A 47,676-nucleotide genomic window follows, 5' to 3' on the forward strand; every position below is an offset into this window, starting at 1 on the left:
GGGCGGGGGGGGGGGGCGGGGGGGGGGAGGCCCCGCGGCCGCCGGTGAGGTGCGGGGTGGCTCAGGAGTGGGTGACGCTGCCGCAGGCGAAGGAGGACAGCGGCAGGAAGCCGAAGCTCTTGATGTCGGCGGCACCCTTGGTGCAGATCCAGCCGCCCTTGCCGAAGATGGCGCGCAGGGCGGTGCCGTGGGCGTCGGTGGCGGTCCACTCGGCGTCACGGAAGACGTTGTAGACCACGCGGGAGTACGCGGTGGCCGCGAACGCGGAGCTGATGGTCTTGTTCACGGTGTCGACCGGGGCGACGCCGTCGACGTTGCGGATGGTCAGCGGGCCCTGGACGTCGGCGCCGCTGCCCTTGCCGAAGTAGACCTGGCCGATGTAGTGGGCGGCGGAGTAGGGGACCACCGAGTTGACGTCGGCCAGGGCCGGGTCGCTGCCCTGGTTCTCCTGGGTGCCGCTGGTGACGCAGGCGCCCGGGGTGACGGCGGTGCCGCCACCGATGGTGGTCAGGAAGAAGGAACGGGTGCCGGAGCTGGCCTGCGGCAGGAAGGGCTTGATCGTGGCGTTCGGGAGCGACGCGCTGATCTGGTTCCAGTTGGTGACCGTGCAGGTGTAGATGTCCTTCAGGTTCTGCGTGGTCAGGTTCGCCGGGGCGTTGCCGGCGGCCGGGGCGGCCCAGGCGACGGCGTCCTTGGCGAGGGCGACGAAGTCGTCGGTGGTCGGGTCGCTCGCCTGCGGGGCGCGGGAGGAGCGGGCGAAGTCGACGGTGGCGCTGGTGTTGGCGTTCAGCGCGGTGATGCCGGCGCCGGAGCCGTTCGGGCGGGTGATCGCGGTGGCGCCCGACTTGGTGGTGATGGTGCCGGAGGGGATCGCGTCCCAGCTGTACAGGTGCGGGTCGCTCGGGTTGGTCAGGGTCGCGTTGTAGTCGGCGGCGAGCTGGTTCAGCACGGCCTGGGTGGTGTCCGAGCCGACGCCCACGATGTCCTGGGAGTTCGGCAGGCCGGCCGGGTCGGCGACGGCGGTGCCGGCGAAGACGGTGGCGACCGAGGTCGCCAGCGCGGCGGCGGCAAGCAGGTTGGCAGCGGTCTTACGCATGTTTCTCTTCCTCCGGTGGGAGAGACGTCCATCGCGTGAACCCTTGCTCCGGTCGGGAGTTCGGGGCCGGTGGCCGCGTCCGCTGCGGCCTGTCCGGCAGTGCAGATCCTGTCCGGCGGGCGGGTTCCGCCGGAAGGGAGGTCGAGGGCCGCCGGGGAATGTCGACTCATCGGTTCAGCGAGGTTTAGGCACTGGTCAGCGTGGACGCGACAGGGGCGGGACCGGGCCTCCGAACCCGGTCGACGTTCTTCTCCAGGAGGCTGCTCGGGGTGTTGCCGGAAACCTGGGCTTCACCGGAAACGCACGAACGGAACGCCGCCCACGACCCATCGGCGGCGAACCGTGCCGTTGCGATGGCGAACCACCGCACGGCGACGACGGACCACGGCATGCGGGCGGCTGACCACGGCATGCGGCACGCGGGCGGCGGGCTACAGCGGCCGGCGGCCGTCGCGCCCCGAACGGCGCAGTTCCTGCCCCACCCACTGCAGAGCGGCCAGGAATCCATCGATCCCGGCCTGGCACTGGTCGCGCCGCAGGTACCCGCGGGCACTGCGGGCGACCGGAACGGCGGAGGCCGCCCCCGGCCGGGTGCTGCGCACCGGCAGGGAGGCGGCCCAGACCCACTGACGCCCCTCGGACTGGCTGATCGAGCACCGCAGCGCGGCCCGCTCGATCAGCAACTCTCTTACCGCTTCGGCCAGTTCCTCCTCGGTGCGGTAGGTGCGCACGCCGACGCCGAGTGGTCGGCCGTTGGCGGCGCGCAGCGCCCAGCCGAGGCAGCGGTCGGCCGCGGGCACGACCAGCAGCCGCGGACCGCGCCGCTCAGTGGCCATCGGTGCGTCTCAACGGCACTGCGCGCTCAGGCAGTTCGCGCGGCGGCAGGTCGCGCGGCGCCGACTCGCGCGGCGGCAGGTCGCGCGGCGGCTGCTTGGCGAGCAGCACCACGAACCGCCGGAAGGCGTTCTGGCAGGTCGCGTACCGCTCGTACGCGCGGCTGGAACGCACCTCGGGGAGGTTGCGCGCACCCGGCACGACCCAGATCCAGCCGATGCCGTCCCGGACGTGGGTGATGCGGGCGGTCAGCTCGGCCGCCCCTGCGCGCAGGCCGTCGAAGCAGCGCTCGGCCTCACCGGCCGTTTCGAACGCGGCCGGGGTGATCGCGACCACCCGGCCGTTGGGCGCCTTCAGTTGCCAGCGGTAGCGCCCGTCCGCGGTCCGTTCGGCGCGGAACCCCCCTCGACTTGCCCCTGCTGCGGTGTGACCGCGGCCGGAAGCGTCCACTGCCCCCTCCGTCCGGTTACCTTCCGGTTTCCCCTCCGAGCGGAGCAAAGCTATGTGTGCACACAGAGCCCCGGAAAGCCCAGAACGTTCACAACTTGCTCCGTTGGTCGGGAAGTTCTCTCTCGTTTAACTTTCACTTGTCTTTACCCGAGGGCTTTGCGAATGCCTTCGGAACCCGCCCGGACAGCCCCCGGGAACACCCTCAGAGCCGGGACGTCCAGCGCACCACGGTGCCCTTCCGGTAGGGCCCGCCCTCGTGCCAGGCGTCGCCGCCGAGCGCCTCCGCCCGCCGGGTGAGGTTGAGCAGCCCGCTGCGCCGGCCGCCCTCCGGGATGCCCACCCCGTCGTCGGTCACGGAGAGCAGTACGCCGGGGCGACCGCTGCGATCCAGTGAATCCGGGTCGCCGCCGACCGGCCGACCGTCGTCGCCCAGGTGGACGGTGGCGTCGATCTCCACACCGACCCGGGAGGCCCGCGCGTGCCGGGCCGTGTTCGACAGCATCTCCCGTAGTGCCGCCAGCAGTTGACGGCCGGTCTTCTCGCCGACCAGGCTCTCCACCGGGCCGACGAAGCTCACCGCCGGTTTGAAGCCGAGGGCCGCGGCGGCCTGGCTGGCCTCCCGCAGCACCCGGGTGCGCAGGGTGTCGGGCGCGTCGCCGTGGTTGTCGTGCTGGAGGGCGTAGATGGTGGTGCGGACCTCCTGGATGGTGGCGTCCAGTTCGTCGACCGCCTTGCCGATGCCGGTCCGCACCTCCGGGACGATGGCCCGCCGGGCCGCGCTCTCCAGCATCATCCCGGTGGCGAACAGCCGTTGGATCACCAGGTCGTGCAGGTCCCGGGCGATCCGGTCGCGGTCCTGGAAGACGGCCAGCCGCTGCTGGTCGCGCTGGCCCTCGGCGAGCCGCAGGGCGAGGGCGGCCTGGGAGGCGAAGGTCTCGGCGAGCTGCTTCTCGCCGTCGGTGAACGGCCGGGCGCCGCACGGCCGCCAGACGCAGAGGCCGCCGAGCACCCGCCCGGCGGCGATCATCGGCACGGCCATGGACGGGCCGAAGCGGCGGGCGAGCCGCATCACCACGGTCGGGTCGCTGGACATGTCGTCCAGCCGGACGCTCTCCCCCTCCAGCAGCCGGGCCGCGAAGCTCTGCTTGGGCAGCAGTTCGCCGCGGACGAACTCGGCCACCTCGCCGGAGGCGTGGGCGACCCGCATCTGCCCGTCCTCCTCACCCTCCGGGCCGGTCGGCAGCAGGATCATGCCGAGGGCGGCGTCCGCCAGCTCCCGCACCTGTTCGGCCGCGACGGTCAGGGCCGTCTCGGCCTGTTCGGCGGAGAGCAGCGCGGTGGTGACGGCGGCGGCACCGGCGATCCAGCGCTCGCGGCGGCGGCCCTCCTCGTACAGCCGGGAGTTCTCGATCGCCACGCCGGCCGCGGCGGCGAGGGCGTGCACCACCTGCTCGTCCTCGGGAGTGAAGGCGCCGCCCCCCTTCTTCTCGGTGAGGTAGAGGTTGCCGAACACCTCCTCGCGGACCCGGATCGGCACGCCCAGGAAGGTCTGCATCCGCGGGTGGTGCGGCGGGAACCCGGAGGAGCGCGGGTCGGTGCCGAGGTCGGCCAGCCGCAGCGGTTCGGGGCGGTCGATGAGCGCGCCGAGGACGCCGCGGCCGGCGGGCAGGTCGCCGATCTCGGCGGCGGTTTCGTCGGCGACGCCGACGTGGATGAAGTCGGCCAGGCCGGTGCCGCCGGGGGCGATCACGCCGAGCGCCGCGTAGCGGGCGTCGACCAGTTCGGCGGCGCCGGTGGCGATCCGGTGCAGGGTGGCGTGCAGGTCCAGGCCGGCGCCGATGGCGACCACGGCTTCCAGGAGCCGCTGCATCCGGTCGGTGACGGCGGCGGCCGACTGCAGGCGCTCGGCGACCTCGGTGACCAGGGTGTCCAGGCCGAGCGAGGCGATCTCGGGCACCCGATGGGGTGTCGGCTCGGGGGTGGCCTCGGAGGTGGCCTCGGGAACGTCCGGCATCGGGTCCATGAAGAAAGCCTAGTTTGTACGCTTTTCAGACGAAGGACGGCACGACCGGCCCCCACCGGGCGCATCGGCTGGGCGGTCGGCGCACCGCGCGCACGGGGCGCACCGCGCGCACCGGACACACCACGCGCACCGGGCCCACCGGGCGCACGGGGATCGGCGGCCCGGTCTCAGCGCCCGGCCGGCTCCAGCAGCCCGTCCGCCTCCCGCTCCCGCCGCCACATCGCGTGCAGCCGCCCGTCCGGGTCGGCGACCAGCTCGGACCAGCGGCCCCGCTCGGCCACCCGGCCGCCGTCCAGCACCAGCACCTCGTCCACCGTGGTGTCGTCCAGCCCGGCCAGCCGGTGGGTGATCAGCACGGTGGTGCGGCCCTCGGTGGCGGCCAGCAGGTCGGCGGTGAGCGCGTCGGCGGTGGGCAGGTCGAGGTGCTCGGCGGGCTCGTCCAGGACCAGTACGGGGAAGTCCGCGAGCAGGGCCCGGGCGAGCGCGAGGCGCTGGCGCTGGCCTCCGGAGAGCCTGGCGCCGTGCTCGCCGACCATGGTGTCCAGGCCGTCCGGCAGGCTCCGCGTCCAGTCCAGCAGCCGGGCGGCGGCGAGCGCGGCGCGCAGTTCGTCCTCGTCCGCGGCGGGCCGGGCCAGTCGCAGGTTCTCCCGCAGCGAGCTGTCGAACACGTGCGCGTCCTGGGCGCAGAGCCCGATCACCCGGCGGACGTCCTCGCCCGCGAGCTCCCGGCTGTCCACAGCCTGTGGACGGCCGGCGGCGAAGGTGACGCTCCCGGCGCCCGGCTCCAGGAAGCGCAGCAGCGCCTGGGCGAGGGTGGTCTTGCCGGAGCCGGACGGGCCGACCACGGCGATCCGGCGGCCCGGGGCGAGGTCGAGGTCCACCCCGGCGAGCGCGTCGGACGCCTGCCCGGGGTGCCGCACGGTCAGCCCGCGCACCGCGACCGGCAACGGCTCACCGGGGAGTTCCGCCGGGTCCGCCGGCTCCGTCACCGGCGAGGGGGCGTTCAGCACCTCGTCGAGCCGGGCCCGGGCGGCGCGACTGCGCTGACGGGCCTGGACGGCGAGCGGCATCCCGGTGACGGCCTCGAAGGCGGCCAGCGGGGTCAGCACCACCACCGCCAGGCAGACCGGCGCCAGCGCCCCGCCGCGCACCCCCTGGACGCCGACGGCCGCCGCCGCCGTCACCGTCAGCCCGGTGAGCAGCGCGATCAGTCCGGTGCCGAGCGCCGTGGTGGCGGCCGAGCGGGCGGCCAGCCGGGTCAGCGCGGCGTCGGCGCCGCGGACGGCGGCGAGCCGGGCGGGCAGCGCGCCGGCCACGGTGAGTTCGGCCGTGCCAGTGAAGGCGTCCACCACGGTGGTGGCCAACCGCCCGCGCGCCGGGGCCTGCCGCCGCTCGGCGCCGGCCGACCAGCGGGCGGCCAGTGCGGGCACCAGCACGCCCGCGAGCAGCAGTCCGAGGCCGAGCACGGCCCCGGCGGCGGGCAGGAAGGCGGCCATCGCCAGCGTCGAGCCCAGCCCGACCACGCCGGCCACGGCGGCCGGCAGCCGCCAGCGCAGGTAGTGGTCCTGGATCGCGTCCACGTCGGCGACCAGCCGGGAGAGCAGGTCGCCGCGCCGGAAGGCGGGCAGGCCGGCCGGGGCGAGGGCGCTCAGCCGCCGGTGGACGGCGGCCCGCAGGGTGCCGAGGGTGCGCAGCACCGCGTCGTGCGAGACGAGCCGTTCGGCGTAGCGGAAGACGCTGCGGCCGATGCCGAAGGCGCGGACCGAGGTGACGGCCATCATCAGGTAGAGCACCGGCGGCATCTCGGAGGCGCGGGAGATGAGGTAGCCGGAGGTGGCCATCAACGCGACGGCGCAGCCGAGGGCGAGTGCCCCGAGCAGGACGGACAGGGCCAGCCGGGGCGTGCTGCCGGCCTCGGTCTCCGGTTCCCCGGGGACGGCGGGGGCGGCGGTCGGGCGGCCGCTGTGGGCGAGGGCGGGGACGGGTCCCGCGGCGGGGAGGCCCTCGGCCGGGGGCGGCGGGAGCAGCCGGACCCGCTGGTCCGCGACGGCCAGCAGGGCCGGCCGGTGCGCGACGATCAGCACGGTGCGCGCCGGGTCCTCGGCGAGCGTCCGGACGGCGTCCACGACGGCCGCCTCGGAGGCGCCGTCCAGGTGGGCGGTGGGCTCGTCCAGCAGCACCAGCGGCCGGTCGTCGGCGAGCAGCACCCGGGCGAGGGCGAGGCGCTGGCGCTGCCCGGCGGAGAGCCCGGCGCCGTCCTCGCCGAGCCCGGCGGCCAGGTCGGTCACGAAGTCGAGCGCGTGCGCGGCCCGCAGCGCCGTCCACAGCTGCTCGTCGGTCGCGTCGGGCCGGTAGAGCCGCAGGTTGTCGGCGACCGTCCCGGCGAACAGGTGGGGGTGCTGCGGCACCCAGGCGATCTGCCGCCGCCAGCTCCCGGGTTCCAGGTCGGCCAGGTCGTGGGACCGGCCGTCGGCGGCGGTGATCCGGACGGTGCCGGTCCCGGGGGCGGTGAGGCCGAGCAGGACGGCCAGCAGGGTGGACTTGCCGGCGCCGCTCGGGCCGGTCACGGCCGTGCTGGAGCCCGGACGCAGGGTCAGCGCGGCGCCGTCCAGGGCGGGCCCGGTCCGTCCGGGGTGGTGGACGACCAGCCCGTCCGCCTCGATCAGGGCGCCGGCCAGGTCGGGCGCGGGCACCGTGCCGGTGGCGGGCAGCGGGGTCTCCAGCACCCGGAACAGCTCGTCGGCGGCGGTCAGCCCCTCGACGCTGGAGTGGTAGAGCGCGCCGACCTGGCGGATCGGGACGTACACCTCGGGGGCGAGGACCAGGATCAGCAGCCCGGTCTCCAGGTCGAGCGTGCCGTCCACCAGCCGGAAGCCGACGGTGACCGCGACCAGGGCGACGGACAGGGTGGAGAGCAGTTCGAGGGTGAAGGAGGAGACGAAGGCGATCCGCAGGGTGCGCAGGGTGGCCCGGCGGTAGTCGGCGGTGATCCGGGCGATGGTGGCGGCCTGGGTGCGGGCCCGGTTGAACACCTTGAGGGTGGGCAGCCCGGCGACCACGTCGAGGAAGTGGTGGGAGAGCCGGGCCAGGGTGTCCCACTGCCGGTCCATCCGGGACTGGGTGGCCATCCCGATCAGCACCATGAACAGCGGGATCAGCGGCAGCGTCCCGGCGATGATCGCGGCCGAGGTGAAGTCGACGCCGACGATCCGCAGCAGCACGATCACGGGGACGACCACGGCCAGCGCCAGCTGCGGCAGGTACCGGGCGAAGTAGTCGTCCAGTGCGTCGACGCCGCGGGTGGCGAGGGTGGTGAGTTCTCCGGTGCGCCGGCCCGCCAGGTAGGACGGACCGAGCGCGGTGGCGTGGTCGAGCAGCCGCAGCCGCAGGGTGGACTTCACCCGGGCGACGGACCGGTGCGCGGTGAGTTCGGTGAGCCAGCCGACCAGCCCGCGCCCGAGGGCCGTCAGGGCGAGCAGCAGCAGCGGCGCGGTCAGTTCGGCGAGGGTCGCACCGCGTTGGAAGGCGCGGACGACGATCTCGGCGATCAGACCCGCCTGGGCGACCACCAGGGCCGCACCGGCCGCGCCGAGGAGCACGGATCCGGCGAGGAAGGCCCTGGTGGTGCGGGCGTACCCGAGGAGTCGGGGGTCGACCGGCTTCATCGCGTCAGCCCCGGTCGAGCGGGGCGGCGGGGGCGGCGGGGGCGTGCCCGGGGATGTGCTGGACGCCGATCCGCTTGCGGAACACCCAGTACGTCCAGCCCTGGTAGAGCAGCACCAGCGGGGTGAACACCGCCGCCACGACGGTCATCAGCTTCAGCGTGTACGGCGAGGAGGCCGCGTTGCCGACGGTCAGGCTCCAGGCCGGGTTCAGGGTGGACGGCATGACGTTCGGGAAGAGCGCCAGGAAGAGCATCGCGACGGCGGCCACGACGGTCGCCCCGGAGAGGACGAACGCCCAGCCCTCACGGCCCAGTTGGTTGGCGACCAGGGCGCCGGTCAGGGCCAGCACGGCGATCACCAGGGCGACCAGGCTGCGGCCGTTGCCGTTGTGGCCCTGCGTCCAGACCAGGAAGACCAGGGCCAGCACGGCCGTCACCAGTCCGGCCTGCAGGGCGGCCCTGCGGGCCCGCTCGCGGATCTCGCCGACCGTCTTGAGCGCGGCGAACACCGAGCCGTGGAAGGTGAACAGGGAGAGCGTCACCAGGCCGCCGAGCAGCGCGTACGGGTTCAGCAGGTCCCCGAGGGTGCCGACGTAGTTCTTCTGCGCGTCGATGTCCACGCCGCGCACGATGTTGGCGAAGGCCACGCCCCAGAGGAAGGCGGGCAGGAGCGAGGTCCAGAAGATGGCCTCCTCCCAGTTCCGCTGCCAGCGGGCGCCGTCACGCTTGGCCCGGTACTCGAAGGCCACGCCGCGGACGATCAGGCAGACCAGGATCACCAGCAGCGGAACGTAGAAGCCGCTGAAGAGCGTCGCGTACCAGTCCGGGAAGGCGGCGAAGGTGGCGCCGCCGGCGGTCAGCAGCCAGACCTCGTTGCCGTCCCAGACCGGGCCGATGGTGTTGATCAGCACCCGGCGCTCGGCGGTGTTCCGGGCCAGCGGCTTGGTCAGGATGCCGATCCCGAAGTCGAAGCCCTCCAGGAAGAAGTAGCCGATCCACAGGACCGCGATCAGCACGAACCAGACGTCGTGGAGTTGCATGTCAGATCCTCAGTTCCCCAGTGGTCCTCAGTCGTCCCGGGTGCCTCAGTACGCGAAGGCGAGCGGCTTGTCGGCGTCCTCGCCGGAGGACGGCCCGCGCAGCGAGGGGTCCTCGGTGGGCGGTTGCTCGGTCACCACCGGGCCGGCCTTGGCGTACTTGACCAGCAGCCGGACCTCGACGACCGCGAGGATCGCGTACAGCGTGGTGAAGGTCGCCAGTGCGCCGATCTGGGTGCCGACGCCGACGTTGGGCGAGACCGCGCTGGAGGTGGTCATCAGGCCGAAGACGGCCCAGGGCTGACGGCCCATCTCGGTGAAGATCCAGCCGAAGCTGTTGGCGATCAGCGGGAATCCCATGGTCAGGATGCCGATCCGCCAGCTCCACGTGGTCAGCAGCGGGCCGAGTTCGCGCCCGGGGGTGAGCATCAGCCGGGGCACCTCGGTCTCGCCGGTGCGGAACTCGGGCCGCAGGAAGAGCTTCCTGCGGGTGGTCCAGAGTCCGATCAGGCCGGCCACGAAGGAGGTCATCCCGAAGCCGATCATGAGGCGGAAGCCCCAGTAGGTGACGAAGATGCTCGGGATGTAGTCCTTGGGGTCGCCGCCGTGCCGGGCGGCCTCGGCCGCGGCGGTGTCGTTGATGCCGGGGACGGAGGAGCTGAAGTCGCTGTGGGCGAGGAAGGAGAGTATCCCGGGGACCTCCAGCGCGACCGAGTTGTGGCCCTTGCTGACGTCGCCGACCGCGAAGACCGAGAACGGCGCGGGCGACTGGGTGTCCCACAGGGCTTCGGCGGCAGCCATCTTCATCGGCTGCTGCTCGAACATGACCTTGCCCAGCTCGTCGCCGCTGAGGGCGGTGCCGGCGCCGAAGACCACGGCGAGCACCAGGCCGAGCCGCAGCGAGGTGCGCATCGAGGCGGTCTTCTTCGCGTCGGCGGTCTCCGGCCTCCGCTTGGCCTTCCAGAGGTGGAACGAGGAGATGCCGACCATGAAGGCGGCGCCGGTGAGGAAGGCGGCGGTCAGGGTGTGGGCGACGACGGTCAGGGTGGTGTTCTGGAACAGCACCGCGGTGATGTCGGTCAGCTGCGCCTTGCCGGTGGCCGGGTCGATCGCGTACCCGACGGGGTGCTGCATCCAGGAGTTGGCGGCCAGGATGAAGTAGGCGGAGAGCACGGTGCCCAGCGCGACCATCCACATGCAGGCGCAGTGGATCTTCCTCGGCAGCTTGTCCCAGCCGAAGATCCACAGGCCGATGAAGGTGGACTCGAAGAAGAAGGCGATCAGCGCCTCCATCGCGAGCGGGGCGCCGAAGACGTCGCCGACGAAGCGGGAGTAGTCGGACCAGTTCATGCCGAACTGGAATTCCTGGACGATTCCGGTGACGACGCCCATCGCGATGTTGATGAGGAAGAGCTTTCCCCAGAACTTGGTCGCGTGGAAGTACTTCTCCTTGTTCGTCCGCACCCAGGCGGTCTCCAGGCCGGCCACGACCGCGGCCAGGCTGATCGTGAGCGGAACGAAGAGGAAGTGGTAGACGGTGGTGATGCCGAATTGCCATCGCGCGATGGTCTCGTGAGCGATTGCCAGTTCCACGTCGCCCTCTCTCCCAGCCGGCCCGTACTCCGACGGGCTCATTCCGGACAAACATCTTCTATAGCCGTAGACCGCTGCCGAACCATGCAAGCTTGTCCGCTTGTGAACGTGAACACGTTCACAAGCATCAGTATCCACCATCCTTACGGGGGAATTGCAGGTGGGGTGGGGTTGACAGCCCTGTGGGGTGCGTCACGGTGCGGTCACGGTGTGCGGTGCGGTGCGCACAGTCTGCGGACCGGGCCGGTGGCGGGGCAACGAACGAGCGGGCGGATGCCGGCGGGTTCTTGGCCGAACCGGCGCTTGACAGGCCGACGCCCCGCTCGCGACGGCGAACGGGGCGTGCTACGGCCCGGGCGGGCAGGCGGGCGAGAGGGGTGCCGGTCAGGCGCGGCCGAGGAGCTGGGTGCCCGAGGTCGAGTCGGCGCGGGCGGTGAAGAACTCGGTGAAGCCGTGCAGGAACTCCTCCCGGGTGATCCGCCCGTCCCCGTCCGTGTCCAACTGGCGGAAACCGTGCGACAGCTCGGCCGGGTGCACCCGCGGACCGCCGAACACCGCTTGGTACTCGTCGAACTCCAGGAAACCGCTGCCGTCGGTGTCGGCCGCCGTGAACACCGCCCGCAGCGCGGGCAGCAGCCCCTGCTCCAGGTACGTCCCGTCGCGGTCCAGGCCGGCCGCGGTCGCGGCCACGAACTCCTCCCGGCTGACCTTGCCGTCACCGTTGGCGTCCATCGCCGCCCGCAGCTGCTCCCACCAACCCTCGAAGGCCTCGTGGACCCGCGCCTCGCCGGCCTCGTCCAGCTCCAGCTGCCAGCACACGTTGTGCGCCATCGCCCGCAGGTCGTGCACGGTGACGAAGCCGTCGCCGGTCTGGTCCAGCACCTCCCGGAAGAACCGGTCCAGCCGCGACCCGCGAGGGTCGCGCTGCGGGCGGTAGCGGCGGGGCGGCCCCTGCTCGGCCGGGGAGCGGTAGCGCATCCGGTCCGGGAGGAGGCGCACCAGCGCCCCCGCACCCCGGTGCAGCACGACGGACAACAGCTCCGCCCGCCTGGTGGGGACCATCCCGAAGCGCTCCCGCACCACCGGCGGCAGGTCCGCCACCGTCAGCTCGGTGATCACCCGGGCCACCAAGCGCCGCAGCACCCGCCACCCGGCGTCGCCGAGGAACCACAGCCGCCGCGGCCGGGGCGCCTCCCGCAGCAGGTCGCCCATCAGGTAGCGGGCCGCGTCGGTGAACTCCAGCTTCTCCCGGGCGTACCGGGCGAAGTAGGCCGGCAGGTCCTTCGCCGTGGCGGGCAACTCCCCCTCGGGCAGGTCGAAAGCCGCGACCGCGCCCTTGAACTCCGCGTACGCCTCCTCCGACTGCCCGGCGTCGTAAGGGTCCCCGCCGAGTCGGCGCATGGCGACCACGCACTCGAAGAGCGTCAGCAGCACCCACGCCCTGGTCGCGGCGTCCCGGGCGTCGTACGCCCGCCCGTCCGGCGCCGTCCCCCGGATCCGCTTGTGCGCCCGGTCCAGCCGGGCGACCTCACGCCGCAGCGTCTCCGCATCCTGGTAGAACAGCCGCCGCCCGCTGCCGAGGGTGTGCTCGATCCGCCGCCACGGGTGCGCCCGGTACGTCGAGTGCTCCGACATCCCGGCCCCCACCACCGGATCCGCCGCCTGCAGCACCAGCAGCCGCCAGGCGACCAGGGCGACCCGCCACTCCGACAGGTCCCGCTTGAACGACACCTCGCGCTCAGCCACGGAGCTCACCGGTGATCTCCGGGCCGATCACGAAGCCCTTGGCGGGGCCCTCCGGGATCACGGCCTCCTTGCCGTAGGGGACGCGGGTCGAAGAGGCGTAGTCACGGCGCTCGGAATCCGGGCGGGTCAGAACGGTCACGGTGCCACCATGGTCGTAGTCGTCGATGATCACGTACACGGGAATCCCCGCCGAGGCGTAGGTGCGTTGCTTGATGCCGTGCTCACGGCTGACGTGGCAGTCGGGCCACACGATCTCGCCGACCAGGGGGATCCCACTGGCGAACAGCCCCACGCCGTCCGGGTGTTCGATCCCGGTGCCACTCGGGGCCAGGGCGATGTCGGGCATCATCGCTTTCGTCCCGGCGATGAGGTACCGGCCCCGCGTCGGCTCGTGCCCGGCCCCGCCCAGGTGGTCCTTCAACGCGCTTCGGAGTCTCCGGCCCACCCCGGCACGGCGGGCGCCACCGATGACCGAGATGGTGATGCAGTCCTCGTCGATCTCGGCGCGCGCGTGCTTCGGGACGGTGATGGCCTGCCAGGCCTCCCAGAGCCGCTGATCAGAATCCACGATGGTCTCCCGGTCGCCGAGTGAGCTCCTGGACCATCGCACACGACCGGGGGGCCACCCGGGTGAACGGGTTCCGGTTCACCCGATCGGGGCGTTTCGGGCCGGGAACGCCACGACCGCAGGACGGGCCGGGGCCTGTCCTGCGGTCGCGGGTGCGGTGCGGTGCGGTCGGTGCGCGGCCTCCTCCCGAGCGGACGCGGACCGGGGTGGGTCAGCGGGTCGCGCGGGCGGCCGGCTTGCGGCGGGAGACGTAGAGGGCGGCGGCGCCGAGGCTGACGGCGAGGCCGGAGCCCAGCGCCAAGTACGGGGTGGCCGGGCCGGAGCCGGTCTCGGCGAGCTCGGTGGTCGAGCCCGTGGTGGTGGCCGCCTGCGAGGTGGCCGGAGTGACGGCGGTGGTCGAGGTGACGGCGGTGGTCGACCGGTCCGACGTGGCGGTGGCGGTCGAGGCCTCGGTGGTGTCCGAGGCCGGGGTGACGGTGGTCGGCGGCCCGGCGGGCTTGTCCACCGGCTGCTGGACCGGCTGCTCGACGGGCTTCTCGACGGGCTTCTCGACCGGCTGCTCGACCGGCTTCTCCACCGGCTTCTCGGCGTCCGCCTTCGCGTCGGCGAGCGCCTTGTCGGCGGCGGCCTTGGCGGCGGCCGCCTTCTCGGTGGCGTCCTGCGCGGCGATGACCTTGCGGAGTTCGGCGATCCGGTCGTCGTCGATCGCCCGGCCGGCCGCGTCGACGGCCGCCTTGGCCTCGGTCTCGGCGGTGTGGGAGGCGTTGGCGGCGTCGAACGCCTTCAGCATCGCCTCCCTGGCCTTCTCCAGGTCCTCCTCCTTGGCCTTGCCGTACGCGGCGGCGGCTTCCCCGGCCGCCTTGTCGAGGGCCTCCCTGGTCGCGGTGGCCTTCGCGGCGGCGGCCTTGGCCGCCTCGAACGCGGCTCGGAGGTCCGCCGGGGCGGTCCAGGCGTCGAACTTGGCCTTGAGGTCGGCCTCGTGGGCCTTCGCGGCCTCGTAGGCCTTGGCCGCGTCGGCGGCGGCCTGCTCCAGCTCGGCGATCGAGGCGTTCTCGCTCCGGGTCTGCGACGCCGAGGCCGTCGTCGCGAAGGCCGGTGCGGCGGAGAACGCGGCTGCGGGCACGATCACGGAGGCGAGGACGGCGGCCGAGACCAGCGAACGGCGGAGTTTCACAATGACCCCTTTCGGGTCGGAAAGAAAGCAAAGGCCTTGGTCCGTAACGGTGGTGACGGCCAGGCAGTGCCGATCATAGGCAGACGCTTTCTTGACGCTCCATGCCGGATTCCGGCAATGTCCGGGCGCTCGACTTTCCTGGTTGACGGGATCATTGACGAGTCGACAAAGGGCGCGCAAAGTCCCGTCGACGAGGTGACCCGCCCTGCGGAAGGGCGGCCCGCCGCCGGGCGGGCCCGCTGTCAGGAAGGCCCGCTGTCAGGAAGGCCGGTCGCCGTCGTGGGGCAGTTCGACCCGGAAGGTCGCGCCTTCGCCCGGCGCGGTTTCCAAGCTGAGGGTCCCGCCGTGCGCGCGGGTGAGGGCGGTGGCGATGGCGAGGCCGAGTCCGGCGCCGCCGCCGTTGTCCCGGCTGCGTGAGGCGTCGACCCGGAAGAAGCGGTCGAAGACCCGTCGGGCCTGCTCCTCGGTGAGGCCCGGCCCGGCGTCGGCGACCTCCAGCAGGCAGGTGCCGTCGGCGCGGGCGCCCACGCCGATCCGGACCGGGGTGCCGGCCGGGGTGTGCTTGACCGCGTTGCCGACCAGGTTGGTCACCACCTGCCGCAGCCGGGCCTCGTCGCCGACGACGGGCGCCGCGCCGGGCGCGCCCGTGCCGGAGGGGCCGGTGAGCGCGACCGGGCGGCTGGGGTCGAGCGCGGTGAGGTCGTGCAGGGCGTCGGCGGCGAGGGTGCGCAGGTCCATCGGGGCGAGGTCGAGCGGGCGTTCCTCGTCCAGCCTGGCGAGCACCAGCAGGTCCTCGACCAGGGCGCCCATCCGGTCGGCCTCGCTCTCGATCCGGGTCATGGTGCGCTTGACGTCCGCGTCGGTGGGCAGCGCGCCCATCCGGTACAGCTCGGCGAAGCCGCGGATCCCGGCCAGCGGGGTGCGCAGTTCGTGCGAGGCGTCCGCGACGAAGCTGCGCATCCGGGCCTCGGACTCGGCACGCGCCTCGAAGGCGGCCTCGATCTGGGTGAGCATGCCGTTGAGCGCGACGGCCAGCCGTCCGACCTCGGTGCCGGGGGAGAATTCGGGCATCCGGTGCGACAGCTCGCCGGCCGCGATCCGCTCGGCGCCCGCCTCGATCCGCCGCAGCGGCCGCAGGCCGGCCCGCACCGCGAAGAAGCCGAGTGCGGCGATCAGCACCAGGACGGCGCCGCCGATGGCCAGGAAGGAGGTGCTGAGCTTGCCGAGGGTGTCGTCGATGTCCTCGCGGGAGACGGCGACCATGACGTAGGTCGGGGTGACCGCGGGTGAGGCGAAGGTGCTGGGGTTGACGGTCTGTCCGCGGGGCGTCTGGAGCGGCAGCACCAGGACCCGCCAGCGGTGCTGGCCGCGCTGGTCGGGCAGGTCGAAGGGGACGTCGGGGGCGGTCCGGGTCGGGTCCAGCCCGGCCAGCTGGGGTGCCGGGTCGCTGTCGGAGACGGGCTGGCGCATGACCGTCTGGACCTTGCCGTCCGAGGACAGGAACTGCACCAGGTACTGGCTGGGCAGGCTGACCCGGCGCCCGGTGAGGCCGGGCCGGCCGGGGGCCGGCGAGGTGGCCTGCGCCGGAGGCTTGCGGGACAGCGGCAGCCCGTAGCGCTGGAGCTGCTCGTCGAGCTGCTCGACCAGCTGGGACCGGACGGTACCGAGGACGAAGGTGTCGCTGACCGCGAGCCCGGTGGTGACCAGGACGAGCGCGAGCACCAGCAGCCGGGCGCGCAGCGACAGCCGTGAGGAGAAACGGGCGAACACGGGCGTCGGTACCGGTCAGCCCTGCGGGGGGCGGCGCAGTGCGTAGCCGATGCCGCGCACGGTGTGGATCAGCTTGGGGCCGTGGGCGGGGCCGGAGTCGAGCTTGCGGCGCAGGTAGGAGATGTACGACTCGACGATGGAGAGGTCGCCGCCGAAGTCGTAGGCCCAGACGTGGTCGAGGATCTGCGCCTTGGAGACCACCCGGCCGACGTTGGCCATCAGGTAGTGCAGCAGCTTGAACTCGGTCGGGGAGAGCGAGACCGGGGTGCCGGCGCGGGTGACCTCGTGGGCGACGGGGTCGAGGCTGAGGTCGGCGACGAGCAGCCGGCCGTCCTCGGCCGGGCCGCCGGCCCGGCGCAGGATGGCGCGGATCCGGGCGATCAGCTCTTCGAGGCTGAACGGCTTGGTGACGTAGTCGTCCGCGCCCGCGGCGAGGCCCTGGACCTTGTCGCCGACGCCGTCCTTGGCGGTGAGGAAGAGCACCGGCAGGTGGTCGCCGGGGTGTCCGTGCGCGGGCCCGGCTATCTGGCCGCGGCTGGTGCGCTCGCGCAGCTTCTCGACGACGGTGAAGCCGTCGAGGTCGGGGAGCATCACGTCGAGCACGACGAGGTCGGGGCGTTCGACGGCGATGAGGTCGAGCGCCTCGGTGCCGCTGGCGGCGGAGGCGACCCGGAAGCCGGAGAAGCGCAGCGAAGCCGCGAGCAGCTCGCGGATGTTGGGTTCGTCGTCCACGACGAGCAGGAACGCCTCGCCCTGGCCTCCGGCCACCGTGGAGCCGCCTGGTGTGGTGACAGTGCCTTGCACGGGGCTTTCGCCTCCCGGTCGGACGATGACGTTCAGCATGAGGCTAGCCCCCGGAGGCTACGCGGCATGGATGAATGTTGGATTAACACCTTATCGGTCGGTTTTACGCCGACAAGCCCATAGAGGGGCGCTCGGTGGTGTGCGCACGGGCGTGCACACGACCAGTGCGCTCCCGCGCAACAGTGCCCGCCCCCACCCCTCCACCGGTATGACCCAGGTCACTCCCGCACGGACGGGCCTCCGCCCACCGGGTGCGGGTCCGTCCACGGGCGGAGCTTATCCGGATTGCGCACCGCCCAGACGTGCGTGATCAGGCCCCCGACGACCCGGAACGCGAGCACGGTGACGGTGACCCCGCCCTGCTGGGCGACCAGCCCGGGCCGGCCGTTGACGGTGCGCTCCAGCAGCGTCGTGGCCGGCGCGACACGGGCGATCTCCAGGTAGGCGCGGGCGATCGGCCCGTTCCCCGAGAGCGGCTGCGGCAGCGCACCGACCAGACCGCCGCTGTCCGCGACCACGGTGGCGTCCGGGTCGAGCACGCCCATCAGCGACTTCAGGTCCCTCGCCTCCCAGGCCCGCTTGAACTCCCGCACCACGGCCGCCTGCGCGCCCGTCGGCGCCACCGGGGCCTGCGCGGCGCGGACCCGGCGGCGGGCGGAGGAGGCCAGCTGCCGGCAGGCCGCCGGCGACCGGCCGACGATCGCGGCCACCTCCGCGAACGGGTAGCGGAAGACGTCGTGCAGGATGAAGGCGACGCGCTCGGCCGGCGTCATCGCCTCCAGGACGACCAGGAACGCCATGTCGACCGACTCGTCCAGGGTGACCCGGTCCGCCGGATCCGCCGCCGCGGCCGTCGCGGACGACGTCCACTCCCGGTGCTCGGGCAGCGGCTCGGGTATCCACTCGCCCACGTAGCGCTCCCGCCGCACCCGGGCCGAGCCCAGCAGGTTGAGGCAGATCCGGCTGGCGACCGTGGTCAGCCAGCCGCCGGGCGAGCCGATCGCCTCCCGCTCCCGCCGGGGCATCGCGTACCAGCGGGCGTAGGTCTCCTGCACCACGTCCTCGGCGTCGGCCAGCGAGCCGAGCAGCCGGTACGCGAGACCGGTCAACCGGCGCCGCTCGCCCATGATCGCGCCCGGGCCCGGATCGGGCCGCCCGGTCGCGGTGTCGTCGTCCGTTCCCTCGTCCCGCACCGTTCCCCACCCCTTCGTCTCGTCGGTCCCCTCACTGCTTCGACAGCACAGCACACCGGAACGTGACGTCCGGCCCCCGCCTCACATTCCGGCGCGCCGTCCGGTCGTACCGGACAGAGGGAAACGGAGGACCCGATGAACGACTTCCAGGCGACCGCCGACCGCGTCGAGATCCAGGCTCTGCAGGGCGAGTTCACCGACGCCGTGATGATGCGCGACCGCGCCCGCCTCGCGCGGCTGTTCACCGCGGACGGCGTGCTGCGGATGCCGAACGTGCCGATCGAGCTGGTCGGCCCCGAACAGATCCGCCTCGGCGGCGAGAAACTCCAGGAGCAGTGGGACTTCTTCGTCCAGACCACCCACCCCGGCGCGATCGAGATCGACGGCGACACCGCCACCGGCCGTGCCTACCTGCATGAACTCGCCCGCCTCAGGAGCGGCTTCCAGGGGCTCAACTACGCTGTCTACCACGACCGTTACCAACGGACTCCGGACGGCTGGCGGTTCACCGAGCGGGTCTACGAGGTGCGCTACCTCGACACCACCCCGCTGGCGGGCTCGGCACCGGGCTCCACCGGGCCGCACGCGGCTGCTCCGACCCGGCGCAGCACGGCGCCGGCCCCGGACAGCACCGCGCCGGCCCAGCACGCCACCGCGCCGGCCCCGTACACCGAACCGGCCCCGGCCGAGCGCCTGGAGCGGGCGGCCGCCGCCCTGCGCGCCAACGGTTTCGCCGTCGAGGTCCTGGACGACGCCGCCGCCGCGCGCGCCCGGGTCGCGGAGCTGCTCCCGGCGGACGCCACCGTCCTCACCGCGGCGAGCGAGACCCTCCGGCTGTCCGGAATCGACGAGGACGTCAACGGCACGGACCGCTACCGGGCCGTCAGGCGGCTCGCGTCGGCCATGGACCGGGCCGCCGAGGCGGACGGAATCCGCCGCATCATCGCCACCCCGGACGTCGTCGTCGGCAGCGTCGCCGCCGTCACCGAGACCGGCGCCCTCGTCGCCGCCTCCGCCGGCGGCAGCCAGCTGACCGCGTACGTCGGCGGCGCCGGCCGGGCGGTCTGGGTCGTCGGCGCGCAGAAGGTGGTCCTCGACCTGCCCACCGCCCTGCGCCGCGTGCAGGACCACGCGCTCCCGCTGGAGTCCGCCCGGGCCGAGACCGCCTACGGGCAGCCGAGCGCCGTCAACCAGCTGCTGGTGCTCAACGCCCCGGCACGCATGACGCCAGGGACGGTCCTGCTGCTGCGCGAGGCCATCGGCTACTGAGGGACGCCTTCGGCACCGGAAGTCGGCCGAGCCGACTTCCGGTGCCGAACCCGTCCTACGCCGAACCCGTCCACGCCTACGGCTCCAGGCGGTGCGGCCCCCGGAACAGGAACGTCGCCTCGCGGATCGACGGCAGGCCGAGGGCGAGCATCAGCAGCCGGCCCAGCCCCAGCCCGAAGCCGCCGTGCGGCGGGGTCCCGTAACGGAAGCAGTCCAGGTAGCCGGAGAGCGGCCCCGTGTCCATGCCCTTCTCGCGGGCCTGCGCCACCAGCCGGTCGTACCGGTGCTCGCGCTGGGCGCCGGTGGTGATCTCGACGCCCTTCCACAGCAGGTCGAAGGACTCGGTGACGGTCGGGTCGTCCTCCGGCCGCAGGTGGTAGAACGGCCGCACCGAGGCCGGGAATCGGGTGACGAAGACGAACTCGTGCCCGGTCTCCTCCGCGACCAGGGCGCACAGCGTCCGCTCGCCCTCCGGGTCGAGGTCGTCCTTCACCCCCTCCGGGTCCCAGCCCGTCGCCCGCAGCCGCGCCAGGGCGTCGGCCATCGTGATCCGGGGGAACGGCAGCTCGGGGACGACCACCGGCGTGCCGAAATGCTCGGCGATCGCCCCGCCGTGGCGCTCGGCCACGGCAGCGAGGGCGCGGTGCAGCAGCCGCTCCTCGAAGGCCATCACGTCCTCGACCCCGTCGATCCAGGCGATCTCGGCGTCGACGCCGGTGAACTCGGTGGCGTGCCGGGCGGTGAAGGACGGCTCGGCCCGGAACACCGGCCCGATCTCGAAGACCCTGTCGATGCCGCCGGCGATCGCCATCTGCTTGTAGAACTGCGGCGACTGGGCGAGGTAGGCGGTCCGGCCGAAGTAGCCGACCTCGAACACCTCGGCGCCGGACTCGGAGGCCGTCCCCATCAGCTTCGGCGTGTGCAGCTCGGTGTACCCCTCCTCCGCGGTCACCTCGCGCATCGCCCGCTCGACGGTCGTCTGGACGTCGAAGACCAGGTGCTGGGCGGGGCGCCGGATGTCGAGGAACCGCCAGTCCAGGCGCTGGTCGATGCCGGTCCTCTCGTCGATCGGCAGCTTCGGCTCGGCGGGCGAGACGATCTCCACCCGGGACGGGACGATCTCCAGACCGCCCAGCTTGACCTGCGGGTTCGCCACCACCCTGCCGGTGATCTTCACCGCCGACTCGACCGTCACCTGCTCGAAGGCCGCCTCGATGACGTCGCCCTCCCCGCCGCGCGGGTGGGTGACCTGGACGAGGCCGGTGTGGTCGCGGACCAGGACGAACTGCAGGCGCCGCTGCAGCCGCAGCGTGTTCACCCAGCCGTAGACGGTGACCGTCCCGCCGATGCGTGCGGGGAGGTCTGCGACAAGGGTGCGCGTCATGGCGGCAACTCCCTGGGTTGCGGGCGCGTTGGTCGCGCCGAACGACGAGCGGTAAACGGCCGCCCGGGGGACGTGCCCACCCTAGGCGGTCGAGCTACCGACGGTCGCCCGGTTTTCACCCGGCCCGCTCGCCCGGCCCGCTCACCCGCCGTCGGAGCTCCAGCCGCACTCGTGGAGTCGGGCGAAGCCGTCGAGGAGCAGGTCGAGGGCGAACTCGAACTCGAACTGGTCGTCGCAGCCGCCACCGACGACCGACGCACCGTCGTGGGCCCGGGCCGTGGCGATCTCGGCGATGTGCGGGTACCTGGCCGCCATCGCCCGCAGCGCGGCCGCCTGCTCGCCTTGATCGCCCCGTCCGGCGGGATCGGCAGGATCGGCGGGATCGGCGGCCGGGGACGCCGGGAACAGCTCCTGGGTGAAGCCCCAGACGCGGCTGCCCAGCGCGTGCATCGCGTGGTGGGTGAGGTCGACGGACAGGCCGCCCCTGCGGAACGTGCCGATGACGGAGTCCAGGTAGTCCAGCACGGCGGGCGTGGGGGTGCCGCGGGACTCGATGGCGCGCAGGGCCCACGGGTGCCGCAGCAGCGCCCGCCGGGCGGACAGGACGCGGTCACGGACCGCTCCGCGCCAGTCGGGGCCGTCGGCCGGCGCGTCGATCTCGCCGACGACGAGCTCGACCATGCCGTCGAACAGCTGCTCCTTGTTGGCCACGTGCTTGTAGAGGGCCATCGGCACGACGCCCAGCTCCTGGGCGAGGCCGCGCATGCTCAACGCCTCGATCCCGGACTGGTCGGCGCGCGCGACGGCGGCGCGCAGCACGCGGTCGCGGTTGAGCGGCTTCCGGCGCTCGGTGTCTGCCTGTTGAGCCATGGTCCTCACCGATCTCCTTGACAGGTGTACGGGGTACACCCTAGCGTCGGACAGGCAGGTGTACGGCGTACACCTCCCCTGTTCCGCCCCCTCGCCGAAGGAGCCCCCCATGGCCTCACCGAGAACCCTCGCGACAGCGGCGGGCACGTGCTTCCTCGCCACCCACGTCACCTCGATCGGCGGGCTCGTCCTGTACGGACCGGTCCTGAAGGCCGCCGACTACGTGGTCGGCGCCGGACCGGACACCCGGCTGCTCCTGGGCGCCCTGTTCGAGGTACTCCTCACCATCGGCATCATCGGCACCGCGTTCACGCTGTACCCCGTCGCCCGGCGGCACGGCGAAGGCCTCGCCGCCGGGTACCTCGGCCTCCGCACCCTGGAAGCCGCCGTCATCGCCGTCGGCATCGTCAGCCTGCTGGCCGTCGTGACGCTTCGCCAACACCCGCCGCAGGGAGCGGACAACGCCTCACTCCTCACCGTGGGCCGGGCCCTGGTCGCCGTCCACGACTGGACGTTCCTGCTCGGCCCCAACTTCGTCTGCGGAGCCAACACGGCGGTGCTCGCGCTCCTGCTGTACCGCGCACGGCTGGTACCGCGCTTCATCGCCGTCCTGGGGCTCGCCGGGGGCGCACTGATCTTCGCCTCCGCGATCGCCGTCCTGTTCGGCGTCTACCAGCAGGTCTCCGGGTTCGGGATGCTCGCCGCCGTACCGGTGTTCGCCTGGGAACTGTGCCTGGCCGTCCGGCTGATCACCAGGGGATTCGACCCGGCCGCCGCCTGACCGGGGTCGTGGCGTCAGCCCATGCCGAAGTGGTCGTGGACCGGCCGCACTTCGACCGCCACGACGTGGAAGTCCAGGACGCGCGCGGCGATCTCCCGCGCCCGTTCGGGGGTCGCACAGTCGATCACGTAGTAGGCGGTGAGGTGCTCCGCCGCCTCCGCGAACGGCCCGTCCGTCGCGGTCGTGCGGCCCCCGTTCCACCGGAGGGTCGTCGTGTCCGCCGGAAAGGCCAGACCCGCTCCGTTCAGCATCTCCCCCGAGCCCTCCAGGTCCCGGTGCAACGCCTCGTGCCGGCCGAACACGTCGGCTCGCTGTTCGTCGGTCATCGCGGCCGTCGCCGCCGGATCCGCGTACATCAGCACCATGTACTTCATGGCCCGATCCTCGCACCGGATCCCGCCGCACCGGCTCGACGCACCGCCCCGACGAGTTCGACCACAACCGACCGTTCGGCGAGCACCTGATCCGGGGTGGGCCGCTGTGGTGGGTGGTCCGCAGGGGTGGGGTCAGAGGTCCCAGCTGAGCGTGGTGCCGTCCGGGGCCGCGTAGGTCACGTGTTGGGCCTCCGGGCCGGCGTCGAGGGTGAACCACTCGCGGCGGGGGCGGTTGTGGGTGAGCCAGCTCTTGTGGGCGGCGTCGAGGTCCGGCAGTTCCCGGGAGGTTCCGAGGAGGTGCAACACGGCCCAGAACGCGAAGGCCGGGTCGTCGAGGACGCGGGGGTCGGACTCCACGGCCGGGCGCCCCGGCCCGGACGCGACCGGGCGGGGGAGGAAGCGGCCGACCGCACGCCCGTCCGCCAGCTTGGTCAGCCTGGCTACCGCGCCGGCGACCGGGGCGACGACGAGGCCTCCCGGGGCGCACTGGTCGAGCCAGGCCCGGGGGATGCGCCGGACCTCTCCGGTGGCGATGATCCGGTCGTACGGCGCCCCGGCCGGGTGCCCGTCGGCGCCGTCGGCCTGGACGACGGTGGGCGCGAAGCCGGCTTCGCCGAGGCGGGTGCGGGCGGCGGTCACCAGGCGCTCGGCGCCGTCGATGCTGGTGACGGTCGCGGCGCCGGCGAGGTGGCAGAGCAGGGCCGTGGTGTGGCCGGTGCCGGTGCCGATCTCCAGCACCCGGTCGCCGGGCCGGACGTCCAGTGCGTCGAGCATGTCGGCCGTCAGGCCCGGCAGAGCGGCGGTCGATGTCGCGACCCCGCCGCGGAACCCCCCGGGGGCGGCGTCCTCGGCGTGGACGCCGTCGACTTCGGTGACCAGCGCCCGGTTCGCGTACACCTCCCGCAGCCAGGAGTCGTCCGCGAAGTCGTCGGCGCGCCAGGGGAGCCGGAGGCCGCTCTCCTCGCGGTAGAACACCGGGACGAAGGGGTGGCGCGGCACTTCGAGGAATGCTTCGACCACCCGGGCCGACAGGCCTGCGGATTCCTGCTGGAGTTCCGACGCCAAGTCGGCTTTCACGCAAAGAAGTTGGTCGACATTGTGAAAGTCGTTCGCCATGCCCGGTCGTCCCTTTCCCTGGTCGGTCGCAGACGTCGGGGCATACCGGTCCCCTTCTTGACGAAACGTCAAGGACCGTCCAGTCGTCCCGCTTCCCCCGCGACCGGCGCCCCCGATGCTCCCGAAGGTGTGAACACATGGTCAAGACTTGTGAATCGGGGAAGTGGGAAATTCGAGGGGCGGCGCACCGGCCGTTTCAGCTCTCCGGGTAGACGGCTCGCAGAGCGGAGCCGCGGGTGAGGACGGCGACCGCGACCAGGGCGAGGACGGAGAGCCCCTGGAGGACGGCGTACCAGGGCGGGCAGAGGCCGGGGACCAGATCGACGCCGATGACGGCGACCGGCATGATCGTGGCGAGGGTGCGGACGCGGTCGAAGGCCTTGGCGGACCCCTCCGCCGCCCGGGTGACCATCCGGTGGATCAGCGGGGCGGCCGCGAGGAGGATGCCGCCGCGGATCCACATGAACGCGGTCGTCCCGTGGCCGGTGGACGCCATCACGGCGACCGTGCCGAGGACGACGGCACTGACGGCACCGTAGAGCGCGACGCACTTCTTGACCGTGCTGAAGATCTCCTGGCTGGTGGCCATGGTCCTGCTCCTCCGTGTCGTGGTGGAAACGACGCTAGGGAGCACAGGACCGCCCGGGTACCGGTCCAGCCGTACACCCGGGTGGGGCTGGACCCACCCTCGGCCCCGGCGGCGGCGTGGCACCGTCGGCCATCAGGGTTAACGGCGGGCCCGCGTTGCCCGCCCCCTGGCGTGCCGAGCGGAGCGACGCGCCCGTTCAGGCTGAAGTGGCGACACCCGTTCCCACCTGTGTCGGAGAGAAGACCATGAGGAATACCCGCTCGCTGACCACCGCGGCCGCCACCGCCGCCGCCCTGGCCATCCTGGTGTGCGGCGGCTGCTCCAGCAGCAAGAGCACGACGTCCACGGCGACCACGGCACCGGCGACCACGGCACCGGCGACCGCCACGGGCAGCCCGACGGCCGCACCGACCTCGGCGGAGAGCGCGAGCCCGTCCGCCGCGATCAGCGGTACGGCCGCCACGATCTCGTCGACCACCGTCGGCAAGTACCAGAACTTCCTGGTCGACGCCCGCGGCAAGTCGCTCTACCTGTTCGAGGCCGACACCTCGTCCGCCTCGACCTGCTACGACGCCTGCGCCACCGCCTGGCCGCCCGCCCTGACCACCGGCGCCCCCACCGCCACCAACGGCGTCGACCAGGCCAAGCTCTCCACCAGCACCCGCAAGGACGGCACGACCCAGATCGTCTACAACGGCCACCCGCTCTACTACTTCGAGGGCGACACGGCCCAGGGCGACACCAACGGCGAGGAGTCCAGCGCCTTCGGGGCCACCTGGTACCTGATCAACACCGCGGGTAACAAGATCGAGGGCAGCTGAGCGGATGAACGGCGTCGAACGGCCGTCCCGCCCCCGGCGGGCCCCCGGCCTCCTGTGGGCGCTCCTGCCGGTGGCGGTGACGGCCGGCCTGTACTGGTACGGCCGGGCGCACACCCCGGACTACACCAGCAGCCTCTTCGGCCGCCGCTACGACGACGCCAACCAGCTCAAGGCCCAGCTCGGCACCGCCCTGCTGGGCCTCGCGCTGATCCAGCTCCTGCTGGCGCTCTGGATGTACGGGCGGCTGCCCGGGCTGTCGGCCGCGCCCCGGGCGGTCCGGACCGGACACCGACTGGTCGGCCTGGCGGCGTTCCTGCTCTCCCTGCCGATCGCCTACCACTGCATCACGGCGTACGGGGTGCAGCTGACGACCGCCCGGGTAGCCCTGCACTCGATCGCCGGGTGCTTCCTCTACGGCGCGTTCGTCGCCAAGGTCATCGTGGTCCGCCACCGCCGGCTGCCCGGCTGGGCCCTGCCCACGGCGGGCGGCGCCCTGGTCGTCCTGATCGGCGTGCTCTGGTACAGCGCGGCACTGTGGCGCCTCAACGGCTACCAGGTGCCCGGCCTGTGAGCGGGTGGCGGCCCCTTGCGAAGGAGCGAGGGGCCGCCACAGTCGTTAGCTGCCTGCGGTGAGGTGGTCGAACTCGCCGGCCTTCGCACCCTGGAGGAAGGCCGCGAACTTGGCCGCGCTGGTACGGACGATGACGTCACCCTCATCGGACTCACGGAGTTCGATCACCCCGTCAACGGTCCGCACCTCTACACATTCGGAGTTCGCCGCCGAGTAACTTGACTTCTGCCAGGTGGAGTTAGGCATGTTTTCTTTCCATATCATTCTTGATGGATTGAATGAACTCCCGGGACTCCTCCTCCGAGAGAGCCGCCGAATCGATCCTTTCGAGCAAGGATCGGAACTGCGCGATGCGGGCCGGCGCATCAAAGACCACACTGTCGAGACCTGAGTCCATCTGCGCCGCGTCGAGCTCGGGAATCGGACCTTCAACGTACGTGAAGTTCTCGTGATTGGCCGGAAGCGCATCCACGTTGAACAGCACGACTCGGATCGAGATGGTCGCCCGCTCCGAGTCGTCGATCAGGCTGCCGAGCTGCTCGGCCTGGATCTCGGGCCCGCTGAACTGCATGCGCAGCGCTGCCTCATGAATGTACGCGGAGTACGGGGTTTCGCCGGATCGGACCACGTGCTGGCGCCGCAACCGGAAGGCGGTCCGCAGATCGACCTCGTGCTGGGGAAGAAGCGGGAAGCCGCGTGCGAAGACAGCTGAGGCGTAGGAGGTTGTCTGGAGCAGCCCGGGAATGAAGGCCATGGTGTAGGTCGAGAGTCCGTGGGCGCGCCCCTCCATCTCGGCCATCTCCAGGAAGTGTTGCGAGAGGCGCCCTCGATACTCCTCCCACCAACCACCCTTGTCGCGGTCCGTGATGATGTCCGCCAGCGCGTCGATCAAGGGCTCGTTGACGCACATGCACAGCGCGGCGATCGTGCGCAGGCGCTCGACGCTGATGCCGGTCCTGCCGCTCTCCATCTGGGTCACGTGGGCCGGGTTGATGCCCAGCGCGCGGGCGAGCTGACTGCCGCCGAGGCCGGCCTGCTCCCGCATCCTGCGCAGTTCGGCACCCAACCGCAGCTGGCGGAGAGTTGGGTTCGATCGAAGAGCCATGGGGACAGTCTGCCTCAGTGCCGAGACCACGTTCGGGGGAACTTTCGGCCGTCCGCCACAAATCTGTGGCGGACACCGCTAGGGTCATCCCAGATCGATCCGATGGATCGTCAGAATACCCTCCGAACAGGGCAGTAGGCGCCTGCTGCCCTCCCGCCGAAGAGCAACCAGTCCCTGGCCTGGCTCACGGCTGCCCCCTCCCACACCACAGCCTCGCGGAGGTTCCCGTGTGCACCCGTAACACCCCCTCGCTCACCCTCAGCCGCCAGGCGCTCCGGGACGTCCTGGTCCGCGCCGCCTGGGACCCCGAGACCGTCTTCAACGCCGAACTCGCCCTCGCCGAGCTGATCGTCAACGCCTGGCGGCACGGCGGCACCCCCGCGCCCGTCGTCTACTTCTCCCTCCTCGGCCACACCCTGCGGGTCTGTGTCGCCGACGAGAGCGACGCGCTCCCCCAGGAGCGGTGCTCCGCCCCCACGGCCGAGTCCGGGCGGGGTCTCCAGCTGGTCTCCGGGCTCACCCACCGGTGGGGCGTCGACCCGCAGAAGCGCGGCAAGACGGTCTGGTACGAGCTGGACTCCGCCGCGTGAGCCGCCCGCCCGTCGCGCCGGACGACCCCCGGATGCACGACTACACCGCGCCGCAGATCACCGCGCTGCTCGGTGAGCTGCACCGGCGGGGCCTGCGGTACGGCCTCCTCTGGGGTTCGGCCTCGGCCGGGGAGAGCACCCTCGACGGGCGTCTGCTCGTCGACTTCGGCAACGCGCCCGTGAGCACCCTCCTCAACCTCCTCCACCTCCTGCGCGACACCGACCGGAACGCGGCGTGGGAGCAGTGATGCCGCGCCCCCGGAGCGGCGAACCGCGCTGAGCACGTGCGAAGGCCCTCGCCCAGGGAAGGGGCGAGGGCCTCGCGGTTCGTCCGACAGGCTCCGGGTCAGCCGCCGGACGGGTTCCGGTTGCCGCCGGCCGCACCTCCGCCGAAGCCTCCTCCGCCGAAGCCGCCGGCGGCGTTGCCTTCGACGAGCTGACTGGCGGTGTAGCCACCATTGGCGTCGGGGGTGCCGACGACGGTCACGCTCTGGCCGGGCTGCAGGTCGGTGACCTTGCCGTCCTTGTTGAGCTGGACCTTCGTCGCGTCGCCGGTGGTGACCTTGACGGTGTTGCCATTGGAGTCTGTCAGGTACACGACGTTGCCGTCCACGGCTTTCACGGTGCCCCGGGCGAAGCCGGGCTGTCCGCCCTGCCCCTGCCCCTGCCCGCCGCCCTGGCCCCTACGGCCCGAGCCGTTCTGCCCGGCTCCGCCCTGTCCGGCGCCGGCCTGCCCGTACCCGCCGCCCGCTGCGGGGCGCTGAGCGCCGGCCGCCGCGGCCGGCCGGGAGGACTTCCCGGCGGGGGAACCGTTGTTCTGCTCGTACCAGACGCCGCCCGCGAACGCGCCGGTGGCGATCACGCCGCCGGCCAGCACCAGGCTGATCCAGGGCAGCTTCCGGCGCGGCGGCGCGGCCAGTTCGCCGCTGACGTCGCGGGCGTCCGGCGGGGTGGAGAGCAGGGCGACCTGCTCGGCCTGGGTACTGCTGACCGTGGCGATCTCGTTGCTGCTCATGGGTGTGGAGTCCTACTCGTGCCGGAGGGCGTCGATCGGCCGCAGCGAGGCGGCCCGGTTGGCGGGGTAGCTGCCGAAGAACAGCCCGATGGCGACGGCGATGCCGAACGCTCCGAGCACGGATTCGGGGATCACGACCGGCTTGATGCCGACGATGCTGAAGTGCGAGCCGACCATGCCGGCCGCCACGCCCAACCCCGCTCCGATCACCGACAGCAGCGTCGACTCGGTCAGGAACTGCCCGAGGATCACGGCGCGCGGGGCGCCGAGCGCCTTGCGGATGCCGATCTCCCGGGTCCGCTCGGTCACCGTCACCAGCATGATGTTGGTGATCCCGATCCCGCCGACGAGCAGCGAGATCGCCGCCACCGCGCCGAGCAGCACGGTGAAGGTCTTGGTGGTGCTCTCCCTCGCCGTGAGCAGCGAGGCCTGGTTGGTGATCCGGAAGTCGGCCTTGGACGGGTCGCTGATCGAGTGCGCCGCGAGCAGGACCCGGGTGATCTCCGACTGGGCCGCCGTGGTGGTGTCCGCCGAGGCGGCCTGCACCAGGATCTGGTTGACCGCGCCGAAGCCCGTGAAGGCGTTCTGCACGGTCGGCAGCGGGGCGATCACCACGTCGTCCGGGTCGGTGAAGCCGCTGCCGCCCTTGGCCTGCAGCACGCCGACCACGGTGAACGGGGTGCCGCCGAGGACGATCTGCTTGCCGACCGGGTCCTCGGTGTCGAACAGCTGCTTGGCCGTGGTGGCGCCGAGCACGGCGACCTTGCGCGAGCCGAGCACGTCGTCGTTGGTGAAGTACTCGCCCTTCGCGACCTTCTGGTTGGAGGTCTCGAAGTACGCCGGGTAGGTGCCGACGATCGAGCCCGGGCTGTACGAGATGTTGCCGTACAGCGCCGTCCCGCTGGTCGTGACGACCGGGGCCACCGACTTGATCGCGGCGGAGGCGCCGGCGTCGCTCGCCAGCGCCTTGGCGTCCGCGACCGTGAGCTTCTTCACCGAGGAGGCCGCCCGGGCGCCGCCGGCCGCCGAACCGGAGCTGACGGTCAGCGAGTTGGTGCCGAGCGAGGTGATCGAGTCCTTGACCGCGACCGACGAGCCGTTGCCGACCGCCAGCAGCAGGATGACCGAGGCGACGCCGATCAGCACGCCGAGCATGGTGAGCGCCGAGCGCACCTTGTTGGCGGCCAGGCCGCCGACCGCGAAGCGGAGTGTCTGCCAGAGGATCACGCGGGCACTCCCAGGTCGTGGAGGGCAGGTGGCGGCCCCTCCACCGGGGCCTGCCGGATGTCGCTGACGATCTGCCCGTCGACGAGGCGCAGCACCCGCTTGGCGTGCCGGGCGACCTCGTCCTCGTGGGTGATCAGGACGACCGTGCGGCCGGTGGCGTTGAGCCCGTCGATCAGGCCCAGCACCTCCTCCGTCGAGCGGCTGTCGAGGTTGCCGGTCGGCTCGTCGGCGAGCAGCATCGCGGGCGCGGTGACCAGTGCCCGCGCCACCGCGACGCGCTGCTGCTGGCCGCCGGAGAGCTCGTTGGGCTTGTGCCCGGACCGCTCGCCGAGGCCGACCAGGGAGAGCGCGGCCAGCGCCCGGCGGCGGCGCTCGGAGGCCCGCACGCCGGCGTAGGCGAGCGGCAGCTCGACCTGGGAGAGGGCGGTGGTGCGCGGGATCAGGTTGAAGGACTGGAAGACGAAGCCGATCTTGCGGTTGCGCACCAGGGAGAGCTGCTGCTCGTCGAGGTGACCGACGTCGACGCCGTCCAGCAGGTAGCGGCCGGAGGTCGGGACGTCGAGGCAGCCGAGGATGTTCATCAGGGTGGACTTGCCGGAGCCCGAGCTGCCCATCACGGCGACGAAGTCGCCCTGTTCGATGTCCAGGCTGACGCCCTGGGGCTCGCCGGTCTCCGGGTCGTCCGGGCCGCGCAGCGCGTGCACGGTGGCGTCGCCGTGCCCGTACGACTTGGTGAGCCGGCGGATCCGGATCACCGGCACGGGCGTCGCGGGGACGCGCTTGTCGATGACGTGACGCATGCTCAGCCTCGACCGCCCCGGCCGCCGCCCGCTCCGCCGCCACCGCCGCCGCCCGTGCCGCCGGGGAAGACCCCGCCGCCCGCGCCGTTGCCGCCCCGGCCGTTGCCGCCGGCGCCCGGGAAGGAGCCGTTCGGGAAGCCGTTGGTGCCGCTGGTGGTGGGGAGTTCGACCTTGTCGCCCTCCTTGAGACCGGAGACCACCTGCACCGTGCTGTCGCCCTCGACGCCGACGCCGACGTCGACCCGCTCGGAGCTGCCGTCCTCGTGCAGGACGGTCGCGGTGCGGGAGGTGCCGGTGCCCGACAGGGCGGCGGTGGGCAGCGAGAGCGCGTTGTCGGCCTCGCCGGTGATCACCTGGACGGTGGCGCTGAGGCCGGTGCGCAGCGTGCTGGTGTCGCCGGTCAGCTGCAGCGTCGCCGAGTACTGGACGGCGGAGGAGCCGGCCGCGCCGCCGGAGCCGCTGCTGCTGGGCAGCGAACTGATCGACAGGACGGTCGCGTTGAGCTTGGTCTCGGACTGCGCGTTCAGCGCGACGGTGGCCGCTTCGCCCTTCTTCAGCTTGAGCGAGTCGAGCTCGGAGAAGTTCGCGGTGACCTGCATGCCGGTCGGGTTGGTGAGCACGATGAAGCCGCTGGGTGCGCTCGAACCCGTGCTGGTGCCGGTCGACTTGGTGGAGGATCCGGAGCCGGTGGAGCCGGAGGCGGTCGCCCCGACGGTGTCGCCGACCTTGTTCGAGATCGAGGCGACCGTGCCGTCCACCGTGGCGGTCAGGGTGGTCCCGGCCAGCGCCGCCTGGGCGTTGGAGAGGCTGGTCTGCGCGGTGGCGACCTGCTGCTGGGCCTGGGCCACGGCCGCGTCGTCGACCTTGGTGGTGGTGATGGTGGTGGTCTGCGGGGCGGGCGTACTGCTCCCGCCCGCCCCGCGTCCGCCACCGCTGCTGCCCGATGCCCCGCTCGTCGCGCCGGGCAGCGGCTCGGTGGTCGTGGTGGTGACCCCGGCCTGCGCCTTGGTGAGGTTGGCGTTGGCCGTGGTGAGGGCCACCCGGGCCGCGTCCACCTGCTGCTGGGCCGCTGTGGTGTCGACGGTGGCGAGCACCTGGCCCTTCTTGACGGCGTCCCCGACCGCGACCTTGACCGCGGTGAGCTTGCCGCCCGTGGTGAAATCCTGGGCCGCGTCGGTGGGAGACACCAGGGTGCCGGTTCCGGACACGGTGGCCAGGACCGTTCCCTTGGCGACCGTCGCCGTACGGGCGGTGGGCTTGGCCGAAGCCGGGCCGGAGCTTCCGCTGACCGTGGAGTACACCAGGGCCGCACCGCCCAGCAGGGCCACGCCCAGCGCGGAGTTGACGAGGACGGCACCGCGCCGCCGTGGGAGCACCTTCATGCCGGACAGCTTCGCGGGGACCTCTTGCGTCGCCCTGGGCGCCGGCTGGGAGAAGACTGACCGGTCGGATCCGGGCATGCCGGACATACCATCCTCCCCGTGCCGCCCGCTTGGCCGCTCCGTGGCCGACCGTTGGCCGAACTCCCAGCAGGCTCCCAGCGATCCACAGCCATCCGGGAGCGAGCCGGGAGCGAGCCGCGCCCGCACCGGCCCCCGCGCCGGGCGCCCGCACCGGTCCCCGAGCCGGCCCCCGAGCCGGCCCCCGCGCCCGGCGGACGGAGCACCGGGGCGCCGGGGCGCCGCTCGGGAACGCCACAGGGGCGCGCCGACGACCGGCGCGCCCCTGCGACTGTCAGCAGCTCAGGACGGGTTTCAGAGCGTCTTGCGGAACGCCTCCGCCACCGACAGGAAGATCGAGTTGCCCTCGGTCTCGCCGATCGACACCCGCACGCCCTCCGGGAACGGCCGCACCATCACGCCCGCCTCGGTGCACGCGGCGGCGAAGTCCGCCGAGCGCTCGCCCAGCCCGAGCCAGACGAAGTTGGCCTGCGAGTCCGGGATCTCCCAGCCCTGGGCGCGCAGCCCGGCGACCACCCGGTCACGCTCCCCGACCAGCGCGTCGACCCGCTCCAGCAGGGCCTCCTCGGCGCGCAGCGAGGCGACGGCGGCGTTCTGGGCGAGCTGGTTCACGCCGAACGGGACGGCGGTCTTGCGCAGCGCGGCCGCGACCGGCTCGTGCGCGACGGCGAAGCCGACCCGCATGCCCGCCAGGCCGTACGCCTTGGAGAAGGTGCGCAGGACGCAGACGTTGGGGCGGTCGCGGTAGAGGTCGATGCCGTTGGGCACCTCGGCGTCGCGGATGAACTCGATGTAGGCCTCGTCCACGACCACCAGGACGTCGCCGGGGACGGCGTCCAGGAAGCGCTCCAGCTCGGCGCGGTGGATCACGTTGCCGGTCGGGTTGTTGGGGTTGCAGACGAAGACCAGCCGGGTGTTCGGGGTGATCGCCGCGAGCATCGCGTCCAGGTCGTGGTCACCGCCCGCGGTGAGCGGCACCGGGACGGGGGTGGCACCGGCGATCTGGGTGATGATCGGGTAGGCCTCGAAGGAGCGCCAGGCGAAGATCACCTCGTCGCCCGGGCCGGCCGTGGCGAGGATCAGCGACTGGGCGACGCCGACCGAGCCGGTGCCGGTGGCGATGTGCTCGGCGGGCACGCCGAAGCGCTCGGCGAGCACCTCGGTGAGCTCGGTGACGCCCATGTCGGGGTAGCGGTTGAGCGAGCCGGCCGCCTTGACCGCCGCCTCCAGCACGCCCGGCAGCGGGTCGTACGGGTTCTCGTTCGAGGACAGCTTGTAGGCGTCGGCGCCGGCCGGCTTGCCGGGCTTGTAGGTGGGGATGCCGTCCAGGGTCGGCCGCAGCCGCGGGCCCTGCGCTGACGTACCACTGCTCACGGTCGTACTCCGTTTCCAGAAGTTGCACAACTGTCCGGTGCGCTCGCCCGTCACGGACGGGGTCGCCCCCCGTGCCCGGGATCTCCTGACGCGCCCGGACCACCCCGGTCGGGTGCCTTGCACGATACCGAGCGCCCTCACCCGTAGGAGTGAGATGCCCGGACGGGCTACCGGTGCAGATCAGCCATTCTGCCCGGTTCCTTTGGCACATGTCAGAGGTAAGAGGCCAGGTTTCGGGAGGGTATCGAAGGGGCGCACCCCGGCTCACTCGTGGAGAAACGTATCTCCGAAGGCTCCCGATGCGCCGGTCACAGACCCTTGTCAGGAGCCATACGATCGGTCCGCCATGACAGCAGCAGCCAACCAGAGCGGTCGGCGACCCACCACCTCAAGGCGCCTGGAGCGGGCCGGCATCCGGGATGTGGCGGCAGCCGCCGGAGTGTCGATCACCACCGTCTCCGACGCGCTGAACGGTAAGGGCCGCCTGCCCGACGAAACCCGCAGCCGGGTGCGCGAAGTCGCAGAGCGCCTCGGCTACCGCCCCTCGGCCGCGGCCCGCACCCTGCGCACCGGACGGTCCGGCCTGATCGGGCTGACCGTCACGACCTACGGAGAAGAACCCTTCACCTTCACCGAGTTCGCGTACTTCGCCGAAATGGCCCGGGCCGCCACCAGCGCCGCACTCGGCCGCGGGTACGCCCTGGTGGTGCTGCCCGCCTCCTCGCGCCACGACGTCTGGGGCAACATCGCCCTGGACGGCACCGTGGTCATCGACCCGCCCGACCAGGACCCGCTGGTGAGCGAGCTCTACCGGTCCGGCGTCCCGGTCGTCAGCGACGGCAAACCGGGCAACTGCCCGGTCACCGCCTGGGTCGACAACGACCACGAGGCCGCCGTGCTCGGCATCCTCGACCACCTCTCCGAAGCCGGCGCCCGCCGGATCGGCCTCCTCACCGGCACCAGCACCGACACCTACACCCGCCTCTCCACCGAGGCCTACCTCGGCTGGTGCGCCAAGGTCGGGCAGGAACCGGTGTACGAGGCCTACCCGGCGCACGACCCGGCGGCCGGCGCGGTCGCCGCCGACCGGCTGCTCGCCCGCCCCGACCGGCCGGACGCCGTCTACGGACTGTTCGACCCCAACGGGACCGACCTGCTCGCCGCCGCCCGCCGCTACGGCCTGCGGGTACCCGACGACCTGCTGCTGGTCTGCTGCAGCGAGAGCGACGTCTACGCCGCCACCGAACCGCCGATCACCACGCTCTCGCTCAAGCCGCGCAAGATCGGCACCACCGTGGTCAACCTGCTCATCGACGCCATCGAGGGCGTGGACTCCGGGACGGGCGTCGACATCGCGCGGCTCTTCCCGCCCCGCTTCCGCACCGCCGGCACCGGACCGCCCCCGGGCACCCTGATGCCGACCGAGCTGATCGTCCGCGCGTCCTCCCAACGCCGGAGCCCGCGCACCACCGTCAGCCCGCCCCGCCCCCCGGGCGAGGTCTAGACCGTTGCCGCCGACCGGCGTCGACGGGGCGTCCGCCGGGACGCCCACGGGACGCCGGACCGGCCCCCACCCGGCCGCGTCCGGACCCCGATCCGACCCCGATCCGACCCCGGTCGGACACCGACCGGAGCCGGGCGAGCACGAAAGACGCCCGGCCAGAGCTGACCAGACCACACCGAGCCAGGACAAAACGGACCACGAAGGGCCGCCCGGCTGACGCTCCGGAGGATTGGATGCCCACCAGGTGACGACGGCGGGAGAGTGGTCTTCCTATGATGGGCGAATGACACCCGAGGACCGCTTCCCCGGGCCCGAGCACCCCCACTCGGGCCCCCGCCACCAGCCGGACCTCGACGTGCTGCCCTACGGCACCTATTACGAACCCGAGCCCGCCCAGGGCTACCAGGGCACCCCCTACGACGCCGAGACGTACAGCGGCTACGGCGGCGCCCGCTACCTCGAACAGCACTGGCACACCGACGGCCAGGGCCACACCGTGCACGCCCAGGGCCACGGCGCGGGCGACTCCCAGGACCAGGCACCGGTGTTCGCCCACCAGGACCACCCCGGCTACGAGGGCCAGGAGCACCCCGGCTACGACGGCCAGGACCACGGCACCTACGAGGGCCGGGACCACGCGGCCTACGACGACACCAGCGGCTACGACGACCGCGCCGGCTACGAGCCGACCCTCCCCGACCAGCCCTCCCCGGCCCTGCAGCTCGCCGGCCGCGACGACCCGCCGACCATCGAACTCGGCCCGCCGCTGCCCGACCCGGCCGCCCCGACCTACCCGTACCCGGCACCCGGCCCCGGCGAGCCGCCCGGCCCGGTCTACGTCGTCGGCGACGTGCACGGCTACCTGGAGGAGCTCCGCGCCGAACTCCACCACCAAGGCCTGATCGACGCCGACGGCCACTGGTCCGCCGGCCGCGCCCGGATCTGGTTCCTCGGCGACTTCACCGACCGCGGCCCCGACGGCATCGGCGTCATCGACCTGGTCATGCAGCTCGCCGCCGAGGCCGCCGCGGCCGGCGGCTACTGCCGCGCCCTGATGGGCAATCACGAACTGCTCTTCCTCGGCGCCGCCAGGTACGGCGACGAGCCGGTCCAGTCCACCGCCGGCACCGCCTCCTTCCTGGCCGCCTGGCGGCTCAACGGCGGCCAGCAGAACGACCTGGACCGCCTGGAAGCGCACCACATCAGCTGGCTGTCCCGGCTCCCCGCCATCGCGCTGGAGGACGACCACCTGCTGCTGCACTCCGACACCACCGCGTACCTGGAGTACGGCGAGTCCATCCCCGACGTCAACGACGCCGTGCACGGACTGCTCGCCGACGGCACCGTGGACGAGTGGTGGGACTGCTTCCGCCGCTTCACCAAGCGCTTCGCCTTCCGCGGCGACGCCGGGCCGACGGCCGTCCACGAGCTGCTGGACACCTACGGCGGCCGCCGGATCGTGCACGGGCACAGCCCGATCCCGTACCTCACCGGCGCGGTGCACGCGGACGACGGCCAGCCCCCGCACATCCCCGGACCGTACGTGTACGCGGACGACCTCGCGGTGGCGATGGACGGCGGCGTGACCATGGAAGGGCGCCTGCTGGTCGCCCGACTGCCCATCAACTAGCGCCCCGGCCAAGCCCCTCCGTCGAACGGCAGTTCCCGGCGCCCGGGCCGTCGCACGCGCGCGGCCCGGGGCGCGAAATTCCGGAAACCGACTGTCAGCCCGGGCGCCCCCGCCCCTACCATGAGGCACACCACACCCGGCCGCCCGTCCGGCGGCCCGCCTCCGCACCCGTTCCGGCGCCCCGAGGGCGCCCGCGCCCCCGGGACGGAACGAACGGGGTCCGCACGAACGGGGTCCCCATGTCCGACAACCCCCCGCCACTGCTCGCCGAGGACCGCCCGGAGTACGAGCGCCTCCTCGCCGAAGCCCTGCGCGACCGCACCGTCCTCACCGCCCTGCGCGCCCCCGGCGCGCTCACCACCGACCAGCTGCGGATCCGCGCGCTGCGCGACGCCGACGGCGTCAACGCCGCGGCCGCCATCGAGTACGCGCACTACGCCCGGCTCCGCGAGAGCCTGCGCACCACACCCCCACCGCCGCCCGGCACCGAGCCCACCGCCCCCGGCCTGCTCACCCAGCTGCGCTCCGCGAACGGCGGCGCCGGGCTCTTCCCCGTCCTCACCGTGCTCACCCCGATCCTGGCCTGGACCGCCGCCGTCCTCCTGCTGCTGATCGGCTACCTGCTGCGCGCCGCCGACCCGGACCTCGCCCTCGCCCGCTCCCTCGTCACCGCCGGCTGGGTCGCACTCGCCGCCGGGGTCGCCGCGATGGCCATCGGCATCGTCGGCCTGCTGCTCACCGCCATACGCGACGGCGCCTCCGCGGCCCCGGCCGGCACCGACCCCGAGCTCGCCGCCGAACTCGCCGACGCCCGCGCCGAATGGCGCGCCGCCCTGCGCGACCGCGGCCTGCTGCCCTACCTGCACGCCGCACTCCCGCCCGTGCCCGGCAACTCCGGCAGCGCCGGAGGCACCGACGCCGGCAGGGGCGGCAGGGGCAGCGGTGAAGGGGCAGCCGACGGGCCCGGCACCGGCGCGGATCCCGGCCCCGCCGAAGGACCCGACTTCAGCAGCCCCGACTTCAGCAGCCCGGGCTACACCTCCCCCTCCTTCACCAGCCCTGGCCCCGACGGCCTGACCGACCCCGAGGGCCGCACCACCCGCCCCGCCGCGTTCACCACCCCGGACTTCACCGGCCCCGGCTACACCCCGCCCGCCTTCACCGGGCCCGACGACGTCACCTGAACCGCCGTCAACCCGGCGGCGGCACCGCCCGACCGCCGCGCACCGTCGCCGAGCAGCCTCGCGGTCAGCGCTCCCTGGCCGCGCGCGATCCACCGCACCGGCCAGCGCAGCAGCACGTAGAGGCACAGACCCCAGCCCGCCGCGTGCACCGCCCAGACGCCGGCCATGGTCGGGCCGCCCCACGCCTGGTGGTAGTCCGTGTCCAGGTACCAGACCGGGTAGCCGAAGTTCCGAACCGAGTTGAACAGCGCGTACCCCACCAGGACGAACGCCGCCGCGTCCAGCGGCAACCCGAACAGCACCCGGCCCAGCACCCGGCCACCGGTCCAGCCCGAGCCGCCGGACACCCGCCCCTGCCACCGGGCGGCCCGCCGGGGCTGCCCGGCCAGCACCAGTGCCGCCCCCGCCACCCCGGTCGGCAGCGCCAGGAAGGCGCCTGCGGCGGTGACGGCATGACGGCGGATCGCGGACATTCTCGGGCTCCTCACCCTCGTGCGGCTGATGGCCCCACACTCCCGTGCCACCGCCCGCCCGGTCGTCACACCGCGGAGCCGGATCCGCCGTCATACCCCGGTACTACGGCTTCCGCTTCCGCCCGTCCGTCAGCGCCCGCAACTCGGGAGGGCGGCCGGCCGAACGCGCGGCCGCAGCCACGCAGTCGCCCTGATCCGCTCGGACATCCCGTCCGCTCGGACATCCCGTCCGCTCGGACCGACTCCGCGTCTGCCGACCCGTCAGTTCGCCCCACCCCTGGGGTTTTCCCCACCCGTGACGCGGGGGCGGCCACCATCGCCCGACCACCCCGTGCCCGGCCAGGCTGGACCCCGACGAGAACACCGGCACGGGGGAGGACCGCGATGAGCACCGGACGCCACGGACCACTGCGCACCGCACGCCACGGACCACTGCGCACCGCACCGACGACACCGCTGATCACCGTGCTCCTGGCAGCCCTGGCCGTCCTGCTCCCCGGGGCCGGACGGGCCGCCGCCGAGCCCGGTCCGGCCGAGCCGGTCGGCACCGTGGTCGAGTTCACCGGCGCCGGCGGCACCGTCCTGCACGGCCTGGTGCTGGCACCGCCCACGGCGGCGGCCGGCACCCGCGGCCCCGGACTGGTCATGATCCCCGGAGCGGGCCCGGGCCCGCTCGGCGACCTGCGGCCCGCCGCCGAGGCCTACGCCCGGCGCGGCATCACCACCCTGGTCTTCGACAAGCGCACCGACGGCTACTCGATGACCCACCGCGACTACGGGCAGCTCGCCGACGACGCCCTCGCCGCCCTCCGGCTGCTGCGCTCCCGGCCGGAGGTCGAACCCGACCGGGTCGGCCTGTGGGGCCTCTCCGAGGGCGCCTGGGTGGTCTCGCTCGCCGCCACCCGCTCCGACGACGTGGCGTACCTGGTCACCGTCGGCGCGGCCGGGCTCACCCCGGGCCGCCAGCAGTCCTGGGCGTACGACGGCTACCTGCGCCACGACGGCATCTCCGGCTCACTGCGCACCGCCCTGCCGGACACCTCGATCCGCGTGCTCGGCGCCGCCGGGATCTTCCCCGAGGCCGACTACGACCCGGTACCGGTCTGGGAGCGGGTCCACCAGCCCGTCCTCGCCGAATGGGGCACCCTCGACCGCGAGGCCGCCCCCGAGGAGAGCGCCACGATCATCCGGCAGGCCCTCGACCGCGCCGGCAACACCCACTACACGCTGCGGACGGTCCCCGACGTCCGGCACAACCTGCACGTCACCCACGACGACGGGTACGACCGGCCCGACCGGCTGCCGCCGGACTACGCCGACGCCGAGGCCGCCTGGGTCCGGGGGCTCGCCACCGCGCTCCCCACCGCCTCCGCCGACCCGCCCCCGCACCAGACCACCCACAGCCACGCGCTCGCCCCGGTGCGCTGGTACGAGTCCGCCTGGTCCGAGGCCGTCGCCACCCTGCTCTGTCTGACCGGCTTCGCGGGCTACGCACTGACCGGCGCCGTCCGCCGGATCCGCCGCCGCCCGCGCTCCACCGCCCTGCCCCGCGCCGCCCGCTGGGCGGCCGTCACCGGCACCGCCGGGCTGGTGGGCGGGCTCGGCTACCTGCTCTTCCTGATGGTCACGGCCGCGATGTACCCCGGCCCGGTGCTGCTCGGCCGACCGGTGGTCTGGCTGGCGGTGCAGCTGCTCGCCCTGACCGCCGTCGGCTCGGCCGCCGTCGCCGCCGGCACCGCCCTGCGGCGACGGACCGCCCTCGCCACCGCCCCCGTCCTCGACCGGGCCCGGCTCGGCGCGCTGCTGCTCGCCGCCGCGGTGTTCGTCCCCTGGGCCCTGTCCTGGGGACTCCTGCTGCCATGATTCCTGCTGCCATGACTCCTCCCGCGGTCCCCCGCCCCGCAGCGGTCGGTCAGCCCGTCGCCACGACGCACGACGGCGGCGCCCCGCCCGTCGCCCCGCCGCCCGCCGGCCCGGCGGCGTCCGCCGCCGCGCGGACGAACGCCAGCACCCGGGCCGTCGAGTTGCCCTCCCGCCAGATCGGGCCGCGTTCGATCGGGGGCGCGTCGTGGATCGGCACGTAGGCGACGTCCGGGCGGGGGTAGTAGCGGCGGGAGTGCTCGCCGACCGGCAGGACGCCGCGACCCATCGCGACCAGGCTGAGCATCTCGGAGAACGTCCTGCCGGACGGTCCCCTGGGCACCGGCCGGCCGGCCGGCCGGGGTGTGGTCGGGGGTGCGGTCCCGCTTGAAGGTCACCGAGGTGACCTCCGGGTACTGCACCACCGGGTGGTCGGCCAGCACCTCGATCGACACCGACCGCTCCGCGGCCAGCGGATGCCCCGCGGCCACCGCCAGCACCCGCTGCTCGGTCAGCAGCACCGGACCGCGGGCCATGCCGTCGAACGGGTAGGAGGCGATCAGCACGTCGATCGAGCCGTCCACCAGGCTCGCCCGGGAGTTGGAAAGCTGGACCTCCCGAACGTCGACCCGGCAGTCGGGGTGCCGCTCGCCGAACAGCGCGACCGCCCTGAGCAGCACCGGCGCCGTCCACTCCCCGAGGAAGGCCACCCGCAGCTCCCCGGTGACCCCCCGGCTGGCGTCCTCCGCCCGGCGCAGGGCCGCCGCCATCGCCTCCACCACCGGCGTCAGGTCGTCAGCCAACTGCCGTCCCACGGGGGTGAGTCGGACCGATCGACTGGTGCGCTCGAAGAGCGGGCCGCCGATCCGGCGCTCCAGCTTCTTCACCACCTGGCTCACCCGCCCGGTGGTCAGGTGCAGGCGTTCGGCGGTCCGGCCGAAGTGCAGTTCCTCCACGAGCGCGAGGAAGACCTCGACCTCCAGCCGCTCCAGCATCCGCCCCACCCCTCGATCGTTGAATCCTGCTCAACGATCGTACGTCCATCGTGCGTTGATGACGCATCCGCTCCGGAGGATCGTAGAACCCGTCACCGACCGCGTGGAACGGCCCGCGGCGACTCCACCACCACGCACGGAGCACCCCATGACCAGCGCCGCCGCCGCAACCCCCGCCGCCACCGCGACCGGCACCACCGAGCGCCGGATCACCGCCGGCCTCTTCATCTCCCTCGACGGCGTCGTCGAAGCCCCCGAGACCTGGCACTTCCCCTACCTGAACGAGGAGATGGGCGCCGTCGTCGGCGGCCTCGCCGCCGCGGCCGACACCCTGCTGCTCGGCCGGCGCACCTACGAGACCTTCGCCGCCACCTGGCCCCACCAGACCGGCGACATGGCCGACGCCCTCAACGCCGTCCGCAAGCTGGTCGTGTCCACCACGCTCACCGAGCCCGAGTGGAACAACTCCACCGTCCTCGACGGCGACCTCGTCGCCGAACTGACCGAACTCAAGCGGCAGCCGGGCCGCGACATCAGCGTCACCGGCAGCATCATGCTCACCCGGTCCCTGCTGCGCGCCGGCCTGATCGACGACCTCCACCTGCTCGTCCACCCGGTCGTCCTGGGCTCCGGCATCCGCCTCTTCACCGAGCAGGACCGCATCCCGCTGCGGCTCGCCCACTCGGCCACCTTCCGCACCGGCGTGGTCCACCTGCACTACCAGCAGGCCTGATCTCCCACCCGCCCCTCCCCCTCGCACACCAAAGGACACCCACCATGCGCGTCGTAGCCTTCGACCACCTCGTCCTCAACGTCTCGGACGTCGAGCGCTCCCTGGCCTTCTACTCCGGCCTGCTGGGCCTGGAGCCGGTCCGCGTCGACGAATGGCGCGCCGGCAAGGTGTCCTTCCCCTCCGTCCGCGTCACGCCCGAGACCATCATCGACCTGACCGACCGCCCCCGGCAGGAGTCCAACGTCGACCACATCTGCCTCACCGTCGAACCCCTCGACTGGCAGGAGGTCATCGACGCCGGCACCTTCACCGTCCTCGAAGGCCCCGTCCCCCGCTACGGTGCCCGCGGCACCGCCACCTCGGTCTACGTCCAGGACCCCGACGGCAACACCGTCGAACTCCGCTGGTACCCGCAGGACGCCGCCCACTGAGCCCGGGTGCCGCCCCGGCCCCACGGGGGTGGATCGGGGCGGCACCCGTCCGTCCGTCGGACGGACGGACAGAAGCGAGGACCTCGACGTCGCGCCTCGCCGCGGATCCGGCCGGGCGTGACGACGAACGCCGGTCAGCCGAGCAGGAGTTCCGCCGCGGGGGTGTGGTTCCCGGTCACGGAAGCGCCGGCCATCGCCGAGGCGGCCGTCGCCGGGTCGGTGCCGGGCGGCACCACCAGCAGGAGGAAGTGGTCCTGGAGGCCCCGGGTGACGCTGATCGTGGCGTCGCTGCCGGTGAACCAGTTGATCCTGATCGTCAGGCCGTTCGCGTCGACGGACCGGGGCACACCGTCCCAGGCCGAGGTGTCGAGGCCGACCCGCTGGATGCGCCCGAAGTGCGCGCCGAGCGCGGTGATCAGGTCCGGCAGTTCGGCGAGAACCCGGTTCGAGCGGGGCCACCAGGCGCCGTCGAAGACGCCCTCCCGCGACATCGTCGGCTCCAGCTCCAGGCGCGGCAGCAGCGGGGCACCGGCCACCGTCCACGGTCCGGCGGAGGAGGGAATGGGAAGGGGGATCGGCATCATGCGAAGCCGCCCGTCCGGTCCACGAGGGACCCGTCATGACCCAGGGCGACGTCGACGCTGACGCCGGTGTGCGGAACGTCCTCGGTTGCTACCCACGGTACTCCGCGGCAGGTCTCCCCGGGCCGGGCACCACAGGAGTCGGCCCGGGCACCACCGGAGTAGGGTCGTAGGCATCCAGGGCATCCCGCATTCCGGTCCCCGTTCCGGCTTCGTTCTGGGTGAAGGACAGCCCGGCAGCCCCCCGGCGGGCAGTCGGAGACGGGAACGGTGAGCACGGTGACCACCTACTCCCCGCAGCAGGCACGGCCCCGCCACGGCCTCACGGTCGCCGACGCCATGGACCCCTGCGACTACCAGATAGCCGACGACAACACCGTCGGCCAGGCCAACGACGTCCTCCGCGGCGCCGACATCGAGTTCCTGCTCGTCCGCGACCACGACGGCCGGTGCGAGGGGCTGGTCACCCGCACCGGACTCCACCCGTTCCTGGCCCGCTCCTCGGACAGCGAGCTGACCGCGATCGGTTCCACCTCGCACCAGCGCGGCCCGTTCGCCTGGCCGACCATGGGCCTGGCCCTGGCCGCGATCGCGATGCAGATCAAGCACCTGGCGGTCTGGCCCGTCGTCGACGAGGACGGCTACATCCTCGGTGTGCTCACCGCGGACCGCGCCACCGGCCTGCTCGCCGCCGAGCCCGTGTGACCCGCGACCGCCCCGCCGCCCCCGCTCCGGGAAGCCCGTCCGGCTCCCGGAGCAGGTCGGCGATGCGCGGCGAAGACGACACCTCGGGCCCCAGCAGGCGGGTGGCGAAACCGCGGAACGCCGCCCCGGGAGGCGAAGGCTCTCGGGGCGGCGCCACGGTCGGGTGCGTCAGTCCGCCAGCGGCAGGTAGACGCGGTTGCCGTGCTCCGCGAACTCGGCCGACTTCTCGGCCATGCCGGCGAGTGCCTCGGCGTCGTAGCCGGAGGCCACGGCCGTCGCGCCGTCGCCGTGTTCGTCGCGGATCTTCTGGGAGATCTTCATCGAGCAGAACTTCGGGCCGCACATGGAGCAGAAGTGGGCCGTCTTGGCGGGTTCGGCGGGGAGGGTCTCGTCGTGGAAGTCGCGGGCGGTCTCCGGGTCGAGGGCCAGGTTGAACTGGTCCTCCCAGCGGAACTCGAAGCGGGCGTCGGAGAGGGCGTCGTCCCACGCCTGGGCGCCGGGGTGGCCCTTGGCGAGGTCGGCGGCGTGGGCGGCGATCTTGTAGGTGATCACGCCGGTCTTGACGTCGTCGCGGTTGGGCAGGCCCAGGTGCTCCTTGGGCGTGACGTAGCAGAGCATCGCGGTGCCCCACCAGGCGATCATCGCGGCGCCGATGCCCGAGGTGATGTGGTCGTAGCCGGGGGCGACGTCGGTGGTCAGCGGGCCGAGGGTGTAGAACGGCGCCTCGTCGCAGATCTCCTTCTGGAGATCCATGTTCTCCTTGATCTTGTGCATCGGGACGTGGCCCGGGCCCTCGATCATCACCTGGACGTCGCGTTCGCGGGCGATCCGGCCGAGCTCGCCGAGGGTCTGCAGCTCGGCGAACTGCGCCTCGTCGTTGGCGTCGGCGATCGAGCCGGGGCGCAGGCCGTCACCGAGCGAGAAGGTGACGTCGTAGGAGGCGAGGATGTCGCAGAGTTCCTCGAAGTTGGTGTAGAGGAAGTTCTCCTGGTGGTGCGCCAGGCACCAGGCCGCCATGATCGACCCGCCGCGCGAGACGATGCCGGTCTTGCGGCGGGCGGTGAGCGGGACGTAGCGCAGCAGCACGCCGGCGTGGACGGTCATGTAGTCGACGCCCTGCTCGCACTGCTCGACGATGGTGTCCCGGTAGACCTCCCAGCTCAGCTCCTCGGCCTTGCCGTCGACCTTCTCCAGCGCCTGGTAGAGCGGCACGGTGCCGATCGGCACGGGGGAGTTGCGCAGGATCCACTCGCGGGTGGTGTGGATGTTGCGGCCGGTGGAGAGGTCCATGACGGTGTCGGCACCCCAGCGGGTGGCCCAGGTCATCTTCTCCACCTCCTCCTCGATCGAGGAGGTGACGGCCGAGTTGCCGATGTTGGCGTTGATCTTCACCAGGAAGTTGGTGCCGATGACGGCCGGCTCCACCTCCGGGTGGTTCACGTTCACCGGGATGACGGCCCGTCCGCGGGCCACCTCGGCGCGCACGAACTCGGGCTCCAGGCCCTCGCGCAGCGCCACGAACTCCATCTCCGGCGTCACCACGCCCCGCTTGGCGTAGGCGAGTTGGGTGACGGCCGTACCGCCGCGACCGCGCAGCGGGCGGCGCGGACGGCCGGGGAAGACGGCGTCCAGGTTGCGCAGGTTCCCGCCGCGCGGCGCGGTGTGCTTGATGCCGTCGTCCTCGGGGCGCGGCTCGCGGCCGTCGTACTCCTCGACGTCGCCGCGCTGGCGGATCCAGGGGTCGCGCAGCGCGGGCAGGCCACGCCGCACGTCGGGCTCGTACGCCGGGTCGGTGTACGGGCCGGAGGTGTCGTACAGCGGGACGGACCTGCCGTTGGTGAGCCGCACCTCGCGGTACGGGACCCGCAGGTCGGGGCGGGATCCCTCGCGGTAGGCCTTGCTCCAGGCCGGCGTCGGGTAGCCGGTGCGCTCGCTGCTGGGGGCGCTCCGGGCAGACTGCGGCTGTGCGTCGAACGTGGTCATCTGACCTCTACTCCCTACGCCGGCATTACCCGGTCCAGGTTCCTGCGGTCGACGCAGCCGTCGGTCCGTCCGTCGACGTCCCGGTCAGCGCCCTCTCAGCCCGGTGCTCCGAGCTCCCGCGTCGCAGGCGGTGTTGCCTGCACATGACGCCCAACACGGTAGCGAGCCGATTGCCGCAGGTCCAGAGCGGGTCCACGGCCCGGTCACCGCACGGTCATCGCGCGGTCACCGGCGCGGTCGTCGGCCGGGAACGGCCGAGGCCCGGCTCCCCGTGACGGGGACCGGGCCTCAGGGCGGCGATCGGGGAGGGCGTCAGCTCTTGGCGGCCTTCTTCACCAGGATCACCACGGCGGCCGCGATTCCGACGACCACGAGCAGCTTGAGCACGATGCTCAGCAGGGCACCGACCACGCCGAAGACGAAGGCGACGACGTTCCAGGCCAGCACCAGGACCAGCACCGGGATGACGATGTTGCGCACCCACGAGGGCAGCGACTTCCAGAGCTCAGCCATGTCCGTACCTCTTCTCCCCTCGGGTCGGCCGCCGTCCGGTGCCGCATCCCGCTTGCTTTCGATACTTCGATCGTACGGGGGCCCGAGTGCCGGAACGAGGGCCAACGGCCCGGAGAGAACCCCGAGATCACCCCGACCCCGACCCCCGGGAACACCCCCTGCGGGTCTACGGGGCGACCCCCTGGGAGACCCCCGCCGAACGGCCGGGGGAACGGCTGCGCCGCAGGTCAGACGGGCCAGCGCTCACCGCGCCAGGCGGCGTCCCAGAACATCCACTCGTAGCGCGAGGTGGTCACGAAGTGCTCGACCACCTTGCGGCGCTCGACCGGGGAGAGCTCCTCGCCCAGCCGGTCGGTGAGCGCCAGCACCCGGCGGACCACGGACTGGAACGCCTCGTCGCCGTAGGTCGCGATCCACTTGGCGTAGAGCGGGTCGGGGGAGCCCTGGGCGAGCAGCGCCCCGCCGACCCGGGCGTAGATCCAGTAGCAGGGCAGCACCGCGCCGACCGCCTCGGCGAAGGAGCCGCCGTAGACGGTGGCCAGCAGGTAGCTGGTGTAGGCCCGGGTGGTGGGCAGCACCGGTTCGGCGGCGGCCTGCTCGGCGGTGCCGCCGAAGGCGGTCAGGAACTCGGCGTGCATGCCCTGCTCAGCGGCCAGCGCGCCGACCGCGTCGTCGGCGAAGGCCCGGACGTCCTCCTCGCCGGGTGCCTTGGCGGCGCAGACGGCGAGGGCGCGGGCGTAGTCGCGCAGGTAGTGCGAGTCCTGGACGACGAAGTGGCGGAAGGCCTCGCGCGGCAGGGTGCCGTCGGTGAGGCCGGCGAGGAAGGGGTGGGCGAGGATCTCGGCGTAGACCGGCTCGATGGCCGCCCAGAGTTCTTCGGTGAGGCTGCGGGTCATGCGGACGACCCTAAGCGAGCGGCTCAGTCCTCCGGCGGCGAGAACACCACCAGCACCCGCAGTTCCTCGGTGACGTGGTGGAACCGGTGCGGGGTGCCGGCCGGGACGTACACCACCGTGCCGCGCCCGACCGTCGCGGTCTCGGCGCCGACCGTCAACTCGGCCCGGCCGCTGATCACCTGGTAGATCTCGTCCTGCTCGTGCGCGGTCTGCGGGTCGGTGTCACCGGGGGAGAGCGCGTAGAGCCCGGCGGACATCCGCGGTTCGCGCAGGAACCTCAGGTACGCGCCGTCGTTGGCCGCCCGCTCGGCGTCCAGTTCGTCCAGCCGGAACAGCTTCACCGTCGCCGTCCTCCCCTCGTCGTCCACCTCCGGGACCAGGGGCATTCAACACCAACCCGCCGTGTGGTGGTTCCGCCGGGACGGTGTTGCCTGCCACTCTTGGGCGGCATGAAGGGTTTCGTCATCAAGACACTGATCAACGCGGCCGCCATCTGGGTCGCCGCCTGGATCGTCAGCGGCATACAACTCGCCCAGGGCACGGCGGACTGGCAGCACAAGGCACTCACGGTGCTCGGCGTCGCGGTCGTCTTCGGCCTCGTCAACTGGCTGATCAAGCCGGTGGTCAAGCTGTTCTCGTTCCCGCTGTTCATCCTCACGCTGGGCCTGATCACCTTCGTGATCAACGCCCTGATGCTGATGCTGACCTCGTGGGCGTCGGGGAAGCTGGAACTGGACTTCCACGTGACCGGCTTCGGGGCCGCGCTGATCGGCTCGCTGATCATCAGCCTGGTGGCCTGGGGCCTGCACCTGGCCCTGGACGACGACTGACCGCGTCGTGCACACCCGGGCGAAGGGGCCCGCACCCGGTGGACCACCCGGGTGCGGGCC

The 47,676-nt window shown here is 72.8% G+C and carries 46 protein-coding genes, 1 pseudogene and 1 riboswitch; of the genes and pseudogenes, 14 read left to right on the plus strand and 33 right to left on the minus strand.

Annotated features, from left to right (window positions below; translation table 11 throughout):
* Positions 1-61 precede the first annotated feature (61 nt).
* The 13 genes from ACFV04_RS22645 to sigJ all read right to left on the minus strand — a co-directional run bounded on the left by ACFV04_RS22645 (position 62) and on the right by sigJ (position 17,886).
* Complete coding sequence (locus ACFV04_RS22645; protein WP_380348223.1) at positions 62-1,096, minus strand: PstS family phosphate ABC transporter substrate-binding protein; 1,035 nt, start codon at positions 1,094-1,096, stop codon at positions 62-64.
* A gap of 431 nt (positions 1,097-1,527) precedes the next feature.
* Positions 1,528-1,932, minus strand: a complete 405-nt coding sequence (locus ACFV04_RS22650; RefSeq protein ID WP_360258620.1) for a hypothetical protein — start codon at positions 1,930-1,932, stop codon at positions 1,528-1,530.
* A complete protein-coding gene (locus ACFV04_RS22655) occupies positions 1,922-2,380 on the minus strand; it encodes a hypothetical protein (RefSeq protein ID WP_380531574.1) in 459 nt (152 codons plus the stop codon). The genes ACFV04_RS22650 and ACFV04_RS22655 overlap by 11 nt, the downstream gene beginning before the upstream one ends.
* Positions 2,381-2,582: 202 nt before the next feature.
* On the minus strand, positions 2,583-4,394 hold the full coding sequence (locus ACFV04_RS22660) for a GAF domain-containing protein (protein WP_380348229.1): 1,812 nt from the start codon (positions 4,392-4,394) through the stop codon (positions 2,583-2,585).
* Positions 4,395-4,570: 176 nt separating this feature from the next.
* Positions 4,571-8,068, minus strand: coding sequence for a thiol reductant ABC exporter subunit CydD (cydD, locus tag ACFV04_RS22665; protein ID WP_380531577.1), 3,498 nt, complete (start codon positions 8,066-8,068; stop codon positions 4,571-4,573).
* Between the two features lie 4 nt (positions 8,069-8,072).
* Positions 8,073-9,107, minus strand: coding sequence for a cytochrome d ubiquinol oxidase subunit II (gene cydB / locus ACFV04_RS22670; RefSeq protein ID WP_380531580.1), 1,035 nt, complete (start codon positions 9,105-9,107; stop codon positions 8,073-8,075).
* Between the two features lie 45 nt (positions 9,108-9,152).
* Complete coding sequence (locus ACFV04_RS22675) at positions 9,153-10,697, minus strand: cytochrome ubiquinol oxidase subunit I (protein ID WP_380348215.1); 1,545 nt, start codon at positions 10,695-10,697, stop codon at positions 9,153-9,155.
* Between the two features lie 384 nt (positions 10,698-11,081).
* On the minus strand, positions 11,082-12,452 hold the full coding sequence (locus ACFV04_RS22680; RefSeq protein WP_380531583.1) for an oxygenase MpaB family protein: 1,371 nt from the start codon (positions 12,450-12,452) through the stop codon (positions 11,082-11,084).
* Positions 12,436-13,011, minus strand: coding sequence for a Uma2 family endonuclease (locus ACFV04_RS22685; protein WP_380348211.1), 576 nt, complete (start codon positions 13,009-13,011; stop codon positions 12,436-12,438). Before ACFV04_RS22685 ends, ACFV04_RS22680 begins: the two co-directional genes overlap by 17 nt.
* Positions 13,012-13,222: 211 nt before the next feature.
* Positions 13,223-14,185 carry an LAETG motif-containing sortase-dependent surface protein gene (locus ACFV04_RS22690; protein WP_380531587.1) on the minus strand — a complete coding sequence of 321 codons (963 nt, stop codon included), beginning with the start codon at positions 14,183-14,185 and terminating at the stop codon, positions 13,223-13,225.
* Positions 14,186-14,443: 258 nt separating this feature from the next.
* Positions 14,444-15,955 carry a sensor histidine kinase gene (locus tag ACFV04_RS22695; protein ID WP_380348207.1) on the minus strand — a complete coding sequence of 504 codons (1,512 nt, stop codon included), beginning with the start codon at positions 15,953-15,955 and terminating at the stop codon, positions 14,444-14,446.
* A 15-nt stretch (positions 15,956-15,970) separates the two neighbouring features.
* The gene (locus ACFV04_RS22700) at positions 15,971-16,759 is read right to left on the minus strand and encodes a response regulator transcription factor (protein ID WP_380348205.1); all 789 of its coding nucleotides are present in this window, start codon (positions 16,757-16,759) and stop codon (positions 15,971-15,973) included.
* 218 nt (positions 16,760-16,977) lie between these two features.
* Positions 16,978-17,886 (minus strand): RNA polymerase sigma factor SigJ, encoded by a 909-nt coding sequence (gene sigJ, locus ACFV04_RS22705; protein ID WP_380348227.1) that lies wholly within the window; start codon positions 17,884-17,886, stop codon positions 16,978-16,980.
* Between the two features lie 201 nt (positions 17,887-18,087).
* Between sigJ and ACFV04_RS22710 the strand changes: the two genes are divergently transcribed.
* Positions 18,088-19,221 (plus strand): nuclear transport factor 2 family protein, encoded by a 1,134-nt coding sequence (locus tag ACFV04_RS22710; RefSeq protein WP_380531592.1) that lies wholly within the window; start codon positions 18,088-18,090, stop codon positions 19,219-19,221.
* Between the two features lie 76 nt (positions 19,222-19,297).
* Here ACFV04_RS22710 and aspS read toward each other — a convergent pair whose 3' ends face one another.
* Together aspS and ACFV04_RS22720 are read right to left on the minus strand one after the other, a co-directional pair.
* On the minus strand, positions 19,298-20,605 hold the full coding sequence (gene aspS, locus ACFV04_RS22715) for an aspartate--tRNA(Asn) ligase (protein WP_380348201.1): 1,308 nt from the start codon (positions 20,603-20,605) through the stop codon (positions 19,298-19,300).
* A 141-nt stretch (positions 20,606-20,746) separates the two neighbouring features.
* Positions 20,747-21,475: a TetR/AcrR family transcriptional regulator gene (locus ACFV04_RS22720; RefSeq protein WP_380531595.1), complete on the minus strand. Its 729-nt coding sequence runs from the start codon at positions 21,473-21,475 to the stop codon at positions 20,747-20,749.
* A gap of 109 nt (positions 21,476-21,584) precedes the next feature.
* Between ACFV04_RS22720 and ACFV04_RS22725 the strand changes: the two genes are divergently transcribed.
* Entirely contained in the window at positions 21,585-22,256 is a 672-nt protein-coding gene (locus ACFV04_RS22725; protein WP_380531598.1) for a DUF4386 domain-containing protein, read from the plus strand.
* 14 nt (positions 22,257-22,270) lie between these two features.
* Here the strand turns inward: ACFV04_RS22725 and ACFV04_RS22730 are convergent, their stop codons facing one another.
* From ACFV04_RS22730 to ACFV04_RS22740, 3 genes are all read right to left on the minus strand, one after another.
* Positions 22,271-22,630, minus strand: coding sequence for a YciI family protein (locus ACFV04_RS22730; protein WP_380348196.1), 360 nt, complete (start codon positions 22,628-22,630; stop codon positions 22,271-22,273).
* 132 nt (positions 22,631-22,762) lie between these two features.
* Positions 22,763-23,707 carry a methyltransferase domain-containing protein gene (locus tag ACFV04_RS22735; protein ID WP_380531601.1) on the minus strand — a complete coding sequence of 315 codons (945 nt, stop codon included), beginning with the start codon at positions 23,705-23,707 and terminating at the stop codon, positions 22,763-22,765.
* 235 nt (positions 23,708-23,942) lie between these two features.
* Positions 23,943-24,335, minus strand: coding sequence for a hypothetical protein (locus ACFV04_RS22740; protein WP_380531604.1), 393 nt, complete (start codon positions 24,333-24,335; stop codon positions 23,943-23,945).
* 245 nt (positions 24,336-24,580) lie between these two features.
* Between ACFV04_RS22740 and ACFV04_RS22745 the strand changes: the two genes are divergently transcribed.
* Positions 24,581-25,156, plus strand: a complete 576-nt coding sequence (locus ACFV04_RS22745; RefSeq protein WP_380531607.1) for a hypothetical protein — start codon at positions 24,581-24,583, stop codon at positions 25,154-25,156.
* Between the two features lie 4 nt (positions 25,157-25,160).
* A complete protein-coding gene (locus ACFV04_RS22750) occupies positions 25,161-25,727 on the plus strand; it encodes a DUF6529 family protein (protein WP_380531610.1) in 567 nt (188 codons plus the stop codon).
* A 45-nt stretch (positions 25,728-25,772) separates the two neighbouring features.
* On the opposite strand, the gene ACFV04_RS22755 is transcribed toward ACFV04_RS22750, so the two are convergent.
* Positions 25,773-25,991: a DUF397 domain-containing protein gene (locus ACFV04_RS22755; RefSeq protein ID WP_380531613.1), complete on the minus strand. Its 219-nt coding sequence runs from the start codon at positions 25,989-25,991 to the stop codon at positions 25,773-25,775.
* Positions 25,966-26,832 (minus strand): helix-turn-helix domain-containing protein, encoded by an 867-nt coding sequence (locus ACFV04_RS22760; RefSeq protein WP_380531616.1) that lies wholly within the window; start codon positions 26,830-26,832, stop codon positions 25,966-25,968. The genes ACFV04_RS22755 and ACFV04_RS22760 overlap by 26 nt, the downstream gene beginning before the upstream one ends.
* Positions 26,833-27,059: 227 nt before the next feature.
* On the opposite strand from ACFV04_RS22760, the gene ACFV04_RS22765 reads away from it, so the two are divergent.
* Entirely contained in the window at positions 27,060-27,422 is a 363-nt protein-coding gene (locus ACFV04_RS22765; protein WP_380531618.1) for an ATP-binding protein, read from the plus strand.
* Positions 27,419-27,670 carry a hypothetical protein gene (locus ACFV04_RS22770; protein ID WP_380348178.1) on the plus strand — a complete coding sequence of 84 codons (252 nt, stop codon included), beginning with the start codon at positions 27,419-27,421 and terminating at the stop codon, positions 27,668-27,670. Before ACFV04_RS22765 ends, ACFV04_RS22770 begins: the two co-directional genes overlap by 4 nt.
* 98 nt (positions 27,671-27,768) lie before the next feature.
* Here the strand turns inward: ACFV04_RS22770 and ACFV04_RS22775 are convergent, their stop codons facing one another.
* The 5 genes from ACFV04_RS22775 to hisC form a co-directional block, all read right to left on the minus strand.
* Positions 27,769-28,437, minus strand: coding sequence for a hypothetical protein (locus ACFV04_RS22775; RefSeq protein WP_380531621.1), 669 nt, complete (start codon positions 28,435-28,437; stop codon positions 27,769-27,771).
* A 12-nt stretch (positions 28,438-28,449) separates the two neighbouring features.
* Positions 28,450-29,664 carry an ABC transporter permease gene (locus ACFV04_RS22780; protein ID WP_380348174.1) on the minus strand — a complete coding sequence of 405 codons (1,215 nt, stop codon included), beginning with the start codon at positions 29,662-29,664 and terminating at the stop codon, positions 28,450-28,452.
* Positions 29,661-30,464, minus strand: coding sequence for an ABC transporter ATP-binding protein (locus tag ACFV04_RS22785; protein WP_360258692.1), 804 nt, complete (start codon positions 30,462-30,464; stop codon positions 29,661-29,663). Before ACFV04_RS22785 ends, ACFV04_RS22780 begins: the two co-directional genes overlap by 4 nt.
* 2 nt (positions 30,465-30,466) lie before the next feature.
* A complete protein-coding gene (locus ACFV04_RS22790; RefSeq protein WP_380531626.1) occupies positions 30,467-31,846 on the minus strand; it encodes an efflux RND transporter periplasmic adaptor subunit in 1,380 nt (459 codons plus the stop codon).
* Between the two features lie 372 nt (positions 31,847-32,218).
* On the minus strand, positions 32,219-33,298 hold the full coding sequence (gene hisC / locus ACFV04_RS22795) for a histidinol-phosphate transaminase (protein ID WP_380531629.1): 1,080 nt from the start codon (positions 33,296-33,298) through the stop codon (positions 32,219-32,221).
* A 346-nt stretch (positions 33,299-33,644) separates the two neighbouring features.
* Between hisC and ACFV04_RS22800 the strand changes: the two genes are divergently transcribed.
* The 3 genes from ACFV04_RS22800 to ACFV04_RS22810 all read left to right on the plus strand — a co-directional run bounded on the left by ACFV04_RS22800 (position 33,645) and on the right by ACFV04_RS22810 (position 37,616).
* A complete protein-coding gene (locus tag ACFV04_RS22800; RefSeq protein WP_355668971.1) occupies positions 33,645-34,802 on the plus strand; it encodes a LacI family DNA-binding transcriptional regulator in 1,158 nt (385 codons plus the stop codon).
* 283 nt (positions 34,803-35,085) lie between these two features.
* Positions 35,086-36,432, plus strand: coding sequence for a metallophosphoesterase (locus ACFV04_RS22805; protein WP_380348166.1), 1,347 nt, complete (start codon positions 35,086-35,088; stop codon positions 36,430-36,432).
* 239 nt (positions 36,433-36,671) lie between these two features.
* The gene (locus ACFV04_RS22810; RefSeq protein ID WP_380531633.1) at positions 36,672-37,616 is read left to right on the plus strand and encodes a hypothetical protein; all 945 of its coding nucleotides are present in this window, start codon (positions 36,672-36,674) and stop codon (positions 37,614-37,616) included.
* On the opposite strand, the gene ACFV04_RS22815 is transcribed toward ACFV04_RS22810, so the two are convergent.
* Positions 37,574-38,089 carry a hypothetical protein gene (locus ACFV04_RS22815; protein ID WP_380348162.1) on the minus strand — a complete coding sequence of 172 codons (516 nt, stop codon included), beginning with the start codon at positions 38,087-38,089 and terminating at the stop codon, positions 37,574-37,576. The genes ACFV04_RS22810 and ACFV04_RS22815 overlap by 43 nt on opposite strands.
* Positions 38,090-38,473: 384 nt before the next feature.
* Here ACFV04_RS22815 and ACFV04_RS22820 point away from each other — a divergent pair, with 384 nt between their 5' ends.
* Positions 38,474-39,952, plus strand: a complete 1,479-nt coding sequence (locus tag ACFV04_RS22820; RefSeq protein WP_380531636.1) for an alpha/beta hydrolase family protein — start codon at positions 38,474-38,476, stop codon at positions 39,950-39,952.
* Positions 39,953-40,001: 49 nt separating this feature from the next.
* Here ACFV04_RS22820 and ACFV04_RS22825 read toward each other — a convergent pair whose 3' ends face one another.
* Both ACFV04_RS22825 and ACFV04_RS22830 read right to left on the minus strand, forming a co-directional pair.
* On the minus strand, positions 40,002-40,256 hold the full coding sequence (locus tag ACFV04_RS22825) for a hypothetical protein (protein ID WP_380531646.1): 255 nt from the start codon (positions 40,254-40,256) through the stop codon (positions 40,002-40,004).
* 151 nt (positions 40,257-40,407) lie between these two features.
* Positions 40,408-40,944: pseudogene (locus tag ACFV04_RS22830) on the minus strand (LysR family transcriptional regulator); the annotation flags it as partial.
* 148 nt (positions 40,945-41,092) lie between these two features.
* On the opposite strand from ACFV04_RS22830, the gene ACFV04_RS22835 reads away from it, so the two are divergent.
* Positions 41,093-41,677 (plus strand): dihydrofolate reductase family protein, encoded by a 585-nt coding sequence (locus ACFV04_RS22835; RefSeq protein ID WP_380348156.1) that lies wholly within the window; start codon positions 41,093-41,095, stop codon positions 41,675-41,677.
* A 44-nt stretch (positions 41,678-41,721) separates the two neighbouring features.
* Positions 41,722-42,108: a VOC family protein gene (locus tag ACFV04_RS22840; RefSeq protein ID WP_380348154.1), complete on the plus strand. Its 387-nt coding sequence runs from the start codon at positions 41,722-41,724 to the stop codon at positions 42,106-42,108.
* 134 nt (positions 42,109-42,242) lie between these two features.
* Here ACFV04_RS22840 and ACFV04_RS22845 read toward each other — a convergent pair whose 3' ends face one another.
* A complete protein-coding gene (locus ACFV04_RS22845; protein ID WP_380348152.1) occupies positions 42,243-42,692 on the minus strand; it encodes a DUF5994 family protein in 450 nt (149 codons plus the stop codon).
* A 276-nt stretch (positions 42,693-42,968) separates the two neighbouring features.
* Here ACFV04_RS22845 and ACFV04_RS22850 point away from each other — a divergent pair, with 276 nt between their 5' ends.
* Complete coding sequence (locus ACFV04_RS22850) at positions 42,969-43,394, plus strand: CBS domain-containing protein (protein WP_380348150.1); 426 nt, start codon at positions 42,969-42,971, stop codon at positions 43,392-43,394.
* A 168-nt stretch (positions 43,395-43,562) separates the two neighbouring features.
* Here ACFV04_RS22850 and thiC read toward each other — a convergent pair whose 3' ends face one another.
* The 4 genes from thiC to ACFV04_RS22870 form a co-directional block, all read right to left on the minus strand.
* A complete protein-coding gene (gene thiC, locus ACFV04_RS22855; RefSeq protein ID WP_380346670.1) occupies positions 43,563-45,377 on the minus strand; it encodes a phosphomethylpyrimidine synthase ThiC in 1,815 nt (604 codons plus the stop codon).
* Positions 45,372-45,507, minus strand: a riboswitch (TPP riboswitch). It overlaps the preceding gene by 6 nt.
* 182 nt (positions 45,508-45,689) lie before the next feature.
* Positions 45,690-45,890 (minus strand): DUF5326 family protein, encoded by a 201-nt coding sequence (locus ACFV04_RS22860; protein WP_380346671.1) that lies wholly within the window; start codon positions 45,888-45,890, stop codon positions 45,690-45,692.
* A 227-nt stretch (positions 45,891-46,117) separates the two neighbouring features.
* Positions 46,118-46,786 (minus strand): thiaminase II, encoded by a 669-nt coding sequence (tenA, locus tag ACFV04_RS22865; RefSeq protein ID WP_380346672.1) that lies wholly within the window; start codon positions 46,784-46,786, stop codon positions 46,118-46,120.
* A gap of 23 nt (positions 46,787-46,809) precedes the next feature.
* Complete coding sequence (locus ACFV04_RS22870; RefSeq protein ID WP_360258866.1) at positions 46,810-47,127, minus strand: cupin domain-containing protein; 318 nt, start codon at positions 47,125-47,127, stop codon at positions 46,810-46,812.
* 108 nt (positions 47,128-47,235) lie between these two features.
* On the opposite strand from ACFV04_RS22870, the gene ACFV04_RS22875 reads away from it, so the two are divergent.
* Positions 47,236-47,616 carry a phage holin family protein gene (locus ACFV04_RS22875; protein ID WP_360258743.1) on the plus strand — a complete coding sequence of 127 codons (381 nt, stop codon included), beginning with the start codon at positions 47,236-47,238 and terminating at the stop codon, positions 47,614-47,616.
* Positions 47,617-47,676: the final 60 nt, after the last annotated feature.

Source organism: Kitasatospora sp. NPDC059599 (genome assembly GCF_042735125.1).
Lineage (GTDB): Bacteria > Actinomycetota > Actinomycetes > Streptomycetales > Streptomycetaceae > Kitasatospora.

Bases quoted from the DNA above. Each gene is read 5' to 3' on its own strand.
- ACFV04_RS22835 (WP_380348156.1), top strand. From the start codon at position 41,093: ATGACCAGCGCCGCCGCCGCAACCCCCGCCGCCACCGCGACCGGCACC.
- ACFV04_RS22785 (WP_360258692.1), bottom strand. From the start codon at position 30,464: ATGCGTCACGTCATCGACAAGCGCGTCCCCGCGACGCCCGTGCCGGTG.
- ACFV04_RS22755 (WP_380531613.1), bottom strand. From the start codon at position 25,991: ATGATATGGAAAGAAAACATGCCTAACTCCACCTGGCAGAAGTCAAGT.
- ACFV04_RS22800 (WP_355668971.1), top strand. From the start codon at position 33,645: ATGACAGCAGCAGCCAACCAGAGCGGTCGGCGACCCACCACCTCAAGG.
- aspS (WP_380348201.1), bottom strand. From the start codon at position 20,605: ATGACGCGCACCCTTGTCGCAGACCTCCCCGCACGCATCGGCGGGACG.
- tenA (WP_380346672.1), bottom strand. From the start codon at position 46,786: ATGACCCGCAGCCTCACCGAAGAACTCTGGGCGGCCATCGAGCCGGTC.
- ACFV04_RS22740 (WP_380531604.1), bottom strand. From the start codon at position 24,335: ATGGCCACCAGCCAGGAGATCTTCAGCACGGTCAAGAAGTGCGTCGCG.
- ACFV04_RS22750 (WP_380531610.1), top strand. From the start codon at position 25,161: ATGAACGGCGTCGAACGGCCGTCCCGCCCCCGGCGGGCCCCCGGCCTC.
- thiC (WP_380346670.1), bottom strand. From the start codon at position 45,377: ATGACCACGTTCGACGCACAGCCGCAGTCTGCCCGGAGCGCCCCCAGC.
- ACFV04_RS22860 (WP_380346671.1), bottom strand. From the start codon at position 45,890: ATGGCTGAGCTCTGGAAGTCGCTGCCCTCGTGGGTGCGCAACATCGTC.
- ACFV04_RS22845 (WP_380348152.1), bottom strand. From the start codon at position 42,692: ATGATGCCGATCCCCCTTCCCATTCCCTCCTCCGCCGGACCGTGGACG.
- ACFV04_RS22815 (WP_380348162.1), bottom strand. From the start codon at position 38,089: ATGTCCGCGATCCGCCGTCATGCCGTCACCGCCGCAGGCGCCTTCCTG.
- ACFV04_RS22710 (WP_380531592.1), top strand. From the start codon at position 18,088: ATGAACGACTTCCAGGCGACCGCCGACCGCGTCGAGATCCAGGCTCTG.
- ACFV04_RS22820 (WP_380531636.1), top strand. From the start codon at position 38,474: ATGAGCACCGGACGCCACGGACCACTGCGCACCGCACGCCACGGACCA.
- ACFV04_RS22645 (WP_380348223.1), bottom strand. From the start codon at position 1,096: ATGCGTAAGACCGCTGCCAACCTGCTTGCCGCCGCCGCGCTGGCGACC.
- ACFV04_RS22810 (WP_380531633.1), top strand. From the start codon at position 36,672: ATGTCCGACAACCCCCCGCCACTGCTCGCCGAGGACCGCCCGGAGTAC.
- ACFV04_RS22660 (WP_380348229.1), bottom strand. From the start codon at position 4,394: ATGCCGGACGTTCCCGAGGCCACCTCCGAGGCCACCCCCGAGCCGACA.
- ACFV04_RS22760 (WP_380531616.1), bottom strand. From the start codon at position 26,832: ATGGCTCTTCGATCGAACCCAACTCTCCGCCAGCTGCGGTTGGGTGCC.
- ACFV04_RS22650 (WP_360258620.1), bottom strand. From the start codon at position 1,932: ATGGCCACTGAGCGGCGCGGTCCGCGGCTGCTGGTCGTGCCCGCGGCC.
- ACFV04_RS22745 (WP_380531607.1), top strand. From the start codon at position 24,581: ATGAGGAATACCCGCTCGCTGACCACCGCGGCCGCCACCGCCGCCGCC.
- cydB (WP_380531580.1), bottom strand. From the start codon at position 9,107: ATGCAACTCCACGACGTCTGGTTCGTGCTGATCGCGGTCCTGTGGATC.
- ACFV04_RS22730 (WP_380348196.1), bottom strand. From the start codon at position 22,630: ATGAAGTACATGGTGCTGATGTACGCGGATCCGGCGGCGACGGCCGCG.
- ACFV04_RS22805 (WP_380348166.1), top strand. From the start codon at position 35,086: ATGACACCCGAGGACCGCTTCCCCGGGCCCGAGCACCCCCACTCGGGC.
- ACFV04_RS22825 (WP_380531646.1), bottom strand. From the start codon at position 40,256: ATGCTCAGCCTGGTCGCGATGGGTCGCGGCGTCCTGCCGGTCGGCGAG.
- ACFV04_RS22875 (WP_360258743.1), top strand. From the start codon at position 47,236: ATGAAGGGTTTCGTCATCAAGACACTGATCAACGCGGCCGCCATCTGG.
- ACFV04_RS22720 (WP_380531595.1), bottom strand. From the start codon at position 21,475: ATGGCTCAACAGGCAGACACCGAGCGCCGGAAGCCGCTCAACCGCGAC.
- cydD (WP_380531577.1), bottom strand. From the start codon at position 8,068: ATGAAGCCGGTCGACCCCCGACTCCTCGGGTACGCCCGCACCACCAGG.
- ACFV04_RS22790 (WP_380531626.1), bottom strand. From the start codon at position 31,846: ATGAAGGTGCTCCCACGGCGGCGCGGTGCCGTCCTCGTCAACTCCGCG.
- sigJ (WP_380348227.1), bottom strand. From the start codon at position 17,886: ATGGGCGAGCGGCGCCGGTTGACCGGTCTCGCGTACCGGCTGCTCGGC.
- ACFV04_RS22840 (WP_380348154.1), top strand. From the start codon at position 41,722: ATGCGCGTCGTAGCCTTCGACCACCTCGTCCTCAACGTCTCGGACGTC.
- ACFV04_RS22725 (WP_380531598.1), top strand. From the start codon at position 21,585: ATGGCCTCACCGAGAACCCTCGCGACAGCGGCGGGCACGTGCTTCCTC.
- ACFV04_RS22775 (WP_380531621.1), bottom strand. From the start codon at position 28,437: ATGAGCAGCAACGAGATCGCCACGGTCAGCAGTACCCAGGCCGAGCAG.